The organism is Pseudomonas sp. AU11447 (assembly GCF_001672555.2).
Lineage (GTDB): Bacteria > Pseudomonadota > Gammaproteobacteria > Pseudomonadales > Pseudomonadaceae > Pseudomonas > Pseudomonas nitroreducens.
The window spans coordinates 55593-112303 of the sequence record NZ_LZDG02000031.1 but is presented as its reverse complement, the minus strand read 5'-3'; the positions used below and the strand labels follow the sequence as shown (position 1 = coordinate 112303).

The following is a 56711-nucleotide window of genomic DNA, read 5'->3' as shown; positions in this document are numbered from 1 at the left end:
CCGGGTTCATGGTGCGGGTGAAGGTGCTGCCGCCCTTGGAGACCTGCTCGGCGAGGTCGCCTTTCATCAGGCCCAGCCAGTTGCGGTAGACCACGACCTTGTCGTCGGCATCGACGGCGGCCACGGAGTCTTCGCAGTCCATGATGGTGGTCAGCGCGGACTCCATCAGGACGTCTTTCACGCCAGCGGCGTCGGTCTGGCCGATCGGGCTGGTCGGGTCGATCTGGATTTCGAAGTGCAGGCCGTTGTGCTTGAGCAGCACGGCTTTCGGCTTGGCGGCATCGCCCTGGAAGGCGAGGAACTGAGCGGCGTTCTTCAGGCCGGTCTCGCTGCCATTCTTCAGGGTCACGGCCAGTGCGCCGTTCTTCACGACATAGGCGGTGGCGTCGACGTGGGAGCCGGATTCCAGCGCGGCGGCTTCGTCGAGGAAGGCGCGGGCGAAGGCGATGACCTTGTCACCACGGACCTTGTTGTAGCCCTTGCCCTTCTCGGCGCCATTCTCTTCGCTGATTGCGTCGGTGCCGTAGAGTGCGTCGTACAGCGAGCCCCAGCGGGCGTTCGCGGCGTTCAGGGCGAAGCGCGCGTTCATCACCGGTACGACCAGCTGCGGGCCGGCCATGCGGGCGATTTCCTCGTCGACGTTCTGGGTGCTGGCCTGGAAGTCGGCCGGCTCGGGCAGCAGGTAACCGATTTCCTGCAGGAAGGCCTTGTAGGCGGCCGCGTCATGCGGCTGGCCGGCGCGGGCCTGGTGCCAGCCATCGACCTTCGCCTGGATCTCGTCGCGCTTGGCGAGCAGGGCCTTGTTCTTGGGGGCCAGGTCGTTGATTACGGTTTCGACACCTGCCCAGAACTTGCCGGCGTCGATGCCGGTGCCGGGAATGGCTTCGTTGTTTACGAAGTCGAACAGGACTTTGGCGACCTGCAGGCCACCGACTTGAACGCGTTCAGTCATTGCTTGCCTCACTCTGCTCAGGACCAGCTCTGGACACAGGCAAAACGCCTTGTAGTCCGAGCCGCGGAATACTACATGATGCCGTGGGAAAAATCAGTGGGCTAGCGTCGCGGTTAGACCAAAGTACGCATATCAGTCACGTAGCAGGTCATATGTTCGCAAAAATCTTCTGGATTGTTCCAGATAAATCTTAAAACTGTACACGCATAACATCTTCGGGTACCTGTGGCAGCCCGTCGCAGCCGGCTAACCTCGCCGTGCCTATACTGCTTTTTCCCTTCTGGAGAATCCCGCATGTCCGTGACGCTTGCCACCCCCTCCGATCTGGATGACCTGGTTCTGCTGTTTTCCGGCTACCTCGATTTCTACGAGGTGCCTGCGCCCCACGCAAAGATTCGCGAGTTTCTCGAGGCGCGCATCGGCAGCGGGCAGTCCACGGTCTTCATCGCGCGCAGCATCGATGGGCTGGCGGTCGGCTTCGTGCAGCTGTACCCCTTCTTCGCTTCCCTGGCGTTGCAGGCATCCTGGCTGGTCAGCGACCTCTACGTGCTGCCTGCCGCGCGTCGTGACGGTTATGGCGAAGCGCTGATGAACGCCGCCCGTGCCCACGGCGAAAGCACCGGTGCCTGCGGCCTGATGCTGGAGACGGCGAAGACCAACCACGCGGGCCAGTCGTTGTATGAGCGCCTGGGCTACAAGCGGGACGACAAGTTCTACACCTATTGGCTGGACCTCACGGCCTAGCCCTTCGCGGAGACTGCTCATGGACCACCTCGTATTGACCGTCATCGCCCAGGACCAGCCCGGCCTGGTGGAGCGCGTGGCCAAATGCATCGCTGCGCACGGCGGCAACTGGCTGGAAAGCCGCATGTCGCGCATGGCCGGGCAGTTCGCCGGAATCCTTCGCGTGGCGGTGCCCGCCGAGGGCTATGACGAACTGGTGGAGGGCCTGCAGGAGCTCAGCGAGCACGGTATCCGCGTGCTGCTGGCGGAGAGCGGTATCGAGCCAGCCTGCAACTGGAAACCGATCCACCTCGACCTGGTGGGCAATGACCGCCCCGGCATCGTCCGCGACATTACCCAGTTGCTGGCCGAACACGGCGTGAACCTGGAGAGCCTGACCACGGAGGTGCTACCGGCGCCCATGAGCAGCGAACCGCTGTTTCACGCTGAGGCCCTGCTGGCCGTGCCGCTGACCTTGCCGCTGGAAACCCTGCAAGGAAAGCTGGAAGAACTGGCCGACGACCTGATGGTGGAGCTGAATTTCCACAGCGGGGAGTAACAGCTCTGCTCCGATCCTCCGTCTTGTGGAAAAACCTGTGGGCTCTCTGTTGATGAATTGACAGAGGGCCCATTTTATTTGGGCCTGGCGCCAATCTGTTTATCCACTTCCTGCCTTGAAGCTGTGCACAGATCGCGGGGATCGCACCGTGGGCATTCTGTTGATAACTGTCTGCGGTGCACTGTTTTCGGGGGTTTGATGGTGCTGATTGTTTTTTGTACAGCAGCGTCTCAGGGAAAACAGTGCTTCGAGCCTTCCAGACACTGTGCACAAATCCACTGGAAGAGTCTGTGGAGAAGCCGTTCATGGAACGCTGCAGATAGCGCCGCTTCTGACGTCCAGAGAGTTGTCCACTTTCTGATCGGGCGGCGTTCGCTCATCCACACGAAGCGGGGATCAGCCTGTGGAAAAGCCGGGGGAATGTTCTTGCAGGCCAGAGGGAGCGGGGACTCTAAGGATTTGATCAGATATTGATCGGTCGGCATTCTGCCGCCGCAGAAGTAGGCAGTGAGAGGAGCGGGTTGGGGCCGGTTGTGGAAGAAACGAGCGTTATCCCCGCAATCGCGGGATAGAGCTGTGGACAATCTGCGGGTGACTGCCTGCAAGCCACAGCTGGTGTGGCTTGCAGGCGGTGGATCAATTAATGATCAGTCGCCGCGGGAGAGGCGATACCAGATGTCCACGCTGTACACGACCAGCCCCGCCCAGATGCAGCACAAGGAAATCAGGCGCGTAGTGTCCAGGTGCTCGCCGAACAGCAGGATCGCCTGCAGCAGCACCAGGGTCGGCGCCAGGTACTGCAGGAAGCCAAGGGTGGCGTAGGGCAGGTGGCGTGCGGCGGCGTTGAAGCACACCAGCGGCACCAGGGTGATCGGGCCGGCGGCGGCGAGCCAGAAGGCGTCCTTGGTGGTCCAGAAATCGAGATGCGCGCTGGGGCCATCGGCGAACAGCACGAGGTAGCCGATCGCCAGCGGCAGCAGGATCCAGGTCTCCACCACCAGCCCCGGCAGCGCGGCCACCGGCGCCTGCTTGCGGATCAGCCCGTAGAAGCCGAAGGTCAGCGCCAGCGCGAGTGATACCCAGGGCAGGCTGCCCAGCTGCCACAGCTGTTGGGCCACACCCAGCGCGGCGAGGCCGACCGCGACCCACTGCAGCGGGCGCAGGCGTTCGCGCAGGATAACCAGGCCCAGCAGCACGTTGATCAGCGGGTTGATGTAGTAACCCAGGCTGGCCTCGATCATGTGGCCGTTGTTCACCGCCCAGACGTAGACCAGCCAGTTGCTGGCAATGAGCAGCCCGCTGGCGGTGAGCACGGCGATGCGCTTGGGATTCTCGCGCAGCTCGCGCCACCAGCCGGGATGCTTCCACACCAGCAGGAGTAGCGCGCCGAACACCGCCGACCAGATGGCGCGATGGGTGATGATTTCCAGGGCGGGGATGCGTTCGAGCAGCTTGAAGTAGATCGGGAAGAGCCCCCAGATGACATAGGCAGTCAAGCCCAGGGCGTAGCCCCGGCGGGGATTGGCGATGGCCATGGAACATCCTTGGTTAGGCAGCTAATGAGTGGCTGCACAATTCTAGGGCGCTCGCGAGGGCTTGTCTGTGCTGCCACGTGAGTAACCGGGTGGCAGCCGACGATTGTGCGTAACGGCGGCTTTACGTCGCTCTACTGATCACCATAAAGCTCCTTGAACGGAACCTTGCGCGATGAGGTGGTCTGCCACTTTCCATCGACCAGTTCCTCCGTGCTCAGCAGCACCATTTCCGGATCGCCGCTTCCGCCGGTGGCATCCTCGATTTCGCGTTTCACGGCGAGCGGCTGGTTGGCTTTGATGATGTACTCGTTTTTCTCGTGGTAGCAGCAGCCGCTCTTGGCAAAGGTGATGAGCCGCTTGCGCTTGCTGTCGACATCGAAGAACCCCAGGTTCTCCAGCGTCAGGCTGCTCAATTCCGGGCTGTGGATAAAGTGCTGGCGCGGTGCATCGAAGAGGAATACGTCGTAGCTGGGCCCGCCGTAGGAGCCGCGATTGCCATTCTGTACAGCGAAGTCCGGCTGGCCGTCGAAATTGAAGTCGCCGCTATTGATCACACCCTGGTAGTCGTAGAGGCGGGCCGAGTTCACCAGCGGTTCGCCATTGTCCTGGCGAGTGAGGAAGACATTGGGCAGATAGATCGCTTGCAGGACGTGGTTGCTGTCCTTGCGCTGGATGCCGAGATAGGCCGGCCCCTCGCAGGTCTGCTCTGCGCAGGGCTGCATGTCGAGGAGGAAGTCGTAGCCTGGAGCGGCGTTGCCGATACGCAATGCCCGTGTCCAGTCGTGACCCTGTGAGGCGGCATTGATGGCGGGGCCGAGGTTCTCCAGCCGTTCGCGATAGGCGTCGCTCAGGCAGTCGGTTATTTCATCGACCGCTTCGCAGCGTTGACGGACCGTTCGGAGCCAGGTGCGCTGGGAAGTCTTGAGTGCGCTCGCGTTCTGCCCCGTATCGCTCAGATGCGCGCGGTAGGAGGCGTTCAACTGGTCATCCAGCGCAGACAGATCGCCGCTTGCGCAAATGGCTTCTTCCATCGGCGATCTGGCCTTCCGGCAATCGAAGCTGGCCGCCAGCGCCGGCGTCAGGCCGGTCGCCAGACCGGCAGCAAGGATCAGTGAGAGGTGCAGTTTCATGGTGTTTCTTCCTTGAAGTGGCGCAATGCCGAGCGCTCCTGCGTCGGCGTGCCGAATCAGAACAGCCGCAATGGCTCTTCATCCAGCGCCGCCAATTGCTCGCGCAGCACCAGTACCTGCTCGCCCCAGTACCGCTCGCTGCCGAACCAGGGGAAGCTCGGCGGGAACGCAGGGTCATCCCAGCGGCGTGCCAGCCAGGCGCTGTAGTGCATCAGGCGCAGGGAGCGCAGGCCTTCGATCAGCGGCAGTTCGCGCGGGTCGAAATCGTGGAATTCCTGGTAGCCGTCGACCAGTTCGGAAAGTTGCCCCAGGCGCTCGTGGCGCTCGCCGGCGAGCATCATCCACAGGTCCTGCACGGCCGGGCCCATGCGGCAGTCGTCGAGGTCGACGACGTGGAAGGTGTCGTCGCGGCACAGCAGGTTGCCGGGGTGGCAATCCCCGTGCATGCGGATAGGCGTGTATTTCACGCGGGCGTACAGGTCATCGACTTTTTTCAGCAGGTCGCGGGCCACGGATTCATAGGCCGGCAGCAGGCTTTTCGGGATGAAGTTGCCTTCCAGCAGGGTGGCCAGGGACTCGTGCCCGAAGTTCCGCGGCGTCAGTGCCTCGCGGTGCTCGAAGGGGCGATTGGCACCTACGGCGTGCAGGCGACCGAGCAGTTGGCCGAGGCGATAGAGCTGATCGAGGTTGCCCGGCTCCGGCGCGCGGCCGCCACGGCGGGGGAACAGGGTGAAGCGGAATCCGGCGTGCTCGAAAAGAGTCTGCCCCTCATGCACCAGCGGCGCCACTACCGGGACTTCGCACTCGGCCAGTTCGGCGGAGAAGGTGTGCTCCTCGAGGATCGCCTCGCTGGTCCAGCGCCCGGGGCGGTAGAACTTGGCGATCAGCGGCTCGCTGTCCTCGATGCCCACCTGGTAGACGCGGTTCTCGTAGCTGTTGAGCGCAAGAACACGGGCGTCGCTGAGAAAACCGATGCTTTCCACTGCATCCAGTACCAGATCGGGCGTGAGGTCGGAAAAAGGATGAGACATGGCGACGATCCGGCAGTGGTAAAGCTGCCTAGTGTACCCAGTCCACCGTCAATGGGTGGGAAGTCGCCTCAGTGGTCGGCGCAGTGCTTGCTCAGGTAGTCGACGAAGTCCGTAGCCAGTGCACGGCGCTCGCCTTTCACCAGGGTCAGTTTCTGCATCGAACGGGCTTTGCACTTGACTGCTTGGGACGGCTTGGCCGTGTTGTGCAGCGGCGTCAGCAGCAGGTCGTAGGGTGTGCCCTGGCGGGCCTGTTCGGCGAGTTCACCCTCGTTGCCGCCGATCAGCAGGACCTTGTTGCGGGTTTGGATCTGGTACTGGTCCACCAGCGGCTCCAGTATCGGCATCAGCTCGGTACTGGCGCCAACACGCAGCACGTCGGGGCCGGCGTGGCTGGCAAAGGGCAGGAACAGGAGGGCGAGAAGCAGTAAGGGGCGGCGCATGGTGGGAGCTCCGGGTGGCCGGGGTCCCGCCCGGCATGAGCGGGACTCTGGCTGCTATTGGAGCGCGGCGCGTCGTCACGGGGGTTGATATGAGGCAGGGAATCTCATGTGCCTGGGAGGCTACAGCGGCGTGCCGAGGATCACCTGGGCCGGGGAGAACTGTGCGCGCACCGGCGAGCCGGCTTTCAGGCCGAGGATCTCGATGCGCTCCGGGTCGGTCAGGGCGCAGAGCATCTGCCCGCTGGGCAGCTGGATGCGCACTTCGCTGGGCCCGTCGTCGGCTTCGCGGATGTCGTCGATGTGCCCTTCCAGGGCATTCAGCCCTTCCGGGCAAGGGATGTGCGGGAGGTCGACATAGAGCCAGCCGGCCTTCATCAGGGCGACCACCGGAACGCCATCGGCCAGCTCCAGCTTCTCGGTGCTTTCGCGGGTGACCCGCGCCTGAATGCGCGAGCCGCCGGGCAGCTCGATGCTGATCAGGTCATTCAACCCGGACGCCTCCACCGCGCAAACGTGCCCGTGCAACTGGTTGCGCGCGCTGGTGCGCATCATCAGGCGGCCGATCAGTTCCAGGTCGGCCTGGTGTTCGACGTGCTCGACAATGTGTTCGCGCAGCGCTTCCAGGCGCTGGTAGAGCGCCAGCAGGCGCTCGCCCTCGACCGTCAGGCGTGCACCGCCGCCGCCCTTGCCGCCGACGCTGCGTTCCACCAGCGGGCGGTCGGAGAGGTTGTTCAGTTCATCGATGGCGTCCCAGGCAGTCTTGTAGCTCATCCCGGCGGCCTTGGCGGCGTGGGTGATCGAGCCGAGCTGGGCGATCTGCGCCAGCAGGGCGATGCGCTGCGGGCGACGGGTAACGTGTTGGGTCAACAGGCTGAGGGTGGTCATGGTTCCGCGGGTACTTATTGGTATGCAGGGAGGCTCCGTTGCTGGCGGGCAAAACGCAAGGGGCAGATGCCAGGAATGTGGCTGAACGGTCGTCTATTCCGGGGCCGGCGTGCGCGCCAGGCAGTAGACATCCACCCGCCTGGCTCCCGCGCGACGCAGCAGGCGGGCGATGCGTTCGGCGGTGGCGCCAGTGGTCAGCACGTCATCCACCAGCGCCAGGTGCAGGCCATCGACCATGGCTCCGTCGGCCAGGACGAAGGCATTGCGCAGGTTGCGCTTGCGGGTGGCGGCATCGAGGCCTTGCTGTGCCGGGGTGTCCTGCGCGCGCAGCACCAGGCGGTTATCCACAGGCACGCCGAGGGGCTCGGCGATCCAGTCCGCCAGCAGGGCGGCCTGGTTAAAGCCGCGCTGGCGCTCACGCCGACGGGAGAGGGGAACGGGGATCAGCCGCTCCGGTCGCGCCAGACCCTCGTCGAAGGCGTGCAGCAGATGGCGCGCCAGTAGCTGGCCGAGCAGTCGACCCAGCGGCGCATTGGCCTGGTGCTTGAAGCGGGTAATCAGCGCATCGACGGAGAAGCCGTAGCGCAACGGCGATTCCACTTTATGGAAAGCTGGCGCTCGACGCAGGCATTGGCCGCAGGCGAGATCGAGGGTCGGCAGGGGCAGCGCGCAGATCACGCAGTGGCCGGCGAGCCAGGGCAGGTCGTCGTCACAACCGGCGCACAGCGGCAGCACGGCCGGTTCCGCCGTTCCACCGCAAAGCAGGCATTGCACGCGTGGGCGCCACCAGACGGGGCGCCAGTGAAGCAATCGCATTCCGCCCTCCGCAGGGCGGCGCCGTCAGTGGATCAGCCAGCTCAGGACCACCAGGCCCAGCACCGTCCAGATCAGCCCGCCGAAGATCGAGCGCCGCAGGAAGGCGCGGATGCCACTGTAGAGCAGCAGCAGGCCGATAAAGAGCAGGACGAAGCTGAAGATCGAGACGTCGATTCCCACAGCGCGTGCCAGGCCGTGGAAGAAGTCGTCCATGGCGCGCCAGAGGCCGCCGAGTACGCCCGATAGCAGATCGACGATGAAGCGGATGGCCTTGCCGGCCATCTGGCCAAGGCCGTCGAAGAATCCTTCTGTTCCCATCTGGGTAATGACTCCTGAGTGTGCTGTCTGGTTGGAGCGGCAAATGGCCGGATCGGTTCAGAAACAGCAGCCACCTGCTGTTTGCTAATGATCAATAAATGATCACTTGTCGACCTGTGTCGCGAGAGTGGTTGACAGCGTCACAGCTCCACATATGATGCCTTGAGCCTGATTTCCCCGGTGGCGCGCCGCCGGGGCACCTTAGACAAGAGGCGCGCCCCCAAGCGTCGAAGGACTTTGCCGATGAGTGCCACCGCAGCCCAAGTAACCCGCCACGACTGGACCCTTGCCGAAGTCCGCGCCCTGTTCGAACAGCCGTTCAACGACCTGCTGTTCCAGGCGCAGACCATGCACCGCGCGCATTTCGATCCGAATCGCGTGCAGGTTTCCACGCTGCTGTCGATCAAGACCGGTGCCTGCCCGGAAGACTGCAAGTATTGCCCGCAGTCCGGCCACTACAACACCGGCCTGGACAAGGAAAAGCTGATGGAAGTGCAGAAGGTGCTGCAGGCCGCTGCCGAGGCCAAGGCCATCGGCTCGACCCGCTTCTGCATGGGCGCCGCCTGGAAGCACCCGTCCGCCAAGGACATGCCCTACGTGCTGGAAATGGTGAAGGGCGTGAAGAAGCTCGGCCTGGAAACCTGCATGACCCTGGGCAAGCTGACCCAGGAGCAGACCCAGTCCCTGGCCGAAGCGGGCCTGGACTACTACAACCACAACCTCGATACCTCGCCGGAGTTCTACGGCAACATCATCACCACCCGCACCTACAGCGAGCGCCTGCAAACCCTGGCGTACGTACGTGAGGCGGGGATGAAGATCTGCTCCGGCGGCATCCTCGGCATGGGCGAGTCGGTGGACGACCGCGCCGGCCTGCTGATCCAGCTGGCCAACCTGCCCGAGCACCCGGAATCGGTGCCGATCAACATGCTGGTGAAGGTCAAGGGCACCCCGCTGGCCGAGGAGAAGGACGTCGATCCGTTCGACTTCATCCGCACCCTGGCAGTCGCCCGGATCATGATGCCGAAGTCCCACGTGCGCCTGTCCGCCGGCCGCGAGCAGATGAACGAGCAGATGCAGGCCCTGGCGTTCATGGCCGGCGCCAACTCGATCTTCTATGGCGAGAAGCTGCTGACCACCACCAACCCGCAGGCCGAGAAGGACATGCAGCTGTTCGCGCGACTGGGCATCAAGCCCGAGGAGCGCGAGGAGCACGCCGATGAGGTACACCAGGCTGCCATCGAGCAGGCGCTGGTGGAACAACGCGACTCCCAGCTGTTCTATAACGCGGCTTCGGCCTGACCTGCTTTTCGTAGGAGCGAGCAAGCTCGCTCCTACGGGCTCGGCCTTCAGCCGGAAGCCTGAATTGCAGCTAAGGGGTTGCGTATGCCTTTCGATCTCGCCGCCCGCCTGGCCCAGCGCCAGGCGGAGGACCTCTACCGCCGCCGCCCGCTGCTGGAATCGCCGCAGGGCCCGGAGGTGGTCATTGACGGCCAGCCGATGCTGGCCTTCTGTTCCAACGATTACCTGGGGCTGGCCAATCACCCCGAGGTGATTGCCGCGCTGCGTGCCGGTGCCGAACGCTGGGGCGTCGGTGGCGGTGCCTCGCACCTGGTTAACGGCCACTGTGGCCCGCACCACGAACTGGAGCTGGCACTCGCCGAGTTCACCGGTCGCCCGCGCGCGTTGCTGTTTTCTACCGGCTACATGGCCAACCTGGGCACCGTCACCGCGCTCGTCGGCAAGGGCGACAGCGTGCTGGAGGACCGCCTCAACCACGCCTCGCTGCTGGATGCCGGATTGCTTTCCGGTGCGCGCTTTTCGCGTTATCTGCACAATGATGCCGCCAGCCTCGCCTCGCGCCTGGAGAAGGCCGAAGGCAACACGCTGGTCGTTACCGACGGCGTGTTCAGCATGGACGGCGACCTGGCCGACCTGCCCAGCCTTTGCGCGACGGCTCGCCAGCAGAATGCCTGGGTGATGGTCGACGACGCCCACGGCTTCGGCCCGCTGGGCGCGACCGGCGGCGGTATCGTCGAACACTTCGGTTTGAGCATGGAGGACGTGCCTGTACTGGTCGGTACCCTCGGCAAGGCCTTCGGCACCGCTGGCGCCTTCGTCGCTGGCAGCGAGGAGCTGATCGAGACGCTGATCCAGTTCGCCAGGCCCTACATCTACACCACCAGCCAGCCGCCCGCCGTGGCCTGCGCCACGCTGAAAAGCCTGGAACTGCTGCGCGCCGAGAGCTGGCGCCGTGATCACCTGAATGCGCTGATCGCGCGTTTCCGCACCGGCGCCGCGGCGATCGGCCTGCGCCTGATGGACAGCCCGACGCCGATCCAGCCGATCCTCATCGGCGGCAGCGCCCAGGCCATGGCGTTGTCCGCGGAGCTGCGCCAGCGCGGCATTCTGGTCGGGGCGATCCGCCCGCCCACCGTACCCGCCGGCACCGCGCGCCTGCGCGTGACCCTGTCCGCTTCGCACACCGAGGCACAGGTCGACCGCCTGCTGGTGGCGCTGGCCGAAAGCTGGCAGCGCGTGTCGTCTAGCCTTCTGGCAGAGATCGATGCCGAGGAGGGCGATGATGCGTGACCAACTGATCCTGCTGCCGGGCTGGGGCCTGGGCAGCGCACCGCTGGAACCGTTGCGCGATGCGCTGCTGGAGCAGGCGCCACATTTGAACGTACAGATCGAGCCGCTGCCCGACGACGCCGATCCGAACGTGTGGCTCGACGAGCTGGACGACAACGTCGCCCACGACGCCTGGATCGCTGGCTGGTCGCTGGGCGGCATGCTTGGCGCCGAACTGGCCGCGCGCCGGGGCGAGTCCTGCCGCGGCCTGGTCACGCTGGCCAGCAACCTCTGCTTCCGCCGCCGCGAGGACTGGCCGGAGGCGATGGCCAATGAAGTGTTCGAGGACTTCTTCGAAGCCTTCCTGCTGGAGCCGCACCTGGTGCGCAAGCGCTTCACGATGCTGGTCAGCCAGGGGGCTCGCGATGCGCGCACCCTCGCTCGCCAGCTGCAGGTGGCGCTGCCGCAGATGAATGTCGAAGGGCTCACCGCCGGCCTGCAACTGCTGGGGCAACTGGATACCCGCGCCGCATTGGGGCGCTATCCCGGACCGCAGTTGCACCTGTTCGCTGCCAACGATGCGCTGGTCCCGGCGAGCGCCGCGGATGCCTTGCTGGAATGGCTGCCGGACGTCGAGGTCAACCTGCTGTCTGGAACCAGCCACGGGCTGCCACTGGAGCAGCCGGACGAAGTGGCCGGCGCCATCCTGCGTTTCATCCACGAGGGCGACGATGCCTGATTGCAGTAGTACCGGCTTGCCCGACAAGCGCCAGGTGGCCGCTTCCTTTTCCCGCGCCGCGTCGACCTATGACGCGGTAGCCGAACTGCAGCGAGCTGTCGGCAACCGTCTGCTGGAGTCTTTGCCAGCCGAGGGCGCGCCGCAGCGCTGGATCGACCTGGGGAGCGGTACCGGTTATTTCACCCGCGCGCTGGCGGCGCGTTATCCACAGGCGCAGGGGCTGTCCGTCGACATCGCCGAGGGCATGCTGCGCCACGCCCGCGAGCAGGGTGGCGCGCAGTATTTTGTCGGCGGAGACGCCGAAAGCCTGCCGCTGCGCGATGGCGCGACGGATCTGCTGTTCTCCAGCCTCGCCCTGCAGTGGTGCGCTGATCTTCCGGCCGTGCTCGCAGAAGCGCGCCGAGTGCTGCGCCCCGGTGGCGTGCTGGCCTTCAGCAGCCTGTGCATCGGTACCCTGGGCGAATTGCGGCAGAGCTGGGAGGTGGTGGACGGTTTCGTCCACGTGAATCGCTTCCGCGCCTTCGAGCAGTACCAACGGCATTGCGCCGACAGCGGCCTGGACGTGCTGGAACTGCGTACCGATGACCGTGTCCTGCACTTCCCCGACCTGCGCAGCCTGACCCATGAACTCAAGGCCCTCGGCGCGCACAACCTCAATCCCGGCCGGCCCGACGGCCTCACCGGGCGCGAGCGGGTACGCGCGCTGATCGCCGCCTACGAGCGCTTCCGGCAGCCCGAGGGGCTGCCGGCGACCTATCGGGTGGTCTACGCCGTCCTGCGCAAATCTTTTTCCTTGTAAACGTTGTTGCTGGGCGGACACCCTCTCCCCAGCCCTGGCTGCGCGCCCCGCTCCGAAGGGAGAGGGAGTGGTCCGTGCCTGCTGACGCTACAGATTCATCTTGCGCCGATCAGTCCCTTCTCCCTTCAGGGAGAGGGTTAGGGAGAGGGAAAAACCCTGAGCGTATATGTCCACGTAGGAGCACTGAAGAAAGCCATGTCCCACGCCTACTTCGTCACCGGCACCGACACCGAAATCGGCAAGACCACCATCGCCGCCGGCCTGCTCCACGCGGCGCGGCAGGCGGGTTTGTCCACCGCCGCTGCCAAGCCCGTGGCCTCCGGCTGCGAGCGTAGCCCCGAGGGCCTGCGCAACTCCGACGCGCTGGCGCTGCTGGGCGAGTGCAGCGTGCCGCTGGCCTACGAGCAGGTGAACCCCTTTGCCTTCGAGCCGGCCATTGCGCCGCACCTTGCGGCCCGCGAGCAGGGCGTGAAGCTGACGGTGGAAGCGCTCAAGGGCCCGGTGCGCTCGGTGCTGGAACTGGGTGCCGACTTCACCCTGGTAGAAGGCGCCGGTGGCTGGCGCGTGCCGCTGGCGGGGGAGGAGAACCTGTCGGACCTCGCCGTCGCCCTCGGACTGCCGGTGATCCTGGTGGTCGGTGTGCGCCTGGGCTGCATCAACCACGCCGTGCTCAGCGCCGAGGCCATCCAGCGCGACGGCCTGGTACTGGCCGGCTGGGTGGCGAACATCGTCGACGCGCAGACCTCTCGTCTGGAAGAAAACCTCGCGACCCTCGCCGAGCGACTGCCCGCACCCTGCATCGGGCGCGTGCCGCGCCTGGCCTCGGCGACTCCGGCAGCGGTGTCTGCGCATCTGGACCTGGGCATCCTGGATTTGTAACCGAGCCTTGGCCTGGGGCGGTCTGTCTGCTTGAATAGTGGCCACTTGCTGCTTTTTGTTGTGGAGGCGCTGCGATGGAAATTTCCGGTAATGCTTTCTCTGCGGGCCTGTATGGCGTGCAGAGCGGCCAGCGCCGCGTCGACCGCGCCAGCACCGACATCGCGACTGCCGGCACAGCTCCCAGCGAAGTGCTGAACGATCGCCTCGTGGACCTGCGCCGCGGCGAGCACGAGGTCAAGGCCAACGCCAAGGTCATCCAGGCAGCCGACGAAACGCTCGGCACGCTCATCGATATCCGCGCCTGACGGCCACTTTTCCCTGAACTGAATTTCCCTGGCGGCCGGCTGTCCTCACGACACGCCGGCCGCTCTGCCATGGGCTTTAATCAAGCTCAGGAGTTCGCTGCCGGAATGCCCGGCGAAGCGCCTTGCGAGCGTGACCGGATGGTCGGTTTGCACGCTTGACAAGGGTATGGCGTAAACGTATGTTTCAAACGCCTGTTTGACTGTCCGGATGCGTGCGCGCACCGACTGGGCGGCCGGGAATGCTCCCGCACTGCGACCGCAGCAACCGGTCGCCCATTAACCAGAACCCTTCGTAGAGGTTTACCGCTATGCCTGATTACAAGGCCCCCTTGCGTGATATCCGTTTCGTTCGCGACGAGCTGCTGGGCTACGAAGCGCACTACCAGAACCTGCCGGGCGCCGAAGACGCCACCCCGGACATGGTGAATGCTATCCTCGAAGAGGGTGCGAAGTTCTGCGAACAGGTAATCGCTCCGCTGAACCGCACTGGCGACCTGGAAGGCTGCAAATGGAGCCCGGAAGGCGTCAAGACTCCGACCGGCTTCAAAGAGGCCTACCAACAGTTCGTCGAAGGCGGCTGGCCGAGCCTGGCCCATGACGTCGAGCACGGCGGTCAGGGCCTGCCCGAATCCCTCGGCCTTGCGATCAGCGAAATGGTCGGCCAGGCCAACTGGTCCTGGGGCATGTACCCGGGCCTGTCCCACGGCGCCATGAACACCCTGCACGCCCACGGCACCTCCGAGCAGCAGCACACCTACCTGACCAAGCTGGTTTCCGGCGAGTGGACCGGCACCATGTGCCTGACCGAGCCGCATTGCGGCACCGACCTGGGCATGCTGCGCACCAAGGCCGAGCCGCAGGCTGACGGCACCTACAAGATCACCGGCACCAAGATCTTCATTTCCGCTGGCGAACACGACATGGCCGACAACATCGTCCACATCGTGCTGGCCCGCCTGCCCGACGCCCCGCAGGGCACCAAGGGCATCTCGCTGTTCATCGTGCCGAAGTTCCTGCCCAACGCCGAAGGCAACGTGGGCGAGCGCAACGCCGTTTCCTGTGGCTCGCTCGAGCACAAGATGGGCATCCACGGCAACGCCACCTGCGTGATGAACTTCGACGCTGCTACCGGCTTCCTGATCGGCCCGCCGAACAAGGGCCTGAACTGCATGTTCACCTTCATGAACACCGCTCGCCTGGGTACCGCGCTGCAAGGCCTGGCCCACGCCGAAATCGGTTTCCAGGGTGGCATCGCCTACGCTCGCGAGCGTCTGCAGATGCGTTCGCTGACTGGCCCGAAAGCGCCGGAAAAAGCCGCTGACCCGATCATCGTGCACCCGGACGTACGTCGCATGCTGCTGACCGCCAAGGCTTTCGCCGAAGGCAACCGCGCCATGCTGTACTTCGCTGCCAAGCAGGTCGACATCGTCCAGCGCAGCCAGGACGAAGAAGAGAAGAAAGCCGCTGACTCGATGCTGGCCTTCCTCACCCCGATCGCCAAGGCGTTCATGACCGAAGTGGGCTTCGAAGCCGCCAACCACGGCGTGCAGATCTATGGCGGCCACGGCTTCATCGCCGAGCACGGCATGGAGCAGAACGTCCGCGACAGCCGCATCTCCATGCTGTACGAAGGCACCACCGGCGTTCAGGCGCTGGACCTGCTGGGCCGCAAGATCCTCATGACCCAGGGCGAAGCGCTCAAGGGCTTCACCAAGATCGTGCACAAGTTCTGCCAGGCCAACGAAGCCAACGAAGCCGTCAAGGAGTTCGTTGCACCGCTGGCTGCGCTGAACAAGGAGTGGGGCGACCTGACCATGAAGGTCGGCATGGCCGCCATGAAGGACCGCGAGGAAGTCGGTGCCGCATCGGTCGACTACCTGATGTTCTCCGGCTACGCGTGCCTGGCCTACTTCTGGGCCGACATGGCTCGCCTGGCTGCCGAGAAGCTGGCTGCCGGTACCAGCGAAGAGGCCTTCTACCAGGCCAAGCTGAAGACCGCGCGCTTCTACTTCCAGCGCATCCTGCCGCGCACCCGCGCGCACGTTGGCTCCATGCTGTCCGGCGCCAACAACCTGATGGACCTGGCCGAGGAAGATTTCGCCCTCGGTTACTGATCAGGGGAGGGCGGCTTGCCGTCCGTCTGCTGAACAGGAAGGAGCCCGCCGCAAGGCGGGCTTTTTCGTATCCGATCCCACACAAATGTCCGCAGAAAATGCCATCATTACGCCACTTGCCGATCGACTGACGGCGAGCCCGGCACCCACCTTGCGGAACCCCCTGTGCGACCCACGGCCCCCTACCGGCTCAGCCACTTCCTCACGCCCCTGTTGCTGATCCCGGCCGGCATCGCCGCCGGCTCCCTGGCCGAACTGTCCGATTTCTTCACCTCCCTGTTCAACGTCCTACCGACCCTGTTGCTGCTGCTCGGTGGTGCGCTGTGCATGGTCTATGGGCGCCAGCGTCAGCTGTTCATGCTGGCGGTGGTCTACATCGCCTATTTCCTCCTCGATACCCAGGTCGACTACTTCCAGGCGCATCGCGTGGTGCTTCCGGAGGCGGCGCTGGTGTTCCATCTCTGTTGCGTGCTGCTGCCGCTGCTCTACGGTATGTACGGCATCTGGCAGGAGCGCATGCACATGCTGCAGGACCTGCTCGCCCGCAGCGCCGCGCTGATCGCCGTGGTGGGCGTGGCGACAGCCCTGGCCAAGCGCTTCCCGCAGGGCCTGGCGGAGCTGCTCAGCGACACCTACTGGCCGTCGCTGCACGGCCAGTGGATGAGCCTCGCGCAGCTGTCCTACTTCGGCTTCATCATCGCCTTGATTGCGCTGGTCGCGGCCTACGTGCGCCAGCCGCGACCGTTGCATGCGGCGCAACTGCTGGGGCTGCTCGGCCTGCTGTGGATGCTGCCCAAAGTCTTCATCCTGCCCCATGCACTCACCGTGATGACCAGCCTGGTGATGCTCACCCTGGCCGGCGCCGTCGCACACGAGGCGTACCAGATGGCCTTCCGCGACGAGCTCACCGGCCTGCCGGGGCGTCGCGCATTGAACGAGCGCTTCCAGCGCCTGGGCCAGCAGTACGTGCTGGCGATGATCGACGTCGACCACTTCAAGAAATTCAACGACAGCCACGGCCACGACGTCGGCGACCAGGTGCTGCGCATGGTTGCCAGCCAGCTGCGTCGCACGGGTGGCGGCGGCAAGGCGTACCGTTATGGCGGCGAGGAATTCACCCTGGTGTTCGCCGGCAAGACGGTGGAACAGTGCCTGCCGTACCTCGACGGCGTACGCCAGGCCATCGAGGGATACGCCATGCACCTGCGCGACCGCGGCAACCGCCCCAAGGATGACCGCCAGGGTCGCAGCAAACGCGCTGGCAAGGATGCGCAGACCGTCTCGGTCACCATCAGCGTCGGCGTCGCCGAGCGCGACGGCGAGCGGCGCAGCCCGGAGGAAGTCATCAAGGGCGCCGACGAAGCGCTGTACTCGGCCAAGAGCGGCGGACGCAACCGCGTGGCTGTACATGGGCAATCCCGTCGCGGCGCGGTGCGCACTGCCTGACCCGGCCGGGTTATGACCCCGCATTCAGCGCGTGCAGCGTGATTGTCCGGGCGGTCACGCACCGTTAGGTTCGAAGTTTGCGCGCCATTGTGGCGCCCTGAACCGAACGGAGATTCGTGATGCCCGAGTACAAGGCCCCCCTGCGCGACGTGCGCTTCCTCACCGACGAAGTCTTCGACTTCACCGGCCGCTACGAAGCCCTCGGCGCCACCGACGCCACCCCGGACATGTTCGCCGCCATCCTCGAGGAAGGCGCGAAGTTCTGCGAGCAGGTCATCGCCCCGCTGAACCGCTCCGGCGACGAGGAAGGCTGCCATTTCGACAACGGCGTGGTGACCACGCCCAAGGGCTTCAAGGAAGCCTTCGCGCAGTACGTCGAGGCTGGCTGGAACGGCGTTTCCAGCGACCCCGAATACGGTGGCCAGGGCCTGCCGCCGTCCCTCGGCCTGCTGGTCAGCGAGATGATCGGCGCCTCCAACTGCTCCTGGGGTATGTACCCCGGCCTGACCAAGGGCGCCATGGCGGCCATCCACGCCCACGGCAGCGAGGAGCAGAAGAACACCTACCTGCCGCGCATGACCAGCGCGGTGTGGACCGGCACCATGTGCCTGACCGAACCGCATTGCGGCACCGACCTGGGCATCATCAAGACCCGCGCCGTGCCCAACGCCGACGGCAGCTACGCGATCACCGGCACCAAGATCTTCATCTCCGCCGGCGAGCATGATCTCTCCGAGAACATCATCCACCTGGTCCTGGCCAAGCTGCCTGACGCGCCGGCCGGCACCAAGGGCATCTCGCTGTTCATCGTGCCCAAGTTCAACCTGGACGCGAACGGCGAGGCCGGCGAGCGCAACGCCGTGGCCTGCGGCTCCATCGAGCACAAAATGGGCATCAAGGCGTCCGCCACCTGCGTGATGAACTTCGATGGCGCCAAGGGCTTCCTGATCGGCGAGGCCAACAAGGGCCTGGCCTGCATGTTCACCATGATGAACCACGCGCGCCTGGGCACCGGCATGCAGGGCCTCTGCCTCGGCGAGACCAGCTACCAGGGCGCCGTGCGCTACGCCCAGGACCGCCTGCAGATGCGTTCGCTGACCGGCCCGAAGGCGCCGGAAAAGCCCGCCGACCCGATCATCGTCCATCCGGACGTGCGCCGCATGCTGCTGACCATGAAGGCGTTCAACGAAGGCAACCGCGCGCTGGCGTACTTCACCGCGCAACTGCTGGACATCGAACACCTCTCCCTGGACGCCGAGGAGCGCGAGCGTGCCGGCAACCTGCTGGCCTTCCTGACGCCGATCTGCAAGGCCTTCATGACCGAGACCGGCCTGGAAGTCACCAACCACGGCATGCAGGTGTTTGGCGGCCACGGCTTCATCCGTGAATGGGGCATGGAGCAGCTGGTGCGCGACTGCCGCATCGCGCCGATCTACGAGGGCACCAACGGCATCCAGGCGCTGGACCTGCTGGGCCGCAAGGTACTCGGTAGCCAGGGCAAGCTGCTGATGGGCTTCACCAAGCTGGTTCATCAGCTCTGCCAGCAGCACGCCGAGCACCCGCAGCTCAAGGCCCAGGTCGCCCAGTTGGCGGCGCTGAACAAGCAGTGGGGCGAACTGACCCAGAAGCTCGGCCTGGCCGCCATGAAGAACCCGGACGAAGTCGGTGCCGCCTCGGTGGATTACCTGATGTACTCCGGCTACATCACCCTCGGCTACTTCTGGCTGCGCATGGCGCTGGTCGCCCAGCAGAAGCTCGAAGAGGGCGCTGGCGAGAAGGCCTTCTACGAAACCAAGCTGGCCACCGCCGAGTTCTACTTCAGCCGCCTGCTGCCCCGCGCGCTGTCCCATGTGGCGGCGGCGGAGGCAGGTTCCGAGGTGCTGATGCGCCTGTCGGCCGAGCAGTTCGCCTTGTAATTCCCGCGCCAGATAAGGAGGCCCGCCCTGCGCGGGCCTTCTGCCCATTGCTACAAAATGTGACCAAACTGTAGTTGTATGGTCACAACATGACGCTTAAAGTCTGAAAAGTTGTTGGAGTAAACTCCGGCGGCGTACCTTCGTGTACCTCCTATTCTGATACCGCTGGCTGCCTGATCAGCCGTCGTTTTCGTTCGAGGATCCATCATGGCTGACTACAAAGCTCCCCTGCGCGACATGCAATTCGTCCTCAATGAAGTCTTCGAGGTCGCCAATCTCTGGGCCGAGCTGCCCGCCCTGGCCGAGACCGTCGACGCCGAGACCGCGTCCGCGATCCTCGAAGAAGCCGGCAAGGTCACCGGCGGCGTGATCGCCCCGCTGAACCGCAGCGGCGACGAAGAAGGCTGCAGCTGGAGCGCTGAGGGTGTGAAGACCCCGGCCGGCTTCCCCGAGGCCTACCGCACCTACGCCGAAGGCGGCTGGGTGGGCGTGGGCGGCGCGCCGGAATTCGGCGGCATGGGCATGCCCAAGGTGATCGGCGCCCAGGTCGAGGAAATGGTCAACTCGGCCAACCTGTCCTTCGGCCTGTACCCGATGCTGACCGCGGGTGCCTGCCTGTCGCTGCTCAACCACGCCAGCGAAGAGCTCAAGGCCAAGTACCTGCCGAACATGTACGCCGGCACCTGGGCCGGTTCCATGTGCCTGACCGAGCCGCACGCCGGCACCGACCTTGGCATCATCCGCACCAAGGCCGAGCCGCAGGCTGACGGCAGCTACAAGATTTCCGGCACCAAGATCTTCATCACCGGCGGCGAGCACGACCTGACCGAGAACATCATCCACCTGGTGCTGGCCAAGCTCCCCGACGCGCCGGCAGGCTCCAAGGGCATCTCGCTATTCCTGGTGCCGAAGGTGATGGTCAACGCAGACGGCTCCCTGGCCGAGCGCAACGCCGTGTCCTGTGGCTCCATCGAGCACAAGATGGGCATCAAGGGTTCCGCCACCTGCGTGATGAACTTCGACGGCGCCACCGGCTGGATCGTCGATGCCCCGAACAAGGGCCTGGCCGCCATGTTCACCATGATGAACTACGAGCGTCTGGGCGTCGGCATCCAGGGCCTGGCCACCGGCGAGCGTTCCTACCAGAGCGCCGTGGAGTACGCACGCGAGCGTATCCAGAGCCGCGCGCCGACCGGCCCGGTCGCCAAGGACAAGGCCGCCGACCCGATCATCGTCCACCCGGACGTGCGTCGCATGCTGCTGACCATGAAGGCGCTGAACGAGGGCGGCCGCGCCTTCTCCAGCTACGTCGCCATGCAGCTGGACACCGCCAAGTACAGCGAAGAGCCGACCACCCGCAAACGCGCCGAGGAACTGGTCGCCCTGCTGACCCCGGTGGCCAAGGCCTTCCTTACCGACATGGGCCTGGAAACCACTATCCACGGCCAGCAGATCTTCGGCGGCCACGGCTTCATCCGCGAGTGGGGCCAGGAGCAGCTGGTGCGTGATTGCCGCATCACCCAGATCTACGAAGGCACCAACGGCATCCAGGCGCTGGACCTGATGGGCCGCAAGATCGTCGGCAGCGGCGGCGCCTACGCCAAGCTGTTCACCGATGAGGTCCGTGCCTTCACCGCATCGGCGTCCGCCGAGCTGGCCGAGTTCACCGGCCCGCTGAACGCCGCCGTGCAGAACCTCGACGAGCTGACTGCGTGGGTCCTGGATCGCGCGAAGGGCAACCCGAACGAGATCGGCGCGGCTTCGGTCGAGTACCTGCACGCCTTCGGCTACACCGCTTACGCGTACATGTGGGCCCTGATGGCTCGCGCTTCGCTGGGCAAGGAAGGCCAGGACGAGTTCTACGCCAGCAAGCTCGGTACCGCGCGCTTCTACTTCGCCCGCCTGCTGCCGCGTATCCACTCCCTGACCGCCTCGGTAAAGGCCGGCAGCGAGTCGCTGTACCTGCTGGACGCTGCGCAGTTCTAAGCAGTCGCGTATGAAAAGCCCCGCCTCGGCGGGGTTTTTTTATTGGGATATTTCCTTTGAGAAGAAGGGTATTTCGAATCTTTGTAAGCCATGGCTTACAAACAGCGGTGGTGATCGGCGTCTTTCTGGCAAAGGCTTACAGCGGTAACCTTTATCTCAGTCAGGACATTGCGCAGGAAGCGCCAACGACAATACGGAAACAAGGGAATCCACCAAGGACGGTGGCTAGCACGGACGTCAGGATATCGGTCTGCAAAACCCCGCCTCGAAAGAGGCGGGGTTTTTTCTTTGCCTGTGACCCCTGCCCGCCCGAGGGCTGCCCACTCGTAGGACGAGTAACGCGCCAGCGTTATCCGCCCTACGCGGCTGGAGAGCCTTGAGCATGCCGATACCCATCAGCAATAGTGGCCATCAAACCGCGCCGTCGAGCAACGAGCGCAGCAACTCCACTGTCGGCTGCTGGCGCTGCGCATCGCGATAGACCAACCCCACGCTCAGCGGAATGCGCGGCTCGCTCAGGGGTTTCCAGAGCAAATCCTTGTGCGCATGCATCTGCCGCGCGCGGCCGGGGAGAACCGTGGCGAAACGGCTCTGCGGCAGGCTGTCGAGGATGCCACCCATGTGGTTCAACTCTGCTTGCACCCGTGGCCGCCGGCCAATGGCCGCCAGTTGCTCCTGCCAGATCTGCCGGGCACGAAATTCTTCGCCCAGCAGCAGCATCGGCAATTCGGCGGCCTGGGCCAGAGACACCTTCTTGAAGTCCTTCAGCGGATGGTCCGCCGGGATCACCAGTTGCAGTTCGTCCGGGTACAACTCCACGCCGTGCAGCGCCGGCTGGCGCGGCGGCAGGAAGCCGATGCCGATATCCAGCTGGCCGATCAACAGGCGCCGTTCGATCTCCACCCCAGAGAGTTCGTAGATGCGCACCTGCACGTGCGGCTGCACCGCATGCAGGCGCTCCACCAGGTGCGGCACCAGGCTGGCGTTGACCGTCTGCAGCACCCCGATAGCCAGGCTGCGTGCGCTCTGCCCGCGGAAGCCGCGCAGCGCCTCGCGGGCGCGCTCCAGGCCTTCGAGCAGCGGCACTGCATGGTTGTACAGCGTGTGCGCGGCGGCCGTCGGCAGCAGGCGCTTGCCGCTGCGCTGGAACAGCGCCACGTCGAGGTTCTGCTCCAGCTGGCGAATCTGTTGCGACAGCGCCGGCTGGGAAATCGCCAGGCGTTCGGCGGCGCGCCCGACATGGCCTTCCTCGTAAAGCGCGACGAAATAGCGGAGCTGGCGGAAATCCATAAGGCCTGCTTATCAACGAAACTGGAAAATCGAAATGGAGTGTCACCCATCCAGGCCACTACTCTAGCGCTTGTCCGCTGTCTCAGATGGGTAGACAAAGGTGGAAAGCATCGTCATCCAGGGCGTTTTCATAGGCAAAGTCGAAGAAAGCTGGGGAGGTCTGCTCAGCGATATCGACAAGCTGGAAACGCATCAGGAAGTCTGGCTCGGCGCCGAAGGGCTGCCGGGGGACGCACGGGCCGACCTGCGCCGCGATGGCGGCCTGGACCGCGCCCTGCATCACTATCCGGCCGAGCACTACCGCCACTGGCGCAAGCAGCACCCGCAGACGCGCTGGCGACAGCCGGCCTTCGGCGAGAACCTGTCGACCTTCGGCCTCAATGAACACGAGGTGTGTATCGGTGACCTGTTCCGCTGGGGCGAGGCGCTGATCGAAGTGAGCCAGCCGCGCTCGCCCAGCTACCGCCTGGCGCGGCGCTGGAACCTGCCCGCGCTGCCTTTCGAGGTGCAGGAGCAGGGCCGTTGCGGTTGGTTCTACCGGGTGCGCCGTTCCGGCATGGTCGCGCCCGACGCACCGCTGGAACTGGTGCAACGGCACTACCCGCAGCTCTCCGTGGCGAGCCTGCTGGACTGGTACTTCGGCCACCCGCTGGACCGTACCGGCCTGCGCCTGATGATGGCCTGCGACGCTTTATCCCTGCGCTGGCGCAAGACCGCCGCGCAACGCCTCACCAGTGGCGTGCTGGAAGACTGGACGGCCCGCCTGGCGGGCCCCGAATGTTCGGAGCAGGGCGGCCTGCACAGCTGAGCCGCACTGTTCCGCAAATGCCCTCGCGCCCGCCCCCGGACGTCGTCTTGGTCCTGCGGGGCGGCTTTTATTCCCGCCGCCGAACCTGTCACACGGCTCGGCGGCGTTGTCATGCCGACGTAACACCGCGTTCCTAACCTTCCGCCGATAGCTTCTACTGGTAACCCGAGCCGACCATAGAGCGGCCCTGCGGAAGGACTCCCCGTGATGAGCGAACGTTTCCAGGATTTCCACGACCGATTGGCCGCTTTCGACGACCAGTCGATCAACCCCTCCGCCAATGTGCCGATGAGCGAGCTGATCGACGCCTCGCGCCGCCGCCTGCTGAAGAACAGCCTGGTGCTCGGCGCCGTCGGCTTCCTCGGCGGCGGCCTGTTCCCCGGCCGCTCCCTGTTCGCCGCCGACGCCCCGGTGCCGACCGGGCTGCTGGGCTTCAAGGGCGTGCCGGTGCAGCAGGACGCGAAGTTCGACCGGGTGATAGTCGCCGACGGTTACACCGCGCGGCCGTTCTTCTCCTGGGGCGATGCCGTGGTGACCGGCTCGCCGGCCTGGAAAGGTGATGCCAGCGAAGACTGGAAAGCCCAGGAGCTGCAGGCCGGCGACAACCATGACGGCATGCATTACTTCCCCTTCCCCGATGCGCCGGACAGCCACGGCCTGCTGGTGATCAACCACGAGTACATCAACCCGACGCTGCACCCCAAGGGCCAGACCTTCGAGGATCGCCCCGACGGCACCCGCGGCCGCCCGGAAGGCGAGGTGCGCAAAGAGATCGCCGCCCACGGCCTCAGCGTCATCGAGGTGAAGAAGGACGCTGGCGGCCAATGGCAACGCGTCGAAGGTTCGAGCTACAACCGCCGTATCACCGGCAGCTCGCCGCTGGCCCTCTCGGGCCCGCTGGCCGGCCACGACCTGCTGCGCACCGCCAGCGATCCGGAGGCGAAACAGGTGCTGGGCACCCTGAACAACTGCTCCATGGGCGTCACGCCGTGGGGCACCTACCTGGCGTGCGAGGAAAACTGGCACCAGTACTTCGTCAACCGCGACAAGGCCGACTATGCCAAGCGCGTCTCGCACAAGCGCTATGGGCTGTCCAACGGCCAGTTCAGCAACTACTACGCCTGGGAGGCGGTGGACGAGCGCTTCGACGCCACGCCGAAAGCCGGCCAGCCCTATGGCGGCCACGTCAACGAGCCGAACCGCTTCGGCTGGGTGGTGGAAATCGACCCGTTCGATCCGAAATCCACGCCCAAGAAGCGCACCGCCGTGGGCCGCTTCTGCCGCGAGTGCTCGACCCTTTCGCTGGGCGCCGACAACCGCATGGCCTTCTACTACGGCGACGACACCAAGGGCGAGTACATCTACAAGTTCGTCCCGGCGGGTCAGTACGAGCCGAACAACCGTGCGGCAAACGTCGACCTGCTGGACGAAGGCACCCTCTACGTCGCGCGCTTCAACGCCGACGGCAGCGGCCAGTGGCTGCCGCTGGTGCATGGGCAGAATGGCCTCACCGTCGAGAACGGTTTCGCCAGCCAGGCCGAGGTACTGGTCAACGCCCGTGCCGCCGCCGATCTGCTGGGCGCCACGCCGATGGATCGTCCCGAGTGGGTCGCGGTGCAGCAGACCACCCGTGAGGTCTACGTCAGCCTCACCAACAACGATGCGCGCGGCAAGAAACAGCCGGTGGACGCCGCCAACCCGCGCAAGGACAACCTGCACGGGCAGATCCTGCGCTGGAACGAAGCCGGCGGTGATCCGACCGCCACCACCTTCGAGTGGGAAATCTTCCTGCTGGCTGGCGAGCACAAGGGCTCTACTGCGCCGGAGAACCTGATCGGCACCATCAACGGCGATATCTTCTCCTCGCCGGATGGACTGTATTTCGACACCACCGGCCGCCTGTGGATCGAGACCGACTACGATGATGCCGAGGCGCCGATGCAGGCCATGGGCTGCAACCAGCTGCTCTGCGCCGACCCGCACAGCCGCGAGGTGCGCCGATTCCTGGTCGGCCCGCGAGGCTGCGAGCTGACGGGGATTACCCAGAGCCCGGATGGCAGGACGATGTGGGTGAATATCCAGCACCCCGGCCTCAGCTTCCCGGCCAGCGACGGCAAGAGCATTCCGCGCTCAACCACGCTGGTGATCACCAAGGATGATGGGGGAGTGATCGGGACTTGATGGGCAGAGTGGCGAGGGTGAGGGGCTTTAGGGAAACGCGCCGCTCGGGCGGTTCGCGAGCAAGCTAGCTCCTGCAAGAGCAGGAGCTAGCACGGAACTAGCGGGGGAATGCGGACCCTGTAGGAGCGAGCTTGCTCGCGAACAAGGTCCGCTGGAACCTTAAAGCTCGACTTCTCCGCCCGCCAACGCGCACAACTCGGTGAAATCGACGATCTCCGTCTCCCGCCCGTCGACCCGAATCAAGCCGTGCTTCTGCAGGCGGGTGAAGCTGCGCGACACCGTTTCCACCGCCAGCCCCAGGTAATCGCCGATCTCGTTGCGCGACATGCTCAGGCGGAAGCGCGTGGCAGAGAAGCCACGCTCGCGGAAATGCGCGGAGATGTTCAGCAGGAAAGCAGCGATGCGCGAGTCCGAGTTCAGCCGCGAGAGCAGCAGCTTCATCTGCTGATCCTCACGGATCTTGCGGCTCATCATCAGCATGATCTGGTGCGACAGGCCGGGAATCTGCAGCGACAGTTCCTCCAGCTGGTTGAACGGAATCTCGCTGCACAGCGTGCTTTCCAGTGCCTGCGCCGACACCGGATAGCTGCCTTCGCCCATGCCGGAGAAGCCGAAGATCTCGGTGGCGAAATAGAACCCGGTGATCTTCTCCAGCCCCTGCTCGTTGGTGGTGAAGGTCTTGATCGAACCGGAACGCACCAGGAACACGCTGTGGAAGGGATCGCCCTGGCGGAACACGAAGTCGCCCTTATGCAGCAGGTGCCCCGGCTTGATGATCGCCTCCAGCTCCTCGACCTTCTCGTCGCTAAGAGTGGGCGGCGCCAGCCGGCAGTTCTTGCAGTACGGTTGCGGTTTGATCATCTGATTCATCCATATCCCCATGCGCCGGCCAATCGCGCGCAATTCAGCGTTTCTCGGGCGCATCGCCCCCTCATGGAACCATAGCAACTGACAGCCATCTGTCATCCGTCGGATCACCAGTCGGGAAGCAGGCCAATGGATTTTTCATACCCGCTTGACCCTTTCTTCACTGCGCCGACTTCAGTCTCCACGCCCATGCACCGGGGTCATTGGGGGAGACCACAGGAACTCCGGGGTGCCGTGACGCGACCCGCGCGTCGATCCCGCTCATTTTCCGGAGATACGTCGTGAATAAACTGCCACAGATCACCCTGGCCTTCTGGGTGATGAAAATCTGCGCCACCACCCTGGGGGAAACCGCCGGCGACCTGCTGTCGATGACCCTGAACGTCGGCTATGCGATCAGCTCGCTGATCCTCATCAGCGTCTTCCTCGTCACCCTGGTCGGCCAGCTCGCCAGCAAGCGCTACGTGCCCTGGCTGTACTGGCTGGTGATTCTCTCCACCAGCACCGCCGGCACCACCATGTCCGACTTCATGGACCGCACCCTGGGCCTGGGCTACGCCAGCGGCTCGGCGATCCTGGTCAGCATCCTGGTGGCGATCTTCGCGGCCTGGCGCTTCAGCGGTACCTCGCTGTCGGTGGACAACATCCGCAGCTTCAAGGGCGAGATGTTCTACTGGGTCGCCATCCTCTTCTCCAACACCCTGGGCACCGCGCTGGGCGACTTCCTCGCCGACGACTCCGGCCTGGGCTTCGCCGGCGGCGCGCTGCTGATCGGCAGCCTGATCGCCGTGGTGGTGGTGCTGCATTACTTCACCAAGCTCTCCTCGGTGCTGCTGTTCTGGGTGGCCTTCGTGCTGACCCGGCCGTTCGGCGCGACCCTGGGCGACGTGCTGACCAAGTCCCACGAGAAGGGTGGGCTGGACTTCGGCACCATCGGCTCCTCGGCCATTCTCGCCGGCATCCTGGTGGCGCTGGTGGTCATGGTCAGCGTGCGGCAGAAGCGCGAAGGGCAGGACAGCGCAGCGGTGCTGTCTTCCTGACGAGTTGAAGCGGAGTCCGCCGGGCGAAAAGATCGGCGGACTAGTCTTGTGAAATTTGTTCTGTTATTTTTCATGAAAAATAAACAGAACAATTTCACGAGGTCGCGATGTTCCTGCGCTCCGCCGAGCCGGTCGGCACCTACTACGCCGGCACCAACCCCGAGCTGATCCAGCCGCGCGATGTGCTGCGCGAGCCGCTGGAGTGCGAAGTCCTGGTGATCGGTGCCGGGTTCAGTGGCCTGCACACGGCGCTGCAACTGGTGGAAGGCGGCCGTCAGGTCTGCATGATCGAAGCCAGCCGCATTGCCTGGGCTGCCTCCGGACGCAACGGCGGGCAGGCATTGCCGGGCTGGTCCAGCGACCTCGGTCCCATCGAAGACGACCTCGGCCATGAAGGCGCGCTGCGCCTGTGGCAGGGCATGCTGTGGGCCGCCCACGAACTGCGCGACCTGCCGCAACGCCACGGCTTCGACTGCGATTACCGCATCGGCCACCTGTGGACCGCCGTGCTGCAACGCCGCGTCGGCTCGCTCTACGACTGGCAGGCTGAAGCCAACCGTCGCTGGGGCTACGAAGGCCTGCAATTCATCCCCCGTGAAGACCTGCCGCAGTGGATCGCCAGCGACCGCTACCAGGCCGGCCTGTATGACCCCAACTCTGCGCACCTGAATCCGCTCAAGCTGGCCTACGGCCTCGCCGGGGCCATCGAGCGCGCCGGCGGCCGCATCTTCGAGCAGACCCGCGCGCTGAGCTTCCGCGAGAGCGGCAACGGCTACGAGGTGACGACCGAGCATGGCAGCGTGCGCTGCGCCTCCCTGGTGCTGGCCTGCAACGCCTATATCGACGGGCTGGACCGCGACGTCTCCGAGCGCATCCTGCCGGTGGGCACCTACCAGGTTGCCACCGCTCCGCTGGGCGAGGAGCTGGCTCGTTCCCTGCTGCCGAAGAACTGCTGCGTCACCGACAACCAGTTCGTCCTCGACTACTTCCGCCTGACCCCCGATCATCGCCTGCTGTTCGGCGGCGGCTGCACCTACCTGGGCGGCATGCCGTCGGACATCCGCGCTGCCACTCGCCCCTATGTCGAGCGGGTATTCCCGCAACTCAAGGGCGTGGAACTGGAATACGCCTGGGGCGGGCACATCGACTGCAGCATGCGGCGCACCCCGGACATCGGCCGGCGCGGCGATCTCTACTGGCTGCAGGGCTATTCCGGCCACGGCGTACTGCCCAGCCTGGCCGCTGCCCATGCGGTGAGCGAGGCGATGCAGGGGCGCAGTGACGAGCTTGACCTCTATCAACGCATCCGCAATCCCGGGTTCCCCGGCGGCCAGCGCTTCGCCGCGCCACTGGAAGCCGTCGGCAAGGCCTGGTATCGATTGCGGGACTTTGTCTAATTCGGAACCTGCCATGACCCAGACGGCCACCAACGAACACCTTGCCACGCTGATCCGCGACCTGCGCAAGCACAAGAACCTCACCCTGGGTGAGCTGGCCGAACAGATCGGCCGCTCGGTGGGTTTCCTGTCCCAGGTCGAGCGCGGCCTGTCGCAACCCACCGTGGCCGACCTCACCGCCATCAGCGAAGCCCTGGGCGTACCGACTACCTACTTCTACGCCGGCGACACCCGTCGCGAACGCGACTGGGTCACCCGGCCGAACGATCGCCGCACCCTGTACTACGCCGGCGGCGTCACCGACATCCTCGCCTCGCCGAACATGTCCGGCGGCTTCTCCATGCTCGACAGCATCCTCGCCCCCGGCGCCACCAGCGGCGAAGGCCATCTGGACGACAGCTCGGAGCAGGGCGGCTTCGTCCTCGAAGGCGAGCTGACCATCTGGTACGAGGACGACACCGTCACCCTCTATCCCAACGACAGTTTCCAGCTGCCGCCGCACAGCCAGTTCCGCTACGGCAACCTCACCGATAAACCCACTCGGGTGCTGTGGATCTTCACGTAATTTCCCAAGCCAGCCCGCGAGGGTTGGCTTGGGAAAACGATCCGGCCGCCCCCGCACAAAGGCCCCAGAGAAAATCATGAACCGCCCGATGCATCCCGACCTGCTCAGCGAAGTCCGCGCCTTCCGCCAGCAATACCCGGACATCCGCTACGTCGACCTGATCTGCCTGGACATTCCCGGCCACTTCTACGGCAAGCGCTACCCCGTGGACATGCTCGAGAAAGTCGCCGCTGGCAGCCCGCTGAAACTGCCGCAGAACTGCGTGCTGCTGGGCGTACAGGGCGGCCTGCACCCCATCGGCGACTACTGCTTCAACGACGGCGACCCGGACGCGCCGCGCCGCCTGATCCCGGGTTCGCTCAAACCGGTGCGCTGGGAGAACCAGCCGCTGGGACAGATGCTGATCAGTTCCGACGGCACCGAGGCGCCCATCGAATTCGAACCGCGCGAAGTGCTCGCCCGCGTCATGCAGCGCCTGGAGTCCAAGGGCATCCGCCCGGTGGTGGCCTTCGAGCTGGAGTTCTACCTGTTCGACAAGAAGCTCGACAACGGCCTGCCGCAATACCCGCGCGACCCGCTGTGTGACGACGAGGACGACCAGCCGAACATGCACATCGAGCGCCTGTCGCGCTTCTCCGATGTGCTCCACGAGATCGTCGAAGCCTCCCGCGAGCAGGGCGTGGATGCCAACGTGATCACCGCCGAGATCGGCCCTGGCCAGTTCGAGATCAACTTCGCCCACTGCGACGACGGCCTGCACGCCGCCGACCAGGCCGCGCTGTTCACCCGCGCTACCCGTGGCGTGGCGCTCAAGCATGGGCACCGCGCGAGCTTCATGAGCAAACCCTACCTGCATGCGCCGGGCAGCGGCATGCATGTGCACGTCAGTCTCTACGACCGCGACGGCAACAACCTGCTCGACCGCGACAACCAGCAGGCCCTGCGCCACGCCGTGGCCGGTTGCCTGGAGCTGCTGCCGCACTGCATGCCGATCTTCGCCGCCAACCACAACGCCTACCGCCGCTATGGCTCCCGCGTGAATGCCGCGAGCAAGGCCAGTTGGGGCTTCGAGGATCGCGATGCGTGCATTCGCATTCCCGAGTCGGATGGCAAGAACCTGCGCATCGAACACCGCCTCGCCGGCGCCGACGCCAACCCTTACCTGGTGCTCGCGGCGATCCTCACCGGCATGGAGCACGGGCTGGAAGCCCGCCAGGAACCCATCCCGCCGCTCAACGAAGACCGCTCCAGCGGCATCGACTTCCCCCGCGACATGCTCGGCGCCGTCGCCGAGATGGAAGACCATCCGGTGGTGAAGGATGGCCTGGGCAGCGAGTTCGTCTTCGTCTACTGCGAGAACAAGCGCCACGACCACCTGGACTTCATGAACGAAGTCAGCGCGCGGGAGTACCGCTGGTTCCTCTGACGCCTGTGGCTGACCTCACCCTGTAGGAGCGAGCTTGCTCGCGAACCAGTCCCGCGTCGGGGATTGTTCGCGAGCAAGCTCGCTCCTACAGAAAGGCCTCTCACGTGAGTGAGCACGGCGCAGCGCTTCACCAATTTCTCTGAACCCGCTTCGCTTTCCTGCGGTCAATTCCATGCACAAGGCAATCTCACAAGGAGCCACCGCATGGACCTCATCCGCATTCTGATCGCCATCCTTCTGCCGCCGCTGGGCGTGTTCCTCCAGGTCGGTTTCGGCGGCGCGTTCTGGCTCAATATCCTGCTGACGCTGCTCGGCTACATCCCCGGCATCGTCCACGCCGTGTACATCATCGCCAAGCGCTAACCCGCCCGGCTGCCCTCCCAGAAATGCTCCGCCAGCATCCGCAGCTCCGCCGACAGTTCCGCCATGCGCGCGGCGCTGCACTGGCAGGTGCCGACCTTTTGCGCATTGCTGTCGGCTGAGCTGCGAATGGCGTGCAGGCTGCGCTGCACGTCTTCGCTGGCGACGCCCTGTTCCTCGATGGCCTCGGCGATTTCCAGGCTCATGCGCTGGATCGCCGAGACCTGCTCGCTGATCTGCTCCAGCGTGCCCGCCGCATGCCCGGCCTGCTCCAGGCTGGCGACTGCCTGCTCGCAGCAATGCCATAGCGCGCGCACTGAATCCTCGGCGCCCTGCTGGAGATTACCGACCAACGACTGGATGTCCCGCGCGGAATTCTCCGTGCGCGAAGCCAGCGCACGCACCTCATCGGCGACCACTGCGAAACCACGCCCGCTCTCCCCGGCGCGTGCCGCTTCGATGGCGGCGTTCAGCGCCAGCAGATTGGTCTGCCCGGCGACATCGCGGATCACTTCGAGCATCCGCGAGATAGCCTCGCTGTGCTCCTTCTGCTGCTCCACCGCGACGCTCGCCGCGCGCACGCCGGCTTCCAGCGCTGCCAATTGGCCGCGGGTGCCGTGCACATCCTGATGCCCGGACTGGGTGATGCGCTCGCTGCACTGCGCCGCCACCGCGCTGTGCTGCGCGTGGCGGGCGACTTCCTGGACGCTCTGTGCGAGCTGCTGCATGGCGCTGGCTACCTGTTCGGTCTCGCGCTGCTGCAGCTGCGAAGCGGCGCTGCCGCCGGCCATGGCGTCGGCCAGTGCCGCGGAATGCTCGGCCAACTGATGCGAGGCGTCCGCCATGCGCCCGACCACCGCGGCGGTTTCCGCCTCCAGCATGCGGAAGGCGAACTCCAGCTCGCCGAATTCGTCGTTCCGGCCCGTATACAGCTGCTGGCTGAGCGGGTTGTCGGCGATCTTCCGCGCTCGCCCGAGCAGCGCGCCCAGCGGTTGCAGGCGTAGCACCAGCCAGGCGCCCGAGGCGCCCAGCGCCAGCAGGAATGCCAGCACCGTCAGCTTGGGCAGCAACAGCGCCAGCAGGGCACCGCCGGCCTGCGCCAGCACCAGTCCGATCAGCAGTTGCACCGGCAGTGGCAGGCGCGGGCGGGCCATCTTCGCTCCCCCGCGCATCCGCGCGTAAAGGCGCTCCGCCGCATCGACCTGCTCGGCGCCGGGACGGGTGCGCACCGACTGGTACTCCACGACTTTTCCGCCATGGCGAATCGGTGTGACGAAGGCGCTGACCCAGTAGTGGTCGCCGTTCCTGCAGCGGTTCTTCACCAGGCCCATCCAGCTGCGCCCGGCCTGCAGCGTCTGCCAGAGGTGGGCGAAGGCGGCGGGCGGCATGTCCGGGTGGCGCACGCGGTTGTGGTTGAAACCCACCAGCTCCTCGGCCTGAAAACCGCTGACCTGAATGAAGTCCGGGTTCACATGGGTGACCGCGCCCTTGAGGTCGGTGGTGGAGAGAATGTTGGCGTTGATCGGCACATCCACCTGGCGCCCGGTGATCGGCAGGTTCTGCTTCATCGCTGGTGCTCCACGCGGGTCTGGAAGAGTTGTTCCGGCGCCAGCGGCTTGCTGAACAGGAAGCCCTGGGCGTGGCGGCAGCCTTCGGCGCGCAGGAAGTCGAGGTGTTCCTGGCGTTCGACGCCCTCGGCCACCACTTCCAGGCCAAGGCTGTGGCCCAGGCCGATGATGGCGCGGCAGATGGCGCTGAGTTCCGGGTCGTCCGGCACGCGGGTGATGAAGCTGCGGTCGACCTTGAGGATGTGCAGCGGGTAGCGCTTGAGATACCCCAGCGAGGAGTAGCCGGTGCCGAAGTCGTCCAGCGCCAGGCGCACACCCTCGGCGGCCAGTTCGCGCAGGCAGGCGAGGGTTTCCGCGCCATCCTGCATCAGCAGGCTTTCAGTGATCTCCAGTACCAGGCTGCGCGGCGACAGGCCGCTCTCCGCCAGAATCTGCTGTACCCGCGCGGCGAAGCCCGGTTGCTGCAGCTGCCGGCTCGACAGGTTGACCGAACAGTAGAGGTCGCGGTACCCCTGGCTCTGCCAGAGCGCCGTCTGCCGGCAGGCCTGGCGCAGCACCCAGTCGCCGACCGGGACGATCTCGCCGGATTCCTCCAGCGCCGGGATGAAGTCCAGCGGCGAGACGGATTGGCCGTCGTGCTTCCAGCGCAGCAGCACCTCCACCGCCTCCCAGTGCGGCGAATCGCTGTCCAGGCGGACGATGGGCTGGTAGTGCAGGCTGAACTCCTCGCGCCGCAGCGCCTGCGCCAGCGCGCTTTCCAGGTCGAGCCGGCGCTGCGCCTCGGCCTGCAGCTCGAGGCTGAAGCGCGCGTACTGCGCCTTGCCGGCTTCCTTGGCGCGATACAGCGCCAGGTCGGCGGCCTGCAGGGTGTCGATGGCCTGGCCGTCGGTCATCAACCCGGTGATGCCGATGCTGGCGCTGACCACCAGCGTGCGGCCGTCCACGTGCAGCGGCTGGCGCAGGCAATCGAGCATGCGCTGTGCGACCTGCTCGGCATCGCAGAGGCTGGCGAGGTCGTCCAGCAATACGACGAATTCGTCGCCGCCGAAGCGCGCCAGGTGATCGCCCGGTCGCAGGCAGCGTAGCAGCCGCTGCGAGACTTCCACCAGCACGCGGTCGCCGACGGCGTGGCCGAGGCTGTCGTTGATCAGCTTGAAGCGGTCCAGGTCGATGAACAGCAGGCCGGACTCGCGCGCGCCGGGGCGGCGCTGGCGCATCAGGGCCTGCTGCAGCAGCTCGTCCAGGCGCAGGCGGTTGCCCAGGCCGGTGAGCGGGTCGTGCCGCGCCGCGTGGCTGAGCTGGTGTTCGCTGGCCTTGTGCTGGCTGATGTCGGTTTGCGAGCCGGCCATGCGCCCATCGGTGACTACTCCACGCGCCAGCACCCAGAGGTAATTGCCGTCGCGCTGGCGGATACGGTACTCGTGGCTGAGCAGCGCGCTGCTGCCGCGCAGGTGCGCATCGATGGCCTTGCGCAGGCCGGGCAGGTCGTCCGGATGCACGCGGGCGAACCAGCTGGTACTGCCTTCGCCGAGGTTGTCGCGGGTCAGGCCGAGCATGCGCGCCCAGCGCTCGGAGACGTAGAGGCGGTCGTTGCCCAGGTCCCAGTCCCAGATGCCGTCGTTGGCACCGCGCAGCGCGCGGGCGAAGCGCGCCTCGCTGTCCTCCAGCGCCTGGCGCTGGGCGGCGCCGTAGGTATCGATGGCCAGGGACATGTCGAAGAACACCCGCTTGAGCAGGCTGGCGTAGGTCTTGGCTTCCGGGGCGTCGCCCATCAGGTCGGCGAGCATCTGGTCCAGGTACAGGCGATAGGCGCCCAGGTACCACTTCAGCTCGACGCCGACCTGCTGGTGCACGAGCCCGATACGCAGGCGGTCGCGCACGTAGTCGGCGTCCTGCGGGGCGTCCCACAGCTGGCGGTAGTATTCGAACTGGCTGCATTTCAGCCGCGCCAGCGTCGCCGGCTCGGCGAGAATCGCGCCCAGAGGCGGGTAGTTGCGCAGGTGATCGTAGAGCTGCTCGATGAAGCGCTGGTGGCAGCCCTCCAGTTCGCTGGCGCGGCCGTGGAGATGGCCGCCGTCCTCCTCGCGCCACTCCAGGTAACTCAGGCGCTGATCGACTTCCATCGTCGACAGGCCGATGCGCTCGAGCACGCTATCGAGCTTCGGTCCCAGGCCCATGTTTGGCTCCTTGCGGGTCTGCTGTTTTTGTCGGGCATGAAAAAAGCGCCGGCTCGTCGTCTCGTCGAAATCGACGGCGACCAACTCGGCGCTTTGTCTTGCAGGCCCATAAGTCCTGCCCGGCAAAGCCAGCTTCCGCAACGCGGAACGCGGGTGGAAGTCTTTTACACCAGCGGGCGCGGCCCCGACAACTCCTGCAGTGCGCCACTCAGGCGCTGGCGCAACTCGCCCAGTTCGCGGGAGCGGAAGGCATGGCGGGTTCGCTCCAGCACACCGATGGCGTCGGCCAGCAGCGCGAGCATCCGCGCCGAATCGCTCAAGGGCGCGTCCTTGAACCATCGGCATAGCGGCGCCTGCTCGCAGTTGCGCGGTCCCTCCATCACCGCGCAGGGCAACTCGTAGGCCGCCAGCAACGCACGAACCTGGCGCGCCAACGCCGGATCCTGGGAAGTGACCAGCAACTGGACCGGATACCGGTGGAGAGTCATGACGGATTCGCTCATATCAGGGAGATGCCAATTTAATGGCTAGTGGCTATCTGATATTGACCCCAGTCATCTCGGCGCGGCGCTCGCGTCAGATGGTCGACGGCGGGTGTGAAGTGGCTCTCGTTTGGCTGTTGGAGAATTGACTGGCAGAAACGCAAAAAGCCGCGCATCTGCGCGGCTTTTCGCTGAAGAGGTGGTGGGCCCACACGGACTTGAACCGTGGACCAAAGGATTATGAGTCCTCTGCTCTAACCAACTGAGCTATAGGCCCCCAGAAGGCGGGCGGATTATACCGGCGCGTTATGCGTCGCGCCAATCGGATGCAGCGGAACCAGGAAACGGTTGGCAAAGGCGTCGGCCGGCAACGGGGCGCTCAGGGCGTAGCCCTGGATCTGGTCGCAACCTTCGGCTTCGAGGAAGCGTTCCTGGGCTTCGTGTTCCACGCCTTCGGCGATCACGGTGAGGTTCATGCTGCGGCCCAGGGCGATGATCGCCCGGGCAATGGCGGCGTCGTGGGGGTCGTCCGGCAGGCCATGGACGAAGGACTGGTCGATCTTCAGGGTGTCCAGCGGCAGCTGCTTCAGGTAGCTGAGGGAGGAGTAGCCGGTGCCGAAGTCGTCGATGGCCAGTTGTACGCCCAGGTGCTTGAGGCTGTGCAGGATCGATAGGGCCTCTTCGGTCTGGTGCATGAGGAAGCTTTCGGTGATCTCCAGTTGCAGGCGCGAGGGCTGCAGGTTGTAGTGGGCGAGCAGCTCGCGGATGCGTTCGACCAGGTTGGTCTGGCGCAGCTGGGCGCCGGCCAGGTTGACCGAGAGCGGGCCGAAGGCGGCGTGGCTGTCCTGCCAGCGGCTCATCTGCCGACAGGCTTCGCGCAGGACCCAGTCGCCCAATGGCAGGATCAGGCCGTTTTCCTCGGCCAGAGGAATGAAGCGATCGGGCGAAATCGCGCCGAATTGAGGATGTTTCCAGCGGATCAGGGCTTCGGCGCCGACCAGTTGGCCTGTGCCGAGGGAGAGCTTGGGCTGGTAGTAGAGCTGCAGCTGGTCGCTTTCCAGCGCGCGGCGCAATTCATGCTCCAGGGCCATGCGCTCGGTGGCCTGGAAGGTCAGTTCGCGGGTGTAGAACTCCACCCGGTTGCGGCCCTGGGCCTTGGCCCGGTACATGGCGGCGTCGGCGTTCTTGACCAGAGTGGCTACATCCGAGCCATCGCTGGGGTAGAGGCAGATGCCGATGCTGGCGCTGACGAAGAACTCCTGTTCGCCGGCGATGAACGGCTTGTCGAAGCAGAGCAGCAGCTTGTTGGCGACGTGTTCGGCGTCCAGTGCGTGGTGCAGGCCGGGCAACAGGATGATGAATTCGTCGCCACCCTGGCGCGCTACCGTGTCGACGTCGCGCAGCTGCTCGCGCAGGCGGGTGGCAATGGACTTGAGCAGCAGGTCGCCGACCGGATGGCCGAGGCTGTCGTTGATGTGCTTGAAGCGGTCCAGGTCGAGGAACAGCACGGCGCCCTGATGATCGTCTTCCTGGGCTTCCTTGAGGGAGGCGTTCAGGCGGCTTTCGAACAGCAGGCGGTTGGGCAGGCCAGTGAGTGGATCGTGGTGGGCTTGGTAGTCCAGCCGTGCCTGGGCGTACTTGAGGGTGGAGATGTCGGCGAACACGCCGACATAGTGCGATAACTCGCCGTCGGCATTGCGCACGGCGCTGACGGTGAGCCACTCCGGGTAGAGCTCCTGGTTCTTCCGGCGGTTCCAGATTTCGCCCTGCCAATGGCCCTCGGCGTTGAGCTGGTGCCAGAGGGCGACGTAGAAGCTGCTGTCGTGCTGGCCGGAAGCGAGGAGGCGCGGTGAGTTGCCGAGGGCTTCCTGTTCGCTGTAGCCGGTGATCTCGGTGAAGGCGCGGTTGACGGCGACTATCTGCTGGCGCGCGTCGGTGATCATCACGCCTTCGGCGGTGCTTTCGAACACCGTGGCGGCCAGCTGCAGCTTTTCCTGCATCTGCTGGCGCTCGGTGATGTCGCGCGCGATGGTCAGCATGCAGTCGTCGCTGCCGATGGTGATGCGGTGGGCGGACAGTTCGCACAGGCGCAGGCTGCCGTCGCGAGTGCGAATTTGCGCGGTGAAGTCCGGGGCGCTGGCGGCGTTGTCGAGGATGCCCAGCAGTTTGCTGCGGTCGGCCGGGTTGGCCCACAGGCGCAGGTCGAGGGTGGAGCGCTCGGCGGCTTCCTCGCGGCTGTAGCCGGTGATGCGGGTAAAGCCCTGGTTCACTTCCACCAGCCGGCCATCGCTGATGCGGGAGATGAGCATGCCGTCGGGCGAGGCGTGGAAGGCTTTGGCGAATTTCTCCTCGGAGACGCGCAGTTGCTCCTGGGTTTCCTTGACCTGGGAGATGTTGCGCACCACGACGACCAGCGCCGGCGTGTCGTCGAGGATGATGTGCTGCGCCGACAGCAGGGCGGTGAAGTGGCTGCCATCGCGGCGATTGAGCGGGATCTCGACGTTGTTCAGCGGTTCGCCCTGCAGGCGCTGCAGCATGGCCGGGCCCATGCCGGGCGCGCCCCAAATTCCCAGGTCGGTCGAGGTCTTGCCCAGGGCTTCGCTGGCGGGGATGCCGATCTGTCGTTCGAAGGTGCTGTTCACCGCCAGCAGCACGCCGTCGACCCGGCGGGCGAGGACGATGATGTCGGGGCAGTGATGGAAGACCGAGGCGAACTTCTGTTCGGACAGGCGCAGGGCCTGTTCGGTGTGCTTCGCCTCGGTGATGTCGATCATCAGGCCGCGCAGGATCAGGTCGTCGCCATGCTGGATCAGCGTAACGATGTCGCGGATCCAGACGATCCGCCCATCGGCGGCGAGCATGCGGTAATCGAAGCTGTGGTTGCGCCCGGCATGGCTCTCGCTCATGCAGAAGTGGATCGCGTGCTCGGCGTCTTCCGGGTGCAGGGTGCGCTGCCAGAAGCCGGGTTCCAGCCAGTCGGTCAGCGGGTAGCCGAGCAGCCGCTGGGCGTGGGGCGAGACGTAGGTGAAGCGATTCTCCGCCAGGCGCATTTCCCAGGCGATGGCGGTGAGGCTTTCCACCAGGCCGCGGTAGTGCTGTTCGCTGTCGCGCAGGGCCTGCTCGAGTTTCTCCCGGCGCTGCATCTCGCCGCGCAGGCGCCGGTTCATGGTGAACAGGACCAGCAGGGTGAGGGTGGTCAGAAACGCGATGGGTACGACCACGCGGAACACATCGGGCCACACGCTACGGTGGTCGACCAGGCCGCCGACCCACGGGGCCTGCAGTGCGTCGATCTGTTCCACGGTCATGTCCGCCAGCACCTTGTCGAGAATGCCAACGAAGATCGCCTCGTCCTTCGGCACACCCATTGCCAACTGGTAGCGGTAGGGGGTCTCGCCGCTGATCTGCAGGCCCTCGAGCTTGAGCTGGCGAAGGTTCCAGACACTGGAGGCGAGGTCGCCGACGAACGCATCCACCTGGCCGACCGCCAGCGCCTGCAGTCCGGCAGCGACACTGGGCAGCGGTTGCAGGTTGAGGTCGGGGTGCCGGGCGACCAGCAGTTCATGCGGGGCGTAGTGGGCGACCACGCCGACCTTGAGGCCGTAAAGCTCCTTCACGCTGGCTGGCGCGGGGCCGTTCTTGCGGGCAAGGATGATGATCGGGAAGTCGAGGTAGGGGCGGGTGAAGGTCAGGTACTCGAGGCGTTCCGGCGTGGCCATGATGCCGGGGAGCAGGTCGAGATGGCTGTCCCGGGCCTGTTGCAGGACTTCGCTCCAGCTTGCCGGTTCGATCGGTTGGAGTTGGACTTTGAGCCTGTCGCTGATGACTTTGACGTAGCTGGCGGCCAGGCCCTGGTAGACGCCGTCGCTGTCACGGAACTCGAAGGGGGGCCAGGAGGCGTCCACGCCCAGGCGCAACGTCGGGTGCACGTTCAGCCACTGCTGCTCCTCAGGCGTGAGGCTCAGGGCGAATGCCTGTCCCGCCCAGAATGCGAGGCACCACAGTAGAACTGCCTGCAGACGCGGCATGAACGGCCTCTTTCCAGGGGGGACTATGCCGAAGTGTAGACGTGGCACTTTGCCCGATGGAAGGCCCAAAGAAAAACCCCCGGTTTTGGGCCGGGGGTTTGTTCATCACTCGTCGAGGAAGGAGCGCAGATGCTCGCTTCGCGACGGGTGGCGCAGCTTGCGCAGCGCCTTGGCTTCGATCTGGCGGATACGCTCACGGGTTACATCGAACTGCTTGCCGACTTCCTCGAGGGTGTGGTCGGTATTCATGTCGATGCCGAAGCGCATGCGCAGGACCTTGGCTTCGCGAGCGGTGAGGCCGGCGAGGACTTCGCGGGTGGCTTCCTTGAGGCTCTCGCTGGTCGCCACTTCGATCGGCGACTGCATGGTGGAGTCCTCGATGAAGTCGCCCAGGTGCGAATCTTCGTCGTCACCGATCGGCGTTTCCATGGAGATCGGTTCCTTGGCGATCTTCAGGACCTTGCGGATCTTGTCTTCCGGCATGTCCATGCGTTCGCCCAGCTCTTCCGGGGTCGGTTCGCGACCCATCTCCTGCAGCATCTGGCGGGAGATACGGTTGAGCTTGTTGATCGTCTCGATCATGTGCACCGGAATACGGATGGTGCGGGCCTGGTCGGCGATCGAACGGGTGATCGCTTGGCGGATCCACCAGGTGGCATAGGTCGAGAACTTGTAGCCGCGACGGTATTCGAACTTGTCCACCGCCTTCATCAGGCCGATGTTGCCTTCCTGGATCAGGTCGAGGAACTGCAGGCCGCGGTTGGTGTACTTCTTGGCGATGGAAATCACCAGACGCAGGTTCGCCTCGACCATCTCCTTCTTCGCACGACGGGCTTTCGCCTCGCCGATGGACATGGAGCGGTTGACGTCCTTGATCTCGGCAACGGTCAGCTGCGAGCTGGTTTCCAGGTCGACCAGCTTCTGCTGGTTGCGCAGGATGTCGTCACGCAGGCGCTCGATGGCCTCGGCGTACTTGGGCTTGCCCTTGAGTACGGAGTCGACCCAGGCGGTGTCGGTTTCGTGGCCGGGGAACTGGCGCAGGAAGTCGGCACGCGGCATGCGGGCATCACGCACGCACAGCTGCATGATGGCGCGTTCCTGGCGGCGCACGCTGTCCAGCGCATCGCGGACCTTGGCGACCAGCACGTCGAACTGCTTGGGCACCAGCTTGATCGGCATGAACAGCTCGGCCAGGGCGACCAGTTCTTCGGTGGCCTGCTTGCTGCCGCGACCGTGTTTCTTCAGGGCCTTCTTGGCCTTTTCCAGCTGCTCGGAGACGGCGCCGAAACGACGAGCGGCTTCTTCCGGATCCGGACCGCCATCGCCTTCTTCTTCCTCGCTGTCGCCGTCGGACTCTTCGTCCTCTTCGTCCTTGTCCTTATCCTTGGCTTCGGCGTCGTCCTTCAGGCCGACCGGCTCGACTTCCTCGGCCGGCAGGGTGCCGTCATCCGGGTCGATGTAGCCGCTGAGAACGTCCGACAGGCGGCCGCCTTCGGCAACGATGCGGTTGTACTCTTCGAGAATGCCGTCCACCGCGCCCGGGAACTGGGCGATGGCGCTCATGACCTCGCGGATGCCTTCCTCGATGCGTTTGGCGATTTCGATCTCGCCTTCGCGGGTCAGCAGTTCCACGGTACCCATTTCACGCATGTACATGCGCACCGGGTCGGTCGTACGGCCAACGTCGCTCTCTACCGCGGCAAGGGCGGCAGCAGCTTCTTCGGCGGCAGCTTCATCGGTATCGGTTTCCGCCAGCAACAGGGCATCCGCATCCGGGGCTGTCTCGAATACGTTGATCCCCATGTCGTTGATCATGCGGATGATGTCTTCTACCTGTTCCGGATCAGAGATATCCTCCGGCAGGTGGTCGTTGACCTCCGCGTAAGTCAGGTAACCCTGCTCACGACCACGGGTGATCAACTCTTTGAGACGAGATTGCTGTTGCGCTTTTCCGGACATAACACCCTATCCACTGAAGGTCTTGGCGGGCTGAAATAAGCCGAGGATTATACCAGATTCGAGGCTTCAGGCGCCAGTTCAGCTCTGGCTGCCTGTTGAAGAGGGGGTGCTGTAGTGCTCCCGCAGTAACGCTTTCTCTTCGTCGGTCAGTTCACTGGGGTTCTTTCGCAGCACGCTGTGCAAGCGGGCTTCACGGCTGCTGTGCAGCTGGTTGTGTGCAAGTGTAGTAATGGTGTCGACGAACTGCTTTTCAAGATTGCCGTCGTCGATCAGCCATTCTTTCCCCGCCAGCACCTGTAGCAGGCGCCCTTGGGGCGTTCCGTGCCAGCGCGCGATGAGGTGCATCGAGCTCTGTTTCGGATTCTTCTGCAACGCTTCGACCAGTGCGGCGAGCAGTTGCGAATAGGTCTGTCCCTCGTTGGAGAAATGGCTCGCATCCTCGACGCTCTGCGCCAGCTGGGGATGGTGCAGCAGGGTGCGCAGCGCGGTCAGGGTCGGTGATTCGACGCTGATCTCGGTGCGCGGCTGGCGTGGTGTGAAGTCGCCTTTTCTGCCTTTGCCGTCCCATTTGCGATCGCCCTTCCAGGACTTCTTGCCCTGCTTGGCTCCGCCGCTGCCGGCGGAAAACTCCATCGGCGCTTCGAAGTAACTCGAAGCATCCTGGTAATGACTGTCGCCGTGGCCGGCGAACTGGCCCATGTCGTAGTCGGCGTACTCGTGGGCGTGCTGCTCCGGGCCAGGTGCCTGCGCCGTTGCAGGGGTGTGATTCGGTTTTGCCTGGCCGGTGAGGCCCGAGCGCGGCGCGCTGATCTGGCTGAGCGCTTCGGCGGACAGGCCGGTGATCTCTCCCAGGCGCTGGCGCATCAGCAGGCGCAGCGTGTTGCCGGGGATCTTCTCCAGCAGCGGTCCGGCCAGGGTTGCCAGGTGCGCCTTGCCCTCCAGCGTGCTGGGGTCGGCTTCCTCGGTCAGTTGCTGGAAGAAGTAGTCCGCCAGCGGCTGTGCCTGGTGGGCGAGGCGGGCGCGGAAGGCATCCGGGCCTTCGGCGCGCACCAGGCTGTCCGGGTCTTCGCCTTCGGGCAGGAACAGGAAGCGCACCTTGCGCCCGTCCTGCAGGTTGCTCAGCGCTGACTCCAGTGCGCGCCAGGCGGCATTGCGGCCGGCCTGGTCGCCGTCGAAGCAGAAGAGGATGTTCGGCACAATGCGGAACAGCCGCTTGATGTGTTCTTCGCTGGTGGCCGTGCCCAGGGTGGCGACCGCGTTGCGGATGCCCTGCTGCGCCAGTGCGATGACGTCCATGTAGCCTTCGACCACCATGATCTCGTCGAGATCCCGGTTGTTCTTCCGTGCCTCGAACAGGCCGTAGAGCTCTTGTCCTTTATGGAAGACCGGGGTTTCCGGCGAGTTCAGGTATTTCGGCTTGTCGTCGCCCAATACGCGGCCGCCGAAGGCGATCACCCGGCCGCGGCTGTCGCGGATGGGGAAGATCACCCGGTCGCGGAAGCGGTCGTAGCGCTTGCCGCTGTCGGGGTTTTCCACCAGCAGGCCGGCGTCGAGCATGGCCTTGAGTTGCAGGTTGTCGCCGCCCAGGTTCTTCAGCAGGTTGTCCCAGCCCGGCGGGGCGAAGCCCAGGCCGAAGTCGCGGGCGATTTCGCCGGTCAGGCCGCGACCCTTGAGGTATTCCACGGCGGCCTTGCGGGCCGGGTGGCTCTTGAGTGCCTGGCGGTAGAACTCGGCGGCGCCGGCCAGCAGCGGGTACAGCGGCGAGTCGACCGGTTGACGAGGCTTGTTGCCGCGCCGGCCTTCCTCGCGGGGGATGTCCATCCCGGCGCGCTTGGCCAGGTCCTCGACCGCCTGGACGAAGTCCAGCTGGTCGTGGTCCATGATGAAGCCGAGCGCGTTGCCGCCGGCGCCGCAGCCGAAGCAGTAGTAGAACTGCTTGTCCGGGCTGACGGTGAAGGAGGGTGTCTTCTCCTTGTGGAACGGGCAGCAGGCGCTGTAGTTCTTGCCGGTCTTCTTCAGCTGGATGCGCGAACTCACCACATCGAGAATATCGGTGCGGTTGAGCAGGTCATCGATGAAGGATTGTGGAATCAGGCCGGCCATAGACTCATCGGGACGCAGGGTGGACCCAAGCATAGCGCGGGGCGATGAAGCCGCGAGCGGGGCTTGAGACTAAGCATGGGGCTTGAAAAGCAAAAACTCCGAAGTCCGCGAATGCGAATCGGAGTCGGGTGCCTTGTTTCAGGCACTCGCCCGGCGAGTGGGCCGGGCGATGCGGAAAGCGTGCGACGAAGCGCTGTAACTCAGTACAGGCGCTCGCGGCGGCGCTGTTCGCGCTGCACTTTCTTGGCGTGACGCTTAACAGCGGCAGCGGCCTTGCGCTTACGCTCGGCGGTCGGCTTTTCGTAGAACTCACGGCTACGGACTTCGGCCAGTACGCCTGCTTTTTCGCAGGAGCGCTTGAAACGACGCAGAGCTACGTCGAAGGGTTCGTTCTCTTTAACTTTGACGGCGGGCATCCAGGTCGTACCTTCAATGATTACCGGAGGATTTATCGCGCTCCTGACGGTTGTTCGGAGTCGGCGGTTTTCAAGGGTTGCGGATATTAAACGTTCGGAAGGAGGAATGCAAAGCCTCCGATCGAAAAGCACTGGTCCGAAGCCCAGCCGACGATTATGATGCGCGGCTTCAATTTTGCCCAGAGTAAAGGCTCAAACCCATGCTAGTGCTGGGGTTGGAAACCTCCTGCGACGAGACCGGCGTCGCCCTGTACGACAGCGAAAAAGGCCTGCTGGCCGACGCGCTGTTCAGCCAGATCGACCTGCATCGCGTATACGGCGGCGTGGTTCCCGAGCTGGCGTCCCGTGATCACGTCAAGCGCATGCTGCCGCTGATTCGCCAGGTACTGGACGAGTCCGGCTGCAACGCCGAAGACATCGATGCCATCGCCTACACCGCCGGCCCCGGCCTGGTGGGCGCGCTGCTGGTAGGCGCGTCCTGCGCCCAGGCCATGGCGTTCGCCTGGGGCATACCGGCCGTCGGCGTGCACCATATGGAAGGCCATCTGCTGGCTCCCATGCTGGAGGAGCAGCCGCCGAAGTTTCCGTTCGTCGCCTTGCTGGTGTCTGGCGGCCACACCCAACTGGTTCGAGTGGATGGCATTGGCCGTTACCAGGTACTCGGCGAGTCGGTGGACGACGCTGCCGGTGAGGCCTTCGACAAGACTGCCAAGCTGCTCGGCCTGGCCTATCCCGGTGGCCCGGAGATCGCCCGTCTGGCCGAGCGCGGCACCGCGGGTCGCTTCGTCTTCCCGCGGCCGATGACCGATCGTCCGGGGCTGGACTTCAGCTTCAGCGGCCTCAAGACTTTCGCCCTGAACACCTGGCAGCGCTGCGTGGCCGAAGGTGACGACAGCGAGCAGACCCGCAGCGATATCGCCCTGGCGTTCCAGACTGCCGTGGTCGAGACGCTGACCATCAAGTGCAAGCGCGCGCTCAAGCAGACTCACCTCAAGAGCCTGGTGATTGCCGGCGGCGTCAGCGCCAACCAGGCCTTGCGTCAGCATCTCGAAAAGATGCTCGGCGAAATGAAGGGCCAGGTGTTCTACGCCCGCCCGCGCTTCTGCACCGATAACGGCGCGATGATCGCCTATGCTGGCTGCCAGCGCCTGGTGGCGGGGCAGCAGGACGGCCCGTCGATCGGCGTCCATGCGCGTTGGCCAATGGAGTCGCTGCCAGCGATCTGAATAATGAAGCTGCAAACGACGCGGCGCATGCTCTGAACGGCATGGGCCGTTTTTTCGCTTGCAGCGTGGTACGCGGGTCGGGAAGCTCGCGGCTCTAGAAGTGGCGCTCGCGTCCGGCGATGAGATCGCGCAGGTTACTGCGGTGACGCCAGACGATCAGGCCGGTGAGCACGGTCATCGGTAGTAGCGCCGACGGCTCCTGCCAGGCCAGCAGCGGTAGCGTCAGCGGCGTGGCGACCAGGGAAGCGAGCGAGCTGGTACGCGACAGCTTGAAAGTCACCAGCCAGGCGACTGCTGCGAGCAGCGCGGCCGGCGGGTAAAGCGCCAGCAGCATGCCGGCGGCGGTGGCGACGCCCTTGCCGCCGCGGAAGTTGAAGTACAGCGGGTAGAGATGGCCGACTACCGCTGCCAGGCCTACCCAGGCCTGCTCTACGTCGGACAGGCCGAGCAGGCGGGCGATGAGTACGGGCAGCAGCCCCTTGGCGAGATCGCCGAGCAGGGTGAGGATGGCGATCTTCTTGCCGGCCAGGCGCAGCATGTTGGTGGCGCCGGGGTTGCCCGAGCCGCTGGCGCGCGGGTCGGCAGTGCCGAACAGGCGACTGAGGAGTACCGCGAAGGACAGTGATCCGAGCAGGTAGGCGAGGATCGCCAAGAACCAGAACATGGTTTCCACCGGAGACGAGGTCGTTTCCGATTCTAACGGGGCGCCGGCCGCTTGTCGTGTCGCCTTGGAGCATGCAGTCAGTGGACAGAGTTTTCATCGAGGGGCTGGAAGTGGACACCGTGATCGGCGTCTACGACTGGGAACGGGGTATCCGGCAGTGCCTGCGCCTGGACCTGACGCTGGGCTGGGACAACCGCCCGGCGGCGGCCGACGACGATATCGCCAAGGCCCTGGACTACGCCGTGCTCTCCGAGCGGGTCATGGCCTTCGCCCGTGACGCGCACTTCCAACTGGTGGAGACCTTTGCCGAGCGCCTCGCCGAGCTGCTGATGGCCGAGTTCGGTGTCCAGTGGCTGCGCCTGAAGGTCACCAAGCCCGGCGCCGTTGCGGCCGCCATCGGCGTGGGTGTGGAGATCGAACGCGGATGCCGCTGACGACGGTCTACCTCGGGCTGGGCAGCAACTTCGACCGGGAGCAGCACCTGCTCGCGGGGCTGGAGGCACTGGACGAGTTCCTCGAGGATATCCGCTGTTCGCCGGTGTTCGAGAGCGAGCCGGTGGGTATCCGCAGCGGCCCCTTCTACAACTTCGTGATTGTGGCGCGCACCGACCTGCCGCTGGCGGAGTTGAGCCTGCGGCTCAAGCACATCGAGGCGGACAACGGCCGCTATGCGCCGGAACGCAAGGGCCTGCCGCTGGATATCGACGTGTTGCTGTACGGCGACCTGCATGGCGAGTTCGATGGCCTGACGCTGCCGCGTGCAGAAGTGCTGAAGAACGCTTTCGTGCTCTGGCCATTGGCGCTGCTGGCTCCTGAGGTGAAGCATCCGGGAGTTCGGCGTTCGTTCGCTGAGCTCTGGTCGGACGCGCAGATCGCCCAAAAGCTCTGGCCGGTGCCCTTCCAGTGGCGGGGTGCTGAGCTGACGCCGGCGGCGCTGACCGGCATGCACCCGGCGCCGTAATGGCTTTTCTGTAGGAGCGAGCTTGCTCGCGAACGATGTATCCGGTGACACGAGCGCTGGGCGGGTTCGCGAGCAAGCTCGCTCCTACAAGAAAGAGCAATCCGCCGTTTCAGGTGACGTGGTTTTCCTTGTAGGCCTTCAGAGCTTTCAGACGCTCACGCTTGAGCGCTTCGCCCAGCTCCGCCCCCTTGTATCCCTTCTCCAGCAGCGGCTGCACTGCGACCGCGCGTGCGGCTTGCGCTGCGCCGCGCAAGTATTCCGCCTGCGGGTAGTCGCGATCTTCCAGCCCATGGCGGCCGCGGGCGTCCATTTCGCTGGCGGCTAGGAATTCCTCGAAGCGTTGCGGGCGGCGATACACATCGAAGGACTGCAGCAATTCCAGAACGGTGTTCTGCCGCAGCTCCAGCGCCCGGTGGCAGTGGGTGTGGTACTCGCCGACCAGTCGCGCCAGCTCCTGGCAGTCCCGTGGCACCTTGAAGCGCGCATTGAGCGCGTCGATCAGCGGCAGGCCCAGGTGTTCGTGGGCGTGGTGTTTGGGCCAGTCTTCCTCGCGAGTCTCGCCCTTGCCCACGTCGTGGACCAGGCAGGCCCAGCGCACGCTCAGCGGCTGGACGTATTGGGCACACTCGCGCAATACGGCCAGCACGTGTTCGCCGGTATCCACTTCCGGGTGGTGCTGTGGCGGTTGTGGCACGCCGAACAGGGCGTCCACTTCCGGCATCAACACGGCGAGGGCGCCGCAGTCGCGCAGGACCTGGATGAACACGTCCGGGCGCGGCTCCATCAGGGCACGGGAGATTTCCTTCCAGCTGCGTTCGGCCGTCAGTGCTTCCAGTTCGCCGGATTCTGACAGTTCACGCATCAGTGCCAGGGTTTCCGGCGCCACGCTGAAACCCAGGGGGGCGTAGCGCGCGGCAAAGCGGGCGACGCGCAGCACGCGCAGCGGGTCTTCGGCGAAGGCCGGGGAAACGTGGCGAAGCAGGCGGGCTGTGAGGTCTCCCTGGCCGTGGTACGGATCGATGACGTTGCCGTGATCATCTTCGGCCATGGCGTTGATGGTCAGGTCGCGGCGGATCAGGTCCTCTTCCAGGGTGACGTCGGGGCTGGCGTAGAAGGTGAAACCACCGTAACCGCGCCCGCTTTTTCGTTCGGTGCGGGCGAGGGCGTATTCCTCGCCGGTTTTCGGGTGGAGGAACACCGGGAAGTCGGCGCCCACCGGCCGATAGCCCTGGGCGAGCATCTCGTCGGCGCTGGCGCCGACCACTACCCAGTCGGTGTCGCTGAAGGGGATGCCGAGCAGGCGGTCGCGCACGGCGCCGCCCACCTTGTAGATCTGCATGAAGCTGTCTCCTGTTCTGGGGGATAGCTTCGGGGTTTGCGGCGGGTGGGGCAAGCTCGGTGGCTTCTGGGGATTGAGGCGGTTCGCCAGCAAGCTCGCTCCGACAGGTTGCGCACGCCCCGGCTCTAGTAGGAGCGAGCTTGCTCGCGAAAGGGGGCGACGCGCACCTAGGGCGTGGCGGCAGGAATCTGTTGGACGAGGGCGCCGATGGCGTCCTGCAGGAGTGTTGCGCTGGCGTGGGCGGGACTGAGGCCGGTGCTGACGGTGCCTTCCCACAGGGTCTGCTCCTGCGCATCGGTCAGGCGCAGTCGCAGGGTGCCGGTTTCGTCGCGCAGGCGATGGATGGCGAGATAGGGGCCCAACGGATTGGGCGGCGGGGTATCGATCTTGAATTCCAGCGGCGCATCCTGCAGCGCCAGCCAGTAGTAGACGCGGATCTGCGGGCCCGCGCTCTCGCGGTAGCCGCGCTCGATCAGGCCCTGGCGCACCTGTGCGTTGATCAGCGGATAACGACTGCGGTAGGGCAGGGCGTCGACGGCGTTTTCCGGTGGCATCAGCTGGAAGTCGCGCAGCCCGGCCAGGCGTGCATCGGCAGGATGTGCGACCTGAGCGTGGGGGACGGGGTTGCTGCAGGTCGCGACAGCGAGGCAGAGCAGGAGAATGGCGAACAGGCGCATGGCGGTCTCCAGCGGGGTTGCCGCCATGCTTGTCACGCCTGCTGCTCCGGTCAACCGATCAAATGGGTGGGATGATCAGGTCGAGCCGGGGGTAACCCTCCTCGCTGTCGCGTTCACCCTTTGGGGGCATGTGGAAGGTGTTGACGATGTTCTCGCCCTGCAGGGTTTCCAGGTGGATATCGAAGCCCCAAAGACGGTGCAGGTGCTTGAGCACGTCGTCGGTGGATTCGCCCAGCGGTTTGCGGTCGTGCTGCTGGTGGCGCAGGGTCAGCGAGCGGTCACCGCGGCGGTCGACATCCCAGATCTGGATGTTCGGTTCACGATTGCCGAGGTTGTACTGCGCAGCCAGGGTTTCGCGGATCTTGCGATAGCCGTCATCGTCGTGAATGGCGTCGACCAGCATGTCGTCCTTCTGGTCGTCGTCGAGGATGCTGAACAGCTTGAACTCGCGAATGACCTTGGGCGAGAGGAACTGCAGGACGAAGCTCTCGTCCTTGAAGCTCTTCATGGCGAACTTGATGGTGGCCAGCCAGTCGCTGCCGGCGATGTCCGGGAACCAGCGCTTGTCTTCCTCGGTGGGGTGTTCGCAGATGCGGCGGATGTCGCGGTACATGGCGAAGCCCAGCGCGTAGGGGTTGATGCCGCTGTAGTAGGGGCTGTCGAAGCCCGGCTGGTAGACCACGCTGGTGTGGTACTGGAGGAACTCCATCATGAAGCCGTCGCTGACCAGGCCTTCATCGTAGAGGTCGTTGATCAGGGTGTAGTGCCAGAACGTCGCCCAGCCCTCGTTCATCACCTGGGTCTGGCGCTGCGGGTAGAAATACTGCGCCACCTTGCGCACGATGCGCACGATTTCGCGCTGCCAGGGCTCCAGCAGCGGGGCGTTCTTCTCGATGAAGTAGAGGATGTTTTCCTGCGGCTCGCTGGGGTAGCGGGCCAGCCCCTGCTCCTTGTCCTTGCCGGTGGCCTTGGGGATGGTCCGCCAGAGGTCGTTGACCTGGCGCTGGATCTGCTCCTCGCGCTCCTTCTGGCGCTGCTTCTCTTCCTCAGCGGAGATCGGGTAGGGCCGCTTGTATCGGTCCACGCCGTAGTTCATCAGGGCGTGGCAGGAGTCCAGCAGGTCTTCCACTGCGTCGATACCGTAACGCTCCTCGCACTTGTTGATGTAGGACTTGGCGAACACCAGGTAGTCGATGATCGAGGTGGCATCGGTCCAGGTGCGGAACAGGTAGTTGCCCTTGAAGAAGCTGTTGTGCCCGTAGCAGGCGTGGGCGATCACCAGCGCCTGCATGCACTGGGTGTTCTCCTCCATCAGGTAGGCGATGCACGGGTCGGAGTTGATCACGATCTCGTAGGCCAGGCCCATCTGACCGCGCTTGTAGTTCTTTTCCGTGCTGAGGAAGTGCTTGCCGTAGGACCAGTGGTTGTAACCGATGGGCATCCCGACAGAGGCGTAGGCATCCATCATCTGCTCGGCGGTGATCACCTCGATCTGGTTGGGGTAGGTGTCCAGCGCATAACGCTCGGCGAGACGACTGATCTCGCGGTCGTACTGCTGGATCAGCTCGAAGGTCCACTCCGAGCCGGTGGCGATCGGCTGGCGCTTGCTCATGCGACGAGCCTCCTCTGGAACAGCTCGCGGAACACCGGGTAGATGTCCGAAGCGGAGACGATCTGCTGCTGGGCGAAGCTGTCCTCGAAGGTGTCGCGGATCTTCTCGTACTCGAACCACAGCGCCTGGTGCTCGCGCGGGGTGATCTCGACGTAGGTGTAGTACTGGACGAACGGCATGATCTGCTTCATCAGGATGTCGCGGCAGACCGGCGAGTCGTCGTTCCAGTTGTCGCCGTCCGAGGCCTGGGCGGCGTAGATGTTCCATTCGTTGGTGGGATAGCGCTCGGCCATGACTTCCTGCATCAGCTTGAGCGCGCTGGAAACGATGGTGCCGCCAGTCTCGCGGGAATAGAAGAATTCTTCCTCGTCTACCTCGCGGGCGCTGGTGTGGTGGCGGATGAACACCACTTCGATCTTCTCGTAGTTCCGCTTGAGGAACAGGTAGAGCAGGATGAAGAAGCGCTTGGCGATGTCCTTGGTGGCCTGGGTCATGGAGCCGGAAACGTCCATCAGGCAGAACATCACGGCCTTGGAGGTTGGGTTGGGCTGCTTCACCAGGAGGTTGTACTTGAGGTCGAAGGTATCCAGGAACGGCACCTTGTCGATGCGTGCGCGCATGCCGGCAATCTTCTGCTCCAGCTCCTGGATGTCGCCGAGGTTGTCCGGCTCTTCGCGCTTGAGGCGATCCAGCTCCGCCACCGCGGCGCGCAGCTTGCCGCGGGTGGAGCCGGAGAGGGCGATGCGCCGGGCGTGGGCCGAGCGCAGCGTGCGGACAATATTGATGCGCGAGGGGTTGCCCTCGTTGCTGATGCCGGCGCGCACGGTCTTGAAGGTATCGCTGCCGGTGAGATGCCGCTTGATCAGGTTGGGCAGTTCGAGGTCCTCGAACATGAAGTCGAGGAACTCTTCCTGGGTGATCTGGAAGACGAATTCGTCCATCCCCTCACCCTGGTTGCTGGCCTTGCCGGCGCCGCGGCCACCGCCGCCGCCCTGGGGACGGGGAATGTGCTCGCCGGTGGTAAATTCCTTGTTGCCGGGGTGAACGACGGTCTGCTTGCCGCCGCGGCCGTGGTGGAGGACCGGTTCGTCGATATCGCGGCCGGGAATGCTGATCTGCTCGCCATGTTCCATGTCGGTAATGGAGCGGCGGCTGACGGCCTCTTCGACGGCCTTCTTGATGTGTTCGCGGTAACGCCGCAGGAAGCGCTGGCGGTTCACCGTGCTCTTGTTCTTGCCGTTCAGACGCCGGTCGATGACGTAGCTCATGAATGCTCCTCAGGGCCTGCTGCGAAGCGGAACGACCGCCTCGGACAGGTCCGAATGCGACGGCGACCGGCGCGGCGGGGAATCCCGCCGCGCCGATGGCAGACTACTGCGACTTGCGAACCCGCAGATACCATTCCGACAGCAGGCGCACCTGCTTCTCGGTGTAGCCGCGCTCGACCATGCGTTTGACGAAGTCGTTGTGCTTCTGCTGATCCTCCTTGCTCGCCTTGGCATTGAAGCTGATGACCGGCAGCAGGTCCTCGGTGTTGGAGAACATTTTCTTCTCGATCACCACGCGCAGCTTCTCGTACGACAGCCAGCTGGGGTTCTTGCCGTTGTTGCCGGCGCGGGCGCGCAGGACGAAGTTGACGATCTCGTTGCGGAAGTCCTTCGGATTGCTGATGCCGGCCGGCTTCTCGATCTTCTCCAGTTCCTCGTTGAGGGCGGCGCGGTTGAGGATCTCGCCGGTTTCCGGGTCGCGGTATTCCTGGTCCTGGATCCAGAAGTCGGCGTACAGCACGTAGCGGTCGAAGATGTTCTGACCGTACTCGCTGTAGGACTCCAGGTACGCGGTCTGGATTTCCTTGCCGATGAACTCGACGTAGCGCGGCGCCAGGTATTCCTTGAGGAAGCGCAGGTAGCGTTCGCGGGTTTCCGGCGGGAACTGCTCCTGCTCGATCTGCTGTTCCAGCACGTAGAGCAGGTGCACCGGGTTGGCGGCCACTTCATGCGGGTCGAAGTTGAACACCTTGGACAGGATCTTGAAGGCGAAACGGGTGGAAAGCCCGGCCATGCCTTCGTCGACGCCCGCCGTGTCGCGGTATTCCTGGATGGACTTGGCCTTGGGGTCGGTGTCCTTGAGGTTCTCGCCGTCGTAGACGCGCATCTTCGAGTAGATGTTGGAGTTTTCCGGCTCTTTCAGGCGCGACAGCACGGAGAACTGCGAGAGCATCTTCAGGGTGTCCGGCGCGCAGTGGGCGTGCGCCAGGGAGCTGTTGATCAGCAGCTTGTCGTAGATCTTGATCTCGTCGGAGACGCGCAGGCAGTACGGCACCTTGACGATGTAGATCCGGTCGATGAAAGCCTCGTTGTTCTTGTTGTTGCGGAAGCTGTGCCATTCCGATTCGTTGGAGTGGGCGAGGATGATGCCGCTGTAGGGCAGGGAACCGAGGCCTTCGGTACTGTTGTAGTTGCCTTCCTGGGTCGCGGTGAGCAAGGGGTGCAGGACCTTGATCGGCGCCTTGAACATCTCGACGAATTCCATCAGGCCCTGGTTGGCCCGGCACAGTGCGCCCGAGTAGCTGTAGGCGTCGGCGTCGTTCTGCGGGAATTCTTCCAGCTTGCGGATATCCACCTTGCCGACCAGCGCGGAGATGTCCTGGTTGTTCTCATCACCGGGTTCGGTCTTGGCGATGGCGATCTGGTTGAGGATCGAGGGGTGCAACTTGACCACGCGGAACTGGCTGATGTCGCCGCCGAATTCGTTGAGGCGCTTGGTCGCCCACGGCGACATCACCGAGCGCAGGTAGCGGCGCGGGATGCCGTAGTCTTCCTCGAGGATGGCGCCATCTTCGTCGGGGTTGAACAGCCCCAGGGGCGACTCGAACACTGGCGAGCCCTTGATCGCATAGAAGGGCACGTGTTCCATCAGTTGCTTGAGCTTTTCGGCGAGGGAGGATTTGCCGCCGCCGACCGGGCCCAGGAGGTAAAGGATCTGTTTCTTCTCTTCCAGGCCTTGGGCGGCGTGGCGGAAGAAGGAGACGATCTGGTCGATGCACTCCTCCATGCCATGGAAGTCGGCAAAGGCCGGATAACGGCGGATCACCTTGTTGGAGAAGATTCGCGACAGGCGGGAATCGACGGATGTGTCGAGTAGTTCAGGCTCGCCGATGGCCATCAGCATCCGCTCGGCGGCGGTGGCATAGGCGATCTTGTCCTGCTTGCAGATGTCCAGGTACTCCTGGAGGGAGTACTCCTCTTGACGGGTCGCTTCGAAGCGTTCCTGGAAGTGACTGAAAATGCTCATGACGTCTCCTCGCTCGATGCATGGAGCCGGCGCCGGATCGGTCTGTGCGGGTGCGGTCGGGCTGCCAGTGTTACCGGCGAGAATCCCCCAGAACTCCAACGGAACCTGGCGACTGCCCTGATCCGCCCCAATGGTCACTGCCGATTAACCGGAAGCCGGTGTGCCGGCTCTCCCTTTTTTGGATGGCCTGAGGGAAAGGATAGTTCGTTCTTTGATGTGTAAAGGACGAAAGCGCGAGAAGTTACAGATTTTTTGAAGGGGCTAATCCGCCCCTTTCGTAGGGACTTTCAGTCGGAACCGCCTGCGCTGGTATCCGCGGGATAGACGCTGCGCCACAGCTCGAAGCCGCCATCGAGGCTGTAGACCTCGGAGAAGCCCTGCTGGACGAAATAGGCCGCCGCACTCTGGCTGGAATTGCCGTGGTAGCAGACCACTACCAGCGGCGCGTCCATGTCGGCCTCGCGGATGAAGTCGGCCACCGAGTAGTTGTCGATGTGCCGTGAGCCGCTGATATGGCCCATTGCATAGCTCTGCGGGTCGCGGATGTCGACGACCTGGGCGCCGCCTTCGCGCAGCTGCTGGGCCAGGTCGGGGGCGATGCGCTTGAAGTCGCTCATGGGTAGTACCTCGCAAGGCGCGGAGCTTGCGGCTCCGCTGCAATCATTCTGGTTTATCGGCGCAGCTGCACTGGATGCGCTCGAAGGTATCGACGTTCATCAGCGTCATGCTGCCGCCCCATACACAGCCAGTGTCCAGGGCAAACAGGCCGGGGACGTCGCACTGGCCTTCCAGCGCGGCCCAGTGGCCGAAGATGATCTTGCGCCCGGCGGCCTTGCGCTCGGCATAGCTGAACCAGGGCGCGTAGCCCGGCGGCGCGGTGTCCAGGCCTTCCTTGGACTTCAGGTCGAGCTTGCCGTCCGGGGTGCAGAAGCGCATGCGCGTGAAATAGTTGGTGATCACCCGCAGTCGCGCTATGCCGTTGAGCTTCTTGTCCCACTTGGCTGGCTCGTTGCCGTACATGCCATCGAGGAACATCGGCAGCTGAGTGTCGTCGCGCAGCGCGGCTTCGACTTCGGCGGCGCGCTGCAGGGCCTTGTCGATGTCCCACTGCGGCGGGATGCCGGCGTGTACGAGGGTGATGTCGCGAGCGGCGTCGTGATGGACCAGCGGCATCTGCCGCAGCCATTCGATCAGTTGTGCGCAATCCGGCGCCTCGACGATCTCGCGCAGGGTGTCGTTCTTTTTCAGGCGCTCGGCGTTGTAGGCCACGGCGATCAGGTGCAGGTCATGGTTGCCCAGCACGCAGACCAGCGATTCGCGCATGCCATGGAGGAAACGCAGGGTTTCCAGTGACGCGGGGCCGCGATTGACCAGGTCGCCGACCAGCCAGAGCTTGTCCTGGGCGGGGTCGAACTTCACCTGATCCAGCAGGCACTTGAGCGGTTCCAGGCAGCCCTGCAGGTCGCCTACGGCATAGGTGGCCATCAGTGCAGCGCCCCGGGGACGGCGAGGCGGAACGCCGGGATCTCGGCATCGAAGTGGTGGCCGTCGGTCGCGACCATCTGGTAGCTGCCGTGCATGCTGCCGACCTTGGTCGCCATCACGGTGCCGCTGGTATAGGTGTGGCTGGCACCCGGCTCGATGAGCGGTTTTTCGCCAACGACGCCGGCGCCGCGCACTTCCTGCACGTGGCCATCGCCGTCGGTGATGATCCAGTGGCGGGTCAGCAGCTTGGCAGCCAATTCGCCGTGGTTGTGGATGGTCACGGTGTAGGCGAACACGTAGCGCTGCTGCTCCGGCTGCGATTGCTCGGGCAGGTGGCGGGTGGTGACGCTGACGCTGACCTGATAGCGGGGATCGCTCATGCGCTCGGTCCTTGCTCGGCTTCCGGGTTGGTTTCGCTGTAGCGGTTAGCCAGGCTGACGAAGTCGGCGACGCTCAGTTGCTCCGGACGCAGGGTCGGGTCGACGCCGGCGGCTTCGATGTCCTCGACGCTCATCAGCGTACGCAGGGTGTTACGCAGGGTCTTGCGGCGCTGGTTGAAGGCTTCGCGGACGATGCGTTCCAGCACGCGGTGATCCTTTGCCGGATGGGGCGGTTCAGCGTAGGGCACCAGCCGGACGATAGCCGACTCGACCTTGGGCGGCGGGTTGAACGCGCCGGGGCCGACGGTGAACAGGTAATCCACCCGGCAGAAGTACTGCACCATGATCGACAGGCGGCCCCAGTCGCCGTTGCCCGGCTCGGCAGCCAGGCGCTCCACCACTTCCTTCTGCAGCATGAAGTGCATGTCCTGGATGAGCGAGGCATGGTCCAGGAGATGGAAGATCAGTGGGGTGGAGATGTTGTAGGGCAGGTTGCCGACCACGCGCAGCTTGTCCTCGGGGGAGGCGATCAGGCTGGAGAAGTCGAACTTCATCGCATCGCCTTGGTGCAGGCTGAAGTTGGGCTTGAGGCCGAAGCGCCATTTCAGTTGGGGGATCAGGTCCAGGTCCAGCTCGATTACGTCGAGCTTCGCGCCGCTGTCCACCAGGCCTTCGGTCAGGGCGCCCTGGCCTGGGCCGATTTCCAGCAGGTGCTGGCCTTCCTTGGCGGCGATGGCGCGGAGGATCTTGTGGATCACTCCGGCGTCGTGCAGGAAGTTCTGCCCAAAGCGTTTACGGGCGCGGTGCTGGAAGAGTTCGGACATCGAAGGCTCCGGAGAGCAGCCGGACGCCCGAGGCGGCCGGCTGGAGGCGGAAAAACCATCAGTTTACCAGTCCGCGACGGCCAGCACGAAACGCTGGCCGAACGGAGTGCTGCTGATCAGCCTTTCGCGGCGCCGGCTTCGGCCATCTGATAGGCGGTTTCCAGGGCAACCTGCAGGCTGCCGCTGTCGATCCGGCCAGTGCCGGCGAGGTCCAGCGCGGTACCGTGGTCCACCGAGGTGCGGATGATCGGCAGGCCGAGCGTTACGTTCACTGCTGCACCGAAGCCCTTGTACTTGAGAACTGGTAGGCCCTGGTCGTGGTACATGGCCAGTACCGCATCGCAGTGCTCCAGGTGCTTGGGGGTGAACAGCGTGTCGGCCGGCAGCGGGCCGATCAGCTGCATGCCCTCGGTGCGCAGGCGCTCCAGTGTCGGTTCG

50 protein-coding genes and 1 tRNA gene (2 of these 51 cut by a window edge) are annotated in these 56711 nt (G+C 64.8%); 22 read left to right on the top strand and 29 right to left on the bottom strand.

Annotated elements, in window-relative coordinates; translation table 11 throughout:
- Positions 1-952 carry the beginning of a malate synthase G gene (locus A6723_RS09525; RefSeq protein ID WP_054907992.1) on the bottom strand. It extends 1226 nt beyond the left edge of the window, so 952 of the gene's 2178 nt are visible here — the first part of the coding sequence; the start codon lies at positions 950-952; its stop codon lies beyond the left edge, outside the window.
- 294 nt (positions 953-1246) lie between these two features.
- On the opposite strand from A6723_RS09525, the gene A6723_RS09520 reads away from it, so the two are divergent.
- Together A6723_RS09520 and A6723_RS09515 are read left to right on the top strand one after the other, a co-directional pair.
- The gene (locus tag A6723_RS09520; protein ID WP_038803503.1) at positions 1247-1696 is read left to right on the top strand and encodes a GNAT family N-acetyltransferase; all 450 of its coding nucleotides are present in this window, start codon (positions 1247-1249) and stop codon (positions 1694-1696) included.
- 19 nt (positions 1697-1715) lie between these two features.
- Entirely contained in the window at positions 1716-2234 is a 519-nt protein-coding gene (locus tag A6723_RS09515; protein WP_024763639.1) for a glycine cleavage system protein R, read from the top strand.
- 647 nt (positions 2235-2881) lie between these two features.
- Here A6723_RS09515 and rarD read toward each other — a convergent pair.
- The 7 genes from rarD to A6723_RS09480 all read right to left on the bottom strand — a co-directional run bounded on the left by rarD (position 2882) and on the right by A6723_RS09480 (position 8389).
- The gene (rarD, locus tag A6723_RS09510; protein WP_054907993.1) at positions 2882-3769 is read right to left on the bottom strand and encodes an EamA family transporter RarD; all 888 of its coding nucleotides are present in this window, start codon (positions 3767-3769) and stop codon (positions 2882-2884) included.
- A 131-nt stretch (positions 3770-3900) separates the two neighbouring features.
- Positions 3901-4899, bottom strand: a complete 999-nt coding sequence (locus tag A6723_RS09505) for a lysozyme inhibitor LprI family protein (protein WP_054907994.1) — start codon at positions 4897-4899, stop codon at positions 3901-3903.
- 56 nt (positions 4900-4955) lie between these two features.
- Positions 4956-5930, bottom strand: coding sequence for a serine/threonine protein kinase (locus tag A6723_RS09500; protein ID WP_045212794.1), 975 nt, complete (start codon positions 5928-5930; stop codon positions 4956-4958).
- Positions 5931-5998: 68 nt separating this feature from the next.
- Complete coding sequence (locus A6723_RS09495) at positions 5999-6370, bottom strand: substrate-binding domain-containing protein (protein ID WP_054907995.1); 372 nt, start codon at positions 6368-6370, stop codon at positions 5999-6001.
- A gap of 120 nt (positions 6371-6490) precedes the next feature.
- Positions 6491-7255, bottom strand: a complete 765-nt coding sequence (locus A6723_RS09490; RefSeq protein WP_054907996.1) for a TOBE domain-containing protein — start codon at positions 7253-7255, stop codon at positions 6491-6493.
- A 93-nt stretch (positions 7256-7348) separates the two neighbouring features.
- A complete protein-coding gene (locus A6723_RS09485; protein ID WP_054907997.1) occupies positions 7349-8071 on the bottom strand; it encodes a ComF family protein in 723 nt (240 codons plus the stop codon).
- A 24-nt stretch (positions 8072-8095) separates the two neighbouring features.
- Positions 8096-8389, bottom strand: coding sequence for a hypothetical protein (locus A6723_RS09480; RefSeq protein ID WP_024763634.1), 294 nt, complete (start codon positions 8387-8389; stop codon positions 8096-8098).
- 243 nt (positions 8390-8632) lie between these two features.
- Here A6723_RS09480 and bioB point away from each other — a divergent pair, with 243 nt between their 5' ends.
- The 10 genes from bioB to A6723_RS09430 all read left to right on the top strand — a co-directional run bounded on the left by bioB (position 8633) and on the right by A6723_RS09430 (position 21144).
- Entirely contained in the window at positions 8633-9691 is a 1059-nt protein-coding gene (gene bioB / locus A6723_RS09475; protein ID WP_054907998.1) for a biotin synthase BioB, read from the top strand.
- Between the two features lie 84 nt (positions 9692-9775).
- Positions 9776-10981, top strand: a complete 1206-nt coding sequence (bioF, locus tag A6723_RS09470; protein WP_054907999.1) for an 8-amino-7-oxononanoate synthase — start codon at positions 9776-9778, stop codon at positions 10979-10981.
- Positions 10974-11699 carry an alpha/beta fold hydrolase gene (locus A6723_RS09465; protein ID WP_054908000.1) on the top strand — a complete coding sequence of 242 codons (726 nt, stop codon included), beginning with the start codon at positions 10974-10976 and terminating at the stop codon, positions 11697-11699. Before bioF ends, A6723_RS09465 begins: the two co-directional genes overlap by 8 nt.
- Entirely contained in the window at positions 11692-12498 is an 807-nt protein-coding gene (gene bioC / locus A6723_RS09460; protein WP_054908001.1) for a malonyl-ACP O-methyltransferase BioC, read from the top strand. Before A6723_RS09465 ends, bioC begins: the two co-directional genes overlap by 8 nt.
- A gap of 195 nt (positions 12499-12693) precedes the next feature.
- Positions 12694-13377, top strand: coding sequence for a dethiobiotin synthase (gene bioD / locus A6723_RS09455; RefSeq protein WP_054908002.1), 684 nt, complete (start codon positions 12694-12696; stop codon positions 13375-13377).
- Between the two features lie 74 nt (positions 13378-13451).
- Complete coding sequence (locus tag A6723_RS09450) at positions 13452-13682, top strand: hypothetical protein (protein ID WP_054908003.1); 231 nt, start codon at positions 13452-13454, stop codon at positions 13680-13682.
- A gap of 308 nt (positions 13683-13990) precedes the next feature.
- Positions 13991-15796, top strand: a complete 1806-nt coding sequence (locus tag A6723_RS09445; protein WP_054908004.1) for a phenylacyl-CoA dehydrogenase — start codon at positions 13991-13993, stop codon at positions 15794-15796.
- Positions 15797-15961: 165 nt separating this feature from the next.
- The gene (locus tag A6723_RS09440; RefSeq protein ID WP_054908005.1) at positions 15962-17242 is read left to right on the top strand and encodes a diguanylate cyclase; all 1281 of its coding nucleotides are present in this window, start codon (positions 15962-15964) and stop codon (positions 17240-17242) included.
- Between the two features lie 119 nt (positions 17243-17361).
- A complete protein-coding gene (locus A6723_RS09435) occupies positions 17362-19158 on the top strand; it encodes an acyl-CoA dehydrogenase C-terminal domain-containing protein (protein WP_054908006.1) in 1797 nt (598 codons plus the stop codon).
- Between the two features lie 207 nt (positions 19159-19365).
- Positions 19366-21144, top strand: coding sequence for an acyl-CoA dehydrogenase C-terminal domain-containing protein (locus A6723_RS09430; protein ID WP_054908007.1), 1779 nt, complete (start codon positions 19366-19368; stop codon positions 21142-21144).
- 411 nt (positions 21145-21555) lie between these two features.
- Here the strand turns inward: A6723_RS09430 and A6723_RS09425 are convergent, their stop codons facing one another.
- Positions 21556-22434 carry a LysR family transcriptional regulator gene (locus tag A6723_RS09425; protein ID WP_054908008.1) on the bottom strand — a complete coding sequence of 293 codons (879 nt, stop codon included), beginning with the start codon at positions 22432-22434 and terminating at the stop codon, positions 21556-21558.
- Positions 22435-22534: 100 nt separating this feature from the next.
- Here A6723_RS09425 and A6723_RS09420 point away from each other — a divergent pair, with 100 nt between their 5' ends.
- Both A6723_RS09420 and A6723_RS09415 read left to right on the top strand, forming a co-directional pair.
- A complete protein-coding gene (locus A6723_RS09420; protein WP_054908009.1) occupies positions 22535-23242 on the top strand; it encodes an MOSC domain-containing protein in 708 nt (235 codons plus the stop codon).
- A 207-nt stretch (positions 23243-23449) separates the two neighbouring features.
- A complete protein-coding gene (locus A6723_RS09415; RefSeq protein WP_054908010.1) occupies positions 23450-25423 on the top strand; it encodes a PhoX family phosphatase in 1974 nt (657 codons plus the stop codon).
- Between the two features lie 159 nt (positions 25424-25582).
- Here the strand turns inward: A6723_RS09415 and fnr are convergent, their stop codons facing one another.
- Entirely contained in the window at positions 25583-26284 is a 702-nt protein-coding gene (fnr, locus tag A6723_RS09410) for a fumarate/nitrate reduction transcriptional regulator Fnr (RefSeq protein ID WP_139092941.1), read from the bottom strand.
- A 287-nt stretch (positions 26285-26571) separates the two neighbouring features.
- Between fnr and A6723_RS09405 the strand changes: the two genes are divergently transcribed.
- The 5 genes from A6723_RS09405 to A6723_RS09385 all read left to right on the top strand — a co-directional run bounded on the left by A6723_RS09405 (position 26572) and on the right by A6723_RS09385 (position 31081).
- Positions 26572-27330: a hypothetical protein gene (locus A6723_RS09405; protein WP_054908012.1), complete on the top strand. Its 759-nt coding sequence runs from the start codon at positions 26572-26574 to the stop codon at positions 27328-27330.
- A gap of 107 nt (positions 27331-27437) precedes the next feature.
- Positions 27438-28727 carry an FAD-binding oxidoreductase gene (locus A6723_RS09400; RefSeq protein WP_054908013.1) on the top strand — a complete coding sequence of 430 codons (1290 nt, stop codon included), beginning with the start codon at positions 27438-27440 and terminating at the stop codon, positions 28725-28727.
- Positions 28728-28740: 13 nt separating this feature from the next.
- Positions 28741-29292 (top strand): helix-turn-helix domain-containing protein, encoded by a 552-nt coding sequence (locus A6723_RS09395; RefSeq protein WP_037010973.1) that lies wholly within the window; start codon positions 28741-28743, stop codon positions 29290-29292.
- Positions 29293-29368: 76 nt separating this feature from the next.
- Complete coding sequence (locus A6723_RS09390; protein WP_054908014.1) at positions 29369-30718, top strand: glutamine synthetase family protein; 1350 nt, start codon at positions 29369-29371, stop codon at positions 30716-30718.
- Between the two features lie 204 nt (positions 30719-30922).
- Entirely contained in the window at positions 30923-31081 is a 159-nt protein-coding gene (locus A6723_RS09385) for a YqaE/Pmp3 family membrane protein (protein ID WP_003084988.1), read from the top strand.
- Here the strand turns inward: A6723_RS09385 and A6723_RS09380 are convergent.
- The 8 genes from A6723_RS09380 to rpsU form a co-directional block, all read right to left on the bottom strand.
- A complete protein-coding gene (locus A6723_RS09380; RefSeq protein WP_054908015.1) occupies positions 31078-32646 on the bottom strand; it encodes a PAS domain-containing methyl-accepting chemotaxis protein in 1569 nt (522 codons plus the stop codon). The genes A6723_RS09385 and A6723_RS09380 overlap by 4 nt on opposite strands.
- The gene (locus A6723_RS09375) at positions 32643-34823 is read right to left on the bottom strand and encodes a bifunctional diguanylate cyclase/phosphodiesterase (RefSeq protein ID WP_054908016.1); all 2181 of its coding nucleotides are present in this window, start codon (positions 34821-34823) and stop codon (positions 32643-32645) included. The genes A6723_RS09380 and A6723_RS09375 overlap by 4 nt, the downstream gene beginning before the upstream one ends.
- A gap of 164 nt (positions 34824-34987) precedes the next feature.
- Complete coding sequence (locus A6723_RS09370) at positions 34988-35311, bottom strand: hypothetical protein (protein WP_024763617.1); 324 nt, start codon at positions 35309-35311, stop codon at positions 34988-34990.
- Between the two features lie 194 nt (positions 35312-35505).
- Positions 35506-35582, bottom strand: a tRNA-Ile gene (locus A6723_RS09365).
- A gap of 16 nt (positions 35583-35598) precedes the next feature.
- A complete protein-coding gene (locus tag A6723_RS09360) occupies positions 35599-39333 on the bottom strand; it encodes a bifunctional diguanylate cyclase/phosphodiesterase (RefSeq protein ID WP_054908017.1) in 3735 nt (1244 codons plus the stop codon).
- A 105-nt stretch (positions 39334-39438) separates the two neighbouring features.
- Positions 39439-41292: an RNA polymerase sigma factor RpoD gene (gene rpoD, locus A6723_RS09355; RefSeq protein WP_054908018.1), complete on the bottom strand. Its 1854-nt coding sequence runs from the start codon at positions 41290-41292 to the stop codon at positions 39439-39441.
- Positions 41293-41370: 78 nt separating this feature from the next.
- A complete protein-coding gene (dnaG, locus tag A6723_RS09350; RefSeq protein ID WP_054908019.1) occupies positions 41371-43395 on the bottom strand; it encodes a DNA primase in 2025 nt (674 codons plus the stop codon).
- A 200-nt stretch (positions 43396-43595) separates the two neighbouring features.
- Entirely contained in the window at positions 43596-43811 is a 216-nt protein-coding gene (rpsU, locus tag A6723_RS09345) for a 30S ribosomal protein S21 (RefSeq protein WP_003085057.1), read from the bottom strand.
- A gap of 200 nt (positions 43812-44011) precedes the next feature.
- Between rpsU and tsaD the strand changes: the two genes are divergently transcribed.
- Positions 44012-45037 carry a tRNA (adenosine(37)-N6)-threonylcarbamoyltransferase complex transferase subunit TsaD gene (gene tsaD, locus A6723_RS09340; protein ID WP_054908020.1) on the top strand — a complete coding sequence of 342 codons (1026 nt, stop codon included), beginning with the start codon at positions 44012-44014 and terminating at the stop codon, positions 45035-45037.
- Between the two features lie 94 nt (positions 45038-45131).
- Here the strand turns inward: tsaD and plsY are convergent, their stop codons facing one another.
- Entirely contained in the window at positions 45132-45701 is a 570-nt protein-coding gene (gene plsY / locus A6723_RS09335) for a glycerol-3-phosphate 1-O-acyltransferase PlsY (RefSeq protein ID WP_054908021.1), read from the bottom strand.
- Between the two features lie 80 nt (positions 45702-45781).
- Between plsY and folB the strand changes: the two genes are divergently transcribed.
- Together folB and folK are read left to right on the top strand one after the other, a co-directional pair.
- Positions 45782-46135 (top strand): dihydroneopterin aldolase, encoded by a 354-nt coding sequence (gene folB, locus A6723_RS09330; protein ID WP_054908038.1) that lies wholly within the window; start codon positions 45782-45784, stop codon positions 46133-46135.
- The gene (folK, locus tag A6723_RS09325; RefSeq protein WP_054908022.1) at positions 46126-46662 is read left to right on the top strand and encodes a 2-amino-4-hydroxy-6-hydroxymethyldihydropteridine diphosphokinase; all 537 of its coding nucleotides are present in this window, start codon (positions 46126-46128) and stop codon (positions 46660-46662) included. Before folB ends, folK begins: the two co-directional genes overlap by 10 nt.
- Before the next feature lie 109 nt (positions 46663-46771).
- Here the strand turns inward: folK and A6723_RS09320 are convergent, their stop codons facing one another.
- The 10 genes from A6723_RS09320 to pdxA form a co-directional block, all read right to left on the bottom strand.
- Positions 46772-48001 (bottom strand): multifunctional CCA addition/repair protein, encoded by a 1230-nt coding sequence (locus A6723_RS09320; protein WP_054908023.1) that lies wholly within the window; start codon positions 47999-48001, stop codon positions 46772-46774.
- Between the two features lie 167 nt (positions 48002-48168).
- Entirely contained in the window at positions 48169-48678 is a 510-nt protein-coding gene (locus A6723_RS09315) for a DUF4136 domain-containing protein (RefSeq protein ID WP_054908039.1), read from the bottom strand.
- A gap of 58 nt (positions 48679-48736) precedes the next feature.
- On the bottom strand, positions 48737-50290 hold the full coding sequence (locus tag A6723_RS09310) for a SpoVR family protein (RefSeq protein ID WP_024763609.1): 1554 nt from the start codon (positions 50288-50290) through the stop codon (positions 48737-48739).
- Positions 50287-51558 (bottom strand): YeaH/YhbH family protein, encoded by a 1272-nt coding sequence (locus A6723_RS09305; RefSeq protein WP_054908024.1) that lies wholly within the window; start codon positions 51556-51558, stop codon positions 50287-50289. The genes A6723_RS09310 and A6723_RS09305 overlap by 4 nt, the downstream gene beginning before the upstream one ends.
- 103 nt (positions 51559-51661) lie before the next feature.
- Positions 51662-53584: a PrkA family serine protein kinase gene (locus A6723_RS09300; RefSeq protein ID WP_038803509.1), complete on the bottom strand. Its 1923-nt coding sequence runs from the start codon at positions 53582-53584 to the stop codon at positions 51662-51664.
- 287 nt (positions 53585-53871) lie between these two features.
- Positions 53872-54201 (bottom strand): thiosulfate sulfurtransferase GlpE, encoded by a 330-nt coding sequence (gene glpE, locus A6723_RS09295; RefSeq protein ID WP_054908025.1) that lies wholly within the window; start codon positions 54199-54201, stop codon positions 53872-53874.
- A gap of 43 nt (positions 54202-54244) precedes the next feature.
- Positions 54245-55069 (bottom strand): symmetrical bis(5'-nucleosyl)-tetraphosphatase, encoded by an 825-nt coding sequence (locus A6723_RS09290; RefSeq protein WP_054908026.1) that lies wholly within the window; start codon positions 55067-55069, stop codon positions 54245-54247.
- Positions 55069-55449 (bottom strand): Co2+/Mg2+ efflux protein ApaG, encoded by a 381-nt coding sequence (gene apaG / locus A6723_RS09285; protein ID WP_054908027.1) that lies wholly within the window; start codon positions 55447-55449, stop codon positions 55069-55071. The genes A6723_RS09290 and apaG overlap by 1 nt, the downstream gene beginning before the upstream one ends.
- Entirely contained in the window at positions 55446-56273 is an 828-nt protein-coding gene (gene rsmA / locus A6723_RS09280) for a 16S rRNA (adenine(1518)-N(6)/adenine(1519)-N(6))-dimethyltransferase RsmA (RefSeq protein ID WP_054908028.1), read from the bottom strand. The genes apaG and rsmA overlap by 4 nt, the downstream gene beginning before the upstream one ends.
- 116 nt (positions 56274-56389) lie before the next feature.
- On the bottom strand, positions 56390-56711 hold the 3' end of the coding sequence (gene pdxA, locus A6723_RS09275; RefSeq protein WP_054908029.1) for a 4-hydroxythreonine-4-phosphate dehydrogenase PdxA. Its footprint extends 680 nt past the window's final position; 322 of the gene's 1002 nt are visible here — the last part of the coding sequence; the start codon falls outside the window, past its right edge — the gene reads right to left on this strand; the stop codon is at positions 56390-56392.

What these genes read in the sequence shown, in the direction of transcription:
- A6723_RS09520 (WP_038803503.1), top strand. Translation starts at nt 1,247, where the DNA reads ATGTCCGTGACGCTTGCCACCCCCTCCGATCTGGATGACCTGGTTCTG.
- A6723_RS09515 (WP_024763639.1), top strand. Translation starts at nt 1,716, where the DNA reads ATGGACCACCTCGTATTGACCGTCATCGCCCAGGACCAGCCCGGCCTG.
- rarD (WP_054907993.1), bottom strand. Translation starts at nt 3,769, where the DNA reads ATGGCCATCGCCAATCCCCGCCGGGGCTACGCCCTGGGCTTGACTGCC.
- A6723_RS09505 (WP_054907994.1), bottom strand. Translation starts at nt 4,899, where the DNA reads ATGAAACTGCACCTCTCACTGATCCTTGCTGCCGGTCTGGCGACCGGC.
- A6723_RS09500 (WP_045212794.1), bottom strand. Translation starts at nt 5,930, where the DNA reads ATGTCTCATCCTTTTTCCGACCTCACGCCCGATCTGGTACTGGATGCA.
- A6723_RS09495 (WP_054907995.1), bottom strand. Translation starts at nt 6,370, where the DNA reads ATGCGCCGCCCCTTACTGCTTCTCGCCCTCCTGTTCCTGCCCTTTGCC.
- A6723_RS09490 (WP_054907996.1), bottom strand. Translation starts at nt 7,255, where the DNA reads ATGACCACCCTCAGCCTGTTGACCCAACACGTTACCCGTCGCCCGCAG.
- A6723_RS09485 (WP_054907997.1), bottom strand. Translation starts at nt 8,071, where the DNA reads ATGCGATTGCTTCACTGGCGCCCCGTCTGGTGGCGCCCACGCGTGCAA.
- A6723_RS09480 (WP_024763634.1), bottom strand. Translation starts at nt 8,389, where the DNA reads ATGGGAACAGAAGGATTCTTCGACGGCCTTGGCCAGATGGCCGGCAAG.
- bioB (WP_054907998.1), top strand. Translation starts at nt 8,633, where the DNA reads ATGAGTGCCACCGCAGCCCAAGTAACCCGCCACGACTGGACCCTTGCC.
- bioF (WP_054907999.1), top strand. Translation starts at nt 9,776, where the DNA reads ATGCCTTTCGATCTCGCCGCCCGCCTGGCCCAGCGCCAGGCGGAGGAC.
- A6723_RS09465 (WP_054908000.1), top strand. Translation starts at nt 10,974, where the DNA reads ATGCGTGACCAACTGATCCTGCTGCCGGGCTGGGGCCTGGGCAGCGCA.
- bioC (WP_054908001.1), top strand. Translation starts at nt 11,692, where the DNA reads ATGCCTGATTGCAGTAGTACCGGCTTGCCCGACAAGCGCCAGGTGGCC.
- bioD (WP_054908002.1), top strand. Translation starts at nt 12,694, where the DNA reads ATGTCCCACGCCTACTTCGTCACCGGCACCGACACCGAAATCGGCAAG.
- A6723_RS09450 (WP_054908003.1), top strand. Translation starts at nt 13,452, where the DNA reads ATGGAAATTTCCGGTAATGCTTTCTCTGCGGGCCTGTATGGCGTGCAG.
- A6723_RS09445 (WP_054908004.1), top strand. Translation starts at nt 13,991, where the DNA reads ATGCCTGATTACAAGGCCCCCTTGCGTGATATCCGTTTCGTTCGCGAC.
- A6723_RS09435 (WP_054908006.1), top strand. Translation starts at nt 17,362, where the DNA reads ATGCCCGAGTACAAGGCCCCCCTGCGCGACGTGCGCTTCCTCACCGAC.
- A6723_RS09430 (WP_054908007.1), top strand. Translation starts at nt 19,366, where the DNA reads ATGGCTGACTACAAAGCTCCCCTGCGCGACATGCAATTCGTCCTCAAT.
- A6723_RS09425 (WP_054908008.1), bottom strand. Translation starts at nt 22,434, where the DNA reads ATGGATTTCCGCCAGCTCCGCTATTTCGTCGCGCTTTACGAGGAAGGC.
- A6723_RS09415 (WP_054908010.1), top strand. Translation starts at nt 23,450, where the DNA reads ATGAGCGAACGTTTCCAGGATTTCCACGACCGATTGGCCGCTTTCGAC.
- fnr (WP_139092941.1), bottom strand. Translation starts at nt 26,284, where the DNA reads ATGATCAAACCGCAACCGTACTGCAAGAACTGCCGGCTGGCGCCGCCC.
- A6723_RS09400 (WP_054908013.1), top strand. Translation starts at nt 27,438, where the DNA reads ATGTTCCTGCGCTCCGCCGAGCCGGTCGGCACCTACTACGCCGGCACC.
- A6723_RS09395 (WP_037010973.1), top strand. Translation starts at nt 28,741, where the DNA reads ATGACCCAGACGGCCACCAACGAACACCTTGCCACGCTGATCCGCGAC.
- A6723_RS09390 (WP_054908014.1), top strand. Translation starts at nt 29,369, where the DNA reads ATGAACCGCCCGATGCATCCCGACCTGCTCAGCGAAGTCCGCGCCTTC.
- A6723_RS09385 (WP_003084988.1), top strand. Translation starts at nt 30,923, where the DNA reads ATGGACCTCATCCGCATTCTGATCGCCATCCTTCTGCCGCCGCTGGGC.
- A6723_RS09380 (WP_054908015.1), bottom strand. Translation starts at nt 32,646, where the DNA reads ATGAAGCAGAACCTGCCGATCACCGGGCGCCAGGTGGATGTGCCGATC.
- A6723_RS09375 (WP_054908016.1), bottom strand. Translation starts at nt 34,823, where the DNA reads ATGGGCCTGGGACCGAAGCTCGATAGCGTGCTCGAGCGCATCGGCCTG.
- A6723_RS09370 (WP_024763617.1), bottom strand. Translation starts at nt 35,311, where the DNA reads ATGACTCTCCACCGGTATCCGGTCCAGTTGCTGGTCACTTCCCAGGAT.
- A6723_RS09360 (WP_054908017.1), bottom strand. Translation starts at nt 39,333, where the DNA reads ATGCCGCGTCTGCAGGCAGTTCTACTGTGGTGCCTCGCATTCTGGGCG.
- rpoD (WP_054908018.1), bottom strand. Translation starts at nt 41,292, where the DNA reads ATGTCCGGAAAAGCGCAACAGCAATCTCGTCTCAAAGAGTTGATCACC.
- dnaG (WP_054908019.1), bottom strand. Translation starts at nt 43,395, where the DNA reads ATGGCCGGCCTGATTCCACAATCCTTCATCGATGACCTGCTCAACCGC.
- rpsU (WP_003085057.1), bottom strand. Translation starts at nt 43,811, where the DNA reads ATGCCCGCCGTCAAAGTTAAAGAGAACGAACCCTTCGACGTAGCTCTG.
- tsaD (WP_054908020.1), top strand. Translation starts at nt 44,012, where the DNA reads ATGCTAGTGCTGGGGTTGGAAACCTCCTGCGACGAGACCGGCGTCGCC.
- plsY (WP_054908021.1), bottom strand. Translation starts at nt 45,701, where the DNA reads ATGTTCTGGTTCTTGGCGATCCTCGCCTACCTGCTCGGATCACTGTCC.
- folK (WP_054908022.1), top strand. Translation starts at nt 46,126, where the DNA reads ATGCCGCTGACGACGGTCTACCTCGGGCTGGGCAGCAACTTCGACCGG.
- A6723_RS09320 (WP_054908023.1), bottom strand. Translation starts at nt 48,001, where the DNA reads ATGCAGATCTACAAGGTGGGCGGCGCCGTGCGCGACCGCCTGCTCGGC.
- A6723_RS09315 (WP_054908039.1), bottom strand. Translation starts at nt 48,678, where the DNA reads ATGCGCCTGTTCGCCATTCTCCTGCTCTGCCTCGCTGTCGCGACCTGC.
- A6723_RS09310 (WP_024763609.1), bottom strand. Translation starts at nt 50,290, where the DNA reads ATGAGCAAGCGCCAGCCGATCGCCACCGGCTCGGAGTGGACCTTCGAG.
- A6723_RS09305 (WP_054908024.1), bottom strand. Translation starts at nt 51,558, where the DNA reads ATGAGCTACGTCATCGACCGGCGTCTGAACGGCAAGAACAAGAGCACG.
- A6723_RS09300 (WP_038803509.1), bottom strand. Translation starts at nt 53,584, where the DNA reads ATGAGCATTTTCAGTCACTTCCAGGAACGCTTCGAAGCGACCCGTCAA.
- glpE (WP_054908025.1), bottom strand. Translation starts at nt 54,201, where the DNA reads ATGAGCGACTTCAAGCGCATCGCCCCCGACCTGGCCCAGCAGCTGCGC.
- A6723_RS09290 (WP_054908026.1), bottom strand. Translation starts at nt 55,069, where the DNA reads ATGGCCACCTATGCCGTAGGCGACCTGCAGGGCTGCCTGGAACCGCTC.
- apaG (WP_054908027.1), bottom strand. Translation starts at nt 55,449, where the DNA reads ATGAGCGATCCCCGCTATCAGGTCAGCGTCAGCGTCACCACCCGCCAC.
- rsmA (WP_054908028.1), bottom strand. Translation starts at nt 56,273, where the DNA reads ATGTCCGAACTCTTCCAGCACCGCGCCCGTAAACGCTTTGGGCAGAAC.